The sequence below is a fragment of the Streptomyces yangpuensis genome, assembly GCF_001005295.1.
GTDB lineage: Bacteria > Actinomycetota > Actinomycetes > Streptomycetales > Streptomycetaceae > Streptomyces > Streptomyces yangpuensis.
Genome location: NZ_LBMK01000007.1, coordinates 115344 through 167912, shown reverse-complemented (window position 1 = coordinate 167912; position 52569 = coordinate 115344). Strand labels below are relative to the sequence as shown.

Here is a 52569-nt window from a genome sequence, read left to right as displayed (position 1 = left end):
GTTCTTCGTTCTTTCCGGGCCGGTCAGTGGACCGGGACCGGTTCGGGTGCGGCCGTCGAGGCCGCGCCCCTCCTGGCGCCGAGGTGGTTGAAGGCCAGGTTCAGCACGATGGCCACCACGCAGCCGGTGCTGATGCCGGAGTCCAGGACGACCAGCAGGTCCTTGGGGAAGGCGTGGTAGAAGTCCGGCGCCGCGATCGGGATCAGGCCGATGCCCACGGAGGCGGCGACGATCAGGGCGTTCTCGCCCTTCTCCATGGCCGCGCCGGCCAGGGTCTGGATGCCGCTGGCGGCCACCGAGCCGAACAGGACGATGCCGGCGCCGCCGAGCACGGGCAGCGGGACCACTCCGATCACGGAGGCCGCCATCGGGCAGAGGCCCAGCAGGATGAGGATGCCGCCGCCCGCGGCGACGACGAAGCGGCTGCGCACCTTGGTCATGGCGACCAGGCCGATGTTCTGGGCGAAGGCGCTGCACATGAACCCGTTGAAGAGCGGGCTGACCGCGCTGCCGAGAGTGTCGGCGCGCAGGCCTCCCGCGATGGCCTCCTCGTCCGCCGGCCGCCCGACGATCTTGCCCAGCGCCAGGATGTCGGCGGTGGACTCGGTCATGCAGACGAGCATGACGATGCACATCGAGACGATCGCGGCGATCTGGAACTGCGGGGCGCCGAAGTGGAAGGGGGTGGGGAAGCCGATCACCGAGGCGTTCTTGACGGCGTCGAAGCTGGTCATCCCCAGCGGAAGGGCGATCAGGGTGCCCGCGACCAGGCCGAGCAGGATGGAGATCTGCTGGAGGAAGCCGCGCAGGAACCTGCGCAGGAGCAGGACGATCACCAGGGTGACGGCGGCCATGCCGATGTTCTGCATCGAGCCGTAGTCGGTGGCGGTGCGGTTGCCGCCCTGCGACCAGTTGAAGGCGACGGGCAGGAGCGAGACGCCGATGAGGGTGATGACCGTGCCGGTGACGACGGGCGGGAAGAAGCGGACGAGCTTGCCGAAGTAGGGGGCGGCGACGAAGCCGATGGCTCCGGCGACGATGATCGCGCCGAAGATGACGGGGAGGGCGTCCGCGCCCTCCCCCTTCCCTATGGCGATCATCGGGGTCACCCCGGCAAAGGAGACGCCGTTGACGAAGGGGAGCTTGGCGCCGATCTTCCAGAAACCGAGGGTCTGCAGGAGGGTGGCGAGGCCCGCGGTGAAAAGCGAGGCGCCCATCAGGAAGGCGGTCTCGGTGGCGGAGAGGCCGACCGCCGGGCCGACGATCATGGGCGGGGCCACGACACCCGCGTACATGGCGGCCACGTGCTGGAGGCCGCTGGTGAACATCTTCAGGGGAGGCAGGGTCTCGTCGACCGGATGCTTCTCCTCCGGAACTGCGACTGCGTCTTTGCGAAACCTGGGCGGGTTGGCCACGGCTTCCTCCGGTCGGGTAACACGTCGGCAGGGACGTGGGTGTCATGGAGGTGGTGCGAAAGCGGTGCGAGTCGAGCGCTGTATGAAGTTGTGGGTGGAGCGACTACTGGCCCCAAGGGGTGCAGAAACGATTCGCCCAATCGCCGCTTCCGCGATGCGCCGTGGCGCCGGTGGCACGAGTCACCGCCCCCGGGGGGCGCCTTCGGAAATCCTCTGGCGCCACCCGGGGAACGGCTGCCCACGGACCCCGCTCGGGTCCGCGGCCGCCGGCCGGGGGCCGTCCCCCCCGGCCGGACTCCGGGGGATCAGGCCTGCGCGATCCGCGCGAGGCGCTGGGCCTCTTCCCGCGTGGACACCGCGATGGCGTCCTCGTCGGCGAAGAGCAGCCGGTTGTTCTCGACGATCTGCTTGCCGTTGACGAACGAGGCCGTCACCGGGGCGGCCGCACCGAAGACCAGGGCGGTCACCGGGTCGGCGATCGAGGAGTGCAGGAAGGTGCTGAGGTTCCACAGGACCAGGTCGGCGCACTTGCCGACCTCCAGCGAACCGATGTTGTCGGCGCGGCCGAGGACCTGGGCGCCGCCGTACGTACCGAGGCGCAGGGCCTGGCGGGCGTTGAGAGCGGCCTCGCGGTGCACCGGGTTCAGACGGTTGATCAGCAGCGCGTTGCGCAGCTCGGTGTGGAGCTCACCGGACTCGTTGGAGGCGGTGCCGTCCACGCCGAGGCCGACCGGTACGCCGGCGGCGAGCATGTCCGGGACACGGGCGATGCCGGCGGCCAGCCGGGCGTTGGAGGACGGGCAGTGCGCCACACCGGTCCTGGTACGGGCGAACGCGGCGATGTCGGAGTCGTTCATGTGGACGCTGTGCGCCATCCACACGTCCTCGCCGAGCCAGCCGGTCGACTCGAAGTAGTCGGTCGGGCCCATGCCGAAGAGCTCGTGGCAGAACTTCTCCTCCTCGACCGTCTCGCTGCCGTGCGTGTGCATGCGCACGCCGAGGCGGCGGGCCAGCTCCGCGCCCTGCTTCAGCAGCTCGGTGGAGACCGAGAAGGGGGAGCAGGGGGCCACGGCGACCTGGGTCATCGAGTCGAAGGAGGCGTCGTGGAACTTCTTGACGGTCGCCTCGGTGTCGGCCAGCGCGCCTTCGAGGGTCTCGACGGCGTGGTCCGGGGGCAGGCCGCCGTCCTTCTCGCTGCGGTCCATGGAGCCGCGGGCGAGGGTGAAGCGGACGCCCATCTCGGACGCGGCGCGGATGATCGAGCCGGACAGGTCGCCGGAGCCCTTGGGGAAGACGTAGTGGTGGTCCATCGCGGTGGTCACACCGCCCTTGGCCATCGCGGCGAGGGAGCCCTGCGCGGCCGTGTACGTCATCTGCTCGTCGATGCGGGCCCACGTCGGGTACAGCGCGACGAGCCAGTTGAAGAGGTTGTGGTCGGTGGCCATGCCACGCGTGATCCACTGGTAGAAGTGGTGGTGCGTGTTGACCAGACCGGGGGTCACGAGGTGCCCGGTGCCGTCGATCCGGCGGACCACGTTCTCGAGGTTCTCGGGGGCCTTGCCCGCACCGATGAACTCGATCTTGTTGCCTGCGACGACGACGTGGCCCGAGGCGTACTCGGTGTCATGGGCGTCGACGGTCGCGATCGCGCAGTTCTCGATGACGATGCGCGGGACGGCGCTGTCAGGGGCTGCCGATGCTGCCATGGGACTTCCTCGTGCTTTCAGTGGCGGTGCGGGCACGGCAGGACCCAGGGGATTTGAGTGCCGGAGCCGGGGCCTTGGCAGCTGACAGTACTGCCGCCCCAGGGGGTGCGTCCGGGTGCCGATTCAGGAAGTTGGGCCGTGTCGCGCGGTCCCGGGGCCACTGCGGTGCCCCGGGCCGCGCGTGCCGCGCTCTAGAGGTTGGTCATGTCCACCGGGATGCGCGCGTCGGCGCCGTCCCGCAGGATCGTGGCCTCGATCAGACCGTACGGACGGTCCGCGGCGAAGTACACCTCGTTGTCGTTCTTGAGGCCGAAGGGCTCCAGGTCGACGAGGAAGTGGTGCTTGTTCGGGAGCGAGAAGCGGACCTCGTCGATCTCCGAACGGTGGTTGATGATGCGCGAACCCATCTGGTAGAGGGTCTGCTGCAGCGACAGGGAGTAGGTCTCCGCGAAGGCCTGCAGCATGTGCTTGCGGGTCTCGGCGTAGGACTTCTCCCAGTTGGGCATCCGCTGCTCGTCGTCCGACCAGTTGAAGCGCCAGCGGCTCGACACCTGGGTGGCCAGGATGCGGTCGTACGCCTCCTGGAGGGTCGTGTACTTGTCCTTCACGTAACCCCAGAACTCGGAGTTCGTGGAGTTCATGACGACCAGGTCCTTGAGGCCGGAGATGACCTCCCAGTTCTGGCCGTCGTAGGTGATCTGGGTGACGCGGGTCTCCTGGCCCTGGCGGACGAAGGAGTGCTTCACCTCGTCGGCGCCGATGAACCTGGAGTTGGCGTCGGACGTGGCGATCCGGTCCCAGGCGTACTCCTCGATCCGGATGCGCGCACGCTGGATCGGCTCCTGGCTGTTCACGAACCAGCGCGCCAGGTGGATGCCGAACTGCTCGGCGGACTCGATGCCGTACTCCTTGGCGAACGCGTACACCGTGTTCTTGGTGGTGTCCGTCGGCAGGACGTTGGCGTTCGAGCCGGAGTAGTGGACGTCGTCCATGTCGCCGGAGAGGGCGACCGAGACGTTCAGGTCCTTGATGTGGTGGGTGTCGCCGTCCCGCGTGATCTTGACGACGCGGTTCTCTGCCTTGCCGTACTGGTTCTGGCCCAGAATCGTGGCCATGCTAGCTCCCTCGGTAAACGGAGTAGCCGAACGGGTTGAGCAGCAGCGGTACGTGGTAGTGCTCGCCCGGGTTCACCGCGAACGTGATGGTGACCTCGGGGAAGAACGTAGCGCTGTCCCTTACGCGGGGGGCGTCCTGCTGCGCCTCGGCTTGCTTCTTCGAAAAGTACGTCTCGGTCTCGAAGTCGAGACGCACGTGGGTGGTGCCCTCCGGCAGCGCCGGCAGGTCCTTGCAGCGCCCGTCCGCATCGGTGGCGGATCCGCCCAGGGCCGCCCACTCGCCGCCCGGTCCCGTACGGGCCGACAGGGAGATGGCGACGCCCTCGGCGGGCCTGCCGATGCTGGTGTCCAGGATGTGCGTGGACACCGAGGCGGTGGTCTCGGTGCTCATGACGGGTCTCACTCTCCTTCTACGAGGCGGGTCAGGCGGATCCGATTGATCTTGACGAGCTCGCCGCGGGCGATCTCCCGTTCCTGCTCCGGCGAGTTGTCGATCCGGACCTTGACCGCGTCCCGCATGAACTCACCGGTCGCACCGGTGGCGCAGATGAGGAAGACGTGGCCGAACTTCTCCTGGTAGGCCAGGTTCAGTTCGAGGAGTTCGTTCCTGAGCTCCTCGGAGGCACCGGCCATACCGCGCTGCTCGCGGGCGGAGGTCGGGTCTCCCGGCTTCGGCCGGCCGATCGGCGCGTGGCCTCCCATCGCCTCGGCCAGGTCCTGCGCGGTGAGCTCCGCCATGGCGGCCTCGTTGGCGGCGAACAGGGAGTCGGCGGTGGTGAAGGGGCGCTGGGCGAGCATCCTGCTCCCCCACGCCGAGCTGGCGCACACCTCGTGCAGCTCGGCCGCGGCCGCACTGTCGTCCAAGGTGTTGATCCGGGTGAGACCCGGGTTCGGACTCGAAGTCACGGTAGGCCTCCGTGGCCTGTTGTTGCTTAGACGGGCTGCGCATAGCTAACGCTCTCCACAACACGGCGTCAACACTTTGTTGAAACTTCCCGTACACAAAAGCCGCCGCCCGGATGAATCGGGCGGCGGCTCGTCACTGTAAGTCAGAATTCGCTCACGCTTGGCTGTTCTTGCCGGGGTTTTCCCTGTTCAAGTAGTTGTAGACCGTGAAGCGGCTCACGCCCAGCGCACCCGCGACCGTCTCCACACCGTGCCGTACGGAGAAGGCGCCCCGCGCCTCCAGTATCCGCACCACGTCCTGCTTGGACTTCCGGTCGAGCTGGGACAGCGGTACGCCGTGCCGGCGCTCCAGCGCGGCCAGGATGTGGTCCAGCGACTCCGAGAGCTGGGGCAGGCGCACCGCGAGCAGGTCCTGGCCCTCCCAGCTGAGCACGACGTCGTCGGGCGTGGCCTGGGCCGGGTCCATCAGCTCGCCGCCCATGGCGTCCACGAGCGGCTTGACCGCCGTGACGAACGGGTGGTCGCGGGGCTCGGTCATGGCGTCTCCTCGCCGATCACGTTGACCTGGAGGGTGACGCGCGTGGCCCCGGCCTCCAGGGAGTCGCGCAGCAGGGCGCCCACGGCGGACAGCACCCGGTCGGCCTCGCCTTCCGCGGTGTTGCCGAACGGACCGACGTCCACCGCCTCCAGCTGGGCCTTCTGGATGACCTCGCGGGCCGCCACGGCATGGTCGGGGGCCTCTTCGAGGTCGAAGGGCTCGGTCGTGAACTCCACTCTCAATCGCACGCCGTCAAGCTACCGCGCGGTCTCGTTTTTTCGGCAGTCCGCACTTGACATCCGCGCGGAGGCCCATGCAATCTTCCATCAGACAGAAAATAACTTCCGCAATACGGAAGGAGCGCACACCCCTCATGGGATACACGGACCAGCGCTTCGATGTGAACCTGTCGATCCTCTTCACGGAACTCCCGCTCCTGGAGCGCCCCGCGGCCGCCGCCGCGGCGGGCTTCACCGCGGTCGAGCTGTGGTGGCCCTGGATCGAGACCCCCACCCCCGCTCAGGAGGAGCTCGACGCCCTCAGGAAGGCTCTTGAGGACGCGGGCACCCAGCTGGTGGGCCTGAACTTCTACGCCGGCCAGCTGCCGGGCCCGGACCGCGGCGCGGTCTCGGTACCCGGTGAGGAGTCGGACCGCTTCAACGCCAACATCAACGTGGCCGCGGACTTCGCCGCCTCGGTCGGCTGCAAGGCGCTCAACGCCCTGTACGGCAACCGCGTCGAAGGCGTGGACCCGGCCGTCCAGGACGAGCTGGCCCTGAAGAACCTGGTCGTCGCGGCGCAGGCCGCGGACCGCGTGGGTGCGATCCTCCTGATCGAGACCCTCAACAAGCCCGAGTCGCCGCTCTACCCCCTGGTGAGCGCCCCGGCCGGCATCGAGGTGGTGGACAAGGTGAACGAGGCCACCGGCCTCGGCAACGCCAAGTTCCTGCTCGACCTGTACCACCTGGCGATGAACGATGAGGACCTCTGCGAGGTCATCGAAAAGTACGCCGCCAAGACCGGACACGTCCAGATCGCGGACAAGCCGGGACGAGGTGCTCCGGGCACCGGCGAGCTGCCCCTCGAGGAGCTGCTCGACCAGCTGAAGAAGGCCGGATACCAGGGCTACGTAGGCCTTGAGTACAAGGCCGCCGACGCTGCCGCCTCCTTCGCCTGGCTGCCGGCCGAGGCCCGCGCCGCCGCGTAGGGGGACGAAGTCCGGGCGATCCGCCAGGCACCTCACGCACTTTTCGTACGAAGCATTAAGAGAAGGACCCTCATCATGAGCAACCCCGCTGCGCTCCCCTCGATCGCCTGGATCGGTCTCGGAATCATGGGTTCCCCCATGGCCGAGAACCTGCTGAAGGCCGGCTACCCGGTCACCGGCTTCACCCTGGAGCAGGACAAGCTGGACCGCCTGGCCGCCGCCGGCGGCACCGCGGCCGGCTCGATCGCCGAGGCCGTCAAGGACGCCGACGTCATCATCACGATGGTGCCCGCCTCCCCGCAGGTCGAGGCCATCAACTATGGCCCCGAGGGCATCCTCGAGAACGCCAGGTCCGGTGCGCTGATCATCGACATGTCGTCGATCACCCCGCAGACCTCGGTCGACCTGGCGAAGAACGCCGCCGAGAAGGGCATCCGCGTCATCGACGCCCCGGTGTCCGGCGGCGAGGCCGGCGCCATCGAGGCCGTACTGTCGATCATGGTGGGTGGCGAGCAGGCCGACTTCGACGCGGCCCTGCCGATCCTGGAGGCCCTCGGCAAGGTCATCGTGCTGTGCGGCCCGCACGGCTCCGGCCAGACGGTGAAGGCCGCCAACCAGCTCATCGTCGCGGTGAACATCCAGGCGTGCGCCGAGGCCGTCGTCTTCCTCGAGAAGTCCGGCGTGAACCTCACCGCCGCCCTGGACGTTCTCAACGGCGGTCTGGCCGGCTCCACGGTCCTGACCCGCAAGAAGGACAACTTCCTGAACCGCGACTTCAAGCCCGGCTTCCGGATCGACCTGCACCACAAGGACATGGGCATCGTCACCGACGCCGCCCGCAACGTCGGTGCGGCCCTCCCGGTCGGCGCGGTCGTCGCCCAGCTGGTCGCCTCGCTGCGCGCCCAGGGCGACGGCGGCCTGGACCACTCGGCCTTGCTGCGCGCCGTCGAGCGCCTCTCCGGCGCCCAGGTCTGAGGTCCCCGCCGGGCCCGCCCAGGGCCCGGACCGTCCCCTCACTCAGGGGGCACTGAGTCTCCGGACGGTGCCGGTGCTGACACCTGTCCTGTCGCGCCCAAGCGCCGGCACCGTCCGGGTCATCTCACCCCACAACTTCGTTCAACAAACTGTTGACGTTTAGTTCTCGCCGAATTTAGGCTGTTCCGCATGACGGAAGACGCTTTCCGTCAGCAGTTACCCGTACGGAAGGTCACCATGTCGAAGCGCACGCTGACGACCGAGTCCGGCGCCCCGGTCGCCGACAACCAGAACTCCGCCACCGCCGGCGTCGGTGGCCCGCTCCTGATCCAGGACCAGCAGCTCCTGGAGAAGCTCGCCCGCTTCAACCGTGAGCGCATCCCGGAGCGTGTGGTGCACGCCCGCGGCTCGGCTGCGTACGGGTACTTCGAGGTGACCGACGACGTCACCGCGTACACCAGCGCCGCCTTCCTGAACACGGTCGGCAAGAAGACCGAGACCTTCCTGCGGTTCTCCACCGTCGCCGACTCCCTCGGCGGCGCGGACGCGGTGCGCGACCCCCGCGGCTTCGCCCTGAAGTTCTACACCGAAGAGGGCAACTACGACCTCGTCGGCAACAACACCCCGGTGTTCTTCATCAAGGACCCGATCAAGTTCCCCGACTTCATCCACTCCCAGAAGCGCGACCCCTTCACGGGCAAGCAGGAGCCGGACAACGTCTGGGACTTCTGGGCGCACGCCCCCGAGGCCACGCACCAGATCACCTGGCTGATGGGTGACCGCGGCATCCCGGCGTCGTACCGTCACATGAACGGCTACGGCTCCCACACCTACCAGTGGACGAACGAGCAGGGCGAGGCCTTCTTCGTCAAGTACCACTTCAAGACGAACCAGGGCATCCGCTGCCTCTCCGGCGAGCAGGCCGCCGAGCTCGTCGGCAGGGACGCGAACTCGCACCAGACCGACCTGCTCCAGGCGATCGAGCGCGGCGTGAACCCGAGCTGGACCCTCTACGTCCAGATCATGCCCGCCGCCGAGGCCGCGGAGTACCGCTTCAACCCGTTCGACCTCACCAAGGTGTGGCCGCACGCCGACTACCCGCTGCAGCGCGTGGGCCGCCTGGTCCTCGACCGCAACCCGGACAACGTCTTCGCCGAGGTCGAGCAGTCCGCCTTCTCCCCGAACAACTTCGTCCCGGGCATCACCGCCTCGCCGGACAAGATGCTCCAGGGCCGCCTCTTCGCCTACGCGGACGCCCAGCGCTACCGCCTCGGTGTGAACCACACCCAGCTGCCGGTCAACGCACCCAAGGCGACGCAGGCCGACAACTACGGCCGCGACGGCGTCATGGCGCTGCGCAACGGCTCGCGCCACGACAAGAACTACGAGCCCAACTCCTACCAGGGCCCGGCCGAGACCGGTCTGGCGCTGGGCGCCCCGAAGGCCGTCTCCGGCTACACGGGCACCCACGAGGCCCCGGCCCACACCAAGGACGACGACTTCTTCCAGGCCGGTGAGCTCTACCGCCTGATGTCGGAGGCCGAGAAGGAGCGTCTGGTGGCGAACATCGCCGGCGGCCTCTCCCAGGTCACCCTCGAGGACGTCATCGAGAAGAACCTGGCTCACTTCCACGCCGCGGACGCCGACTACGGCCGTCGCGTCGAGGAGGCCGTGCGCGCCCTGCGCGACGCCTGAGCCGATATGGATGTACCGGGGGCCTGACGGGAGGTCAGGCCCCGGGTGCTGAGCCCGACCCGTGGACCCGGATGAGGGGTGGTACGCGGCGAGGGCAGACTGCGCCAGCGATGCGGCTGGCGCCGCGTGAGGACCGTGGCGGGCGTGCGAGCCAGTGCGGTGGTAATGGGTTCCGAGGCCCGTCTCTTGACCTGAGGGAGACGACGCCGGAGTTCTCGTCGCCCGTCCGCCACGGTCCCAGCCGCTCCTCTTCTTACAGGGGCTACGCACAGAGCCCCTGTGAGGAGCGGAGATCTCCTCCCCGCACACTCCGCCCGGCGGTGCGAACGTCCTGTCGCGCCAGCCTCGCACCGTCGGGCGGTAACAACCAGAGCGCCGAGTCACGGACGGTCCCGTGACTCGGCGCTTTGTCGTCGGATGACCCCAGGACCCGGCTGCCTGCACCAGGGGTCGAACAGGCCCGTGCGGCAGCGGCGGACACGTGGGATCACTACGCGCTTCTCCGGTCTCGGCGTCCGACGATCCGCAGCCGGTCCGGGGCGGGCTCGACGTTGGTCACGGCAGTGGTGAATTCGCGGCCGGAGGCACCTCGGATGTAGGCCAGCTCCATCCAGCGTTCGATGGCGGCGTCGGAGACGTTCTCGTTGATCACGGCCATCAGCACGCCTTCGGTACCCGAAGCGATGTCGCGGACACGTTGGTGGAGGAGGCGGTGGGGGACGTATTCGTACCCCTCACTCATCGGACGTTCCTTTGAAGGTGGCGAGGAAACGCTCCCAGCCGGCCTGCGCCCGGGTGAGTAGTTCCGAGCTCGGCTCAATCGCAGCCACAGCCGTCGATGAGGAGGTGTCGTCGATACGGGCGGAACAGAGCGTTGCCGCCAGACGGGCGGGAACCTGACACATGGCCATAACTCCTTCAGACAAGCCAAACTCCTCCACTCATGTACATGAGTGATGCCGAGAAGAGTGCCGCGACTCCTGTACATGAGTCAACCCGCTGTGAAGGTGAAATCACAGCGGGTTGGGGTCGGGGGCGTCAGTCGGTCGCCGGGACTCGAAACTCGAAGACGAACTGGTCGGCCGCCATGAGGGTGTCGCAGACCTCGACGACCCGGCCTGCCTCCGTGACCGCGTTCCGGAGCAGGTGCACCACCGTGGCTCCAGGACTCAGTGCCAGCTCGGACGCCTCCGCCTTCGAGGCGGGTCGCGCCTGCAGGGTCTCGACGAACTCGGCGAAGGTGTACCCATGCTCTTCGAGGCGGCGTAGATGCCGCCGCCTCCGGTGTTCTCCGCGAAGAGTTCCGGGATGTCGCGCACCACGTCCCACGGCAGGTAGGACGTCGCGGTTTCCACGGGAGTTCCGTTGCGGAAGTACAAGCGGCGACGCGCAAGCACTTGTGCGCCGGCATCCACACCGAGCCGCTGAGCGATGGCCTCCGGGGCCTCGACAGGGCCGATGTAGACGACGCTCACCTTGGCAGTGGCGCCGGACTGCTCCGACTCGGCGAGGTAAGCGGCTTTGCCGCCCTGCCGCAGGGAGCGACGGAAGCGATCCGACGACCGGTGGCGTACCGGTGGCCGGTCCTTCACATAGGAGCCCTTCCCGTGCCGGGTTTCCACGAGACCGCTGGCGCGGATCTCCAGCATCGCCTTGCGCACGGTCCCGCCCGAGACTCCATAGCGCTCGACCATATCGGCCTCGCTGGGCACCTGGTCTCCCGGCTTCAAGACGCCGGCGCGAACCTGCTGGACGATGTCCTCGGCGATCTGCACATACCGGGGCACGGCGTTGCCTCCTCCTACAGCTGCTCCCATGGTCCTTCGCTTCCTCCTATGCTCATGTACATGAGTAACAGCGTCCCTTCGAACACGTCAACGCCACTTCATTCCGTGTCGGTTGCCGGGGTGGTGGTGCGCGATGACGGCCGACTGCTGGCGATCCGCAGGGCCGACAACGGGACGTGGGAGCTGCCGGGCGGGGTGCTGGAGCTGGCGGAAACCCCGGAAGGCGGGGTACGGCGGGAGGTGCTGGAGGAGACCGGCATCCATGTCGAGGTGGACCGACTCACCGGCGTGTACAAGAACATCAGGGCCGGAGTGGTGGCCCTGGTCTTCCGCTGCAAGCCCTCAGGTGGCTTCGAACGCGTCTCGGGCGAAACCACCGCGGTCCAGTGGCTCACAGCGGACGAGGTGGCCGAGCGCATGTCCGAGGTCTACGCCATCCGACTCCTGGACGCACTCGACGGCAACAGCCCCCACGTACGGAGCCACGACGGACGCCACCTCCTCACGGTCCAGCGCTGAACTGCAGCGCACAGGTCTGTGTGTCCTGAGCTCGTCGTGGCCGTACCGGGGCCGCACGCGAACGCAGCGCGGCCCCCGCCCCTCCTGGGGGAGGAACGGGGGCCGCCGGGTACTGCCGCAGGGCGGGGTCAGACCCTGAGGGCCTTGATCGCGGTCGGGGCGTGACCGGGCTCGGTCGCGAGCTCCTCGAACTCGGTGACGTCGCTCATGTCGACGGTCTTGCTCATCGAGATGTTGGTGACGCGCTCCAGGATGGCCTCGACGACGACCGGGACCTGGAACTCCTGGGCCAGCTTCTTGGCCTGCTCGAAGGCGGCGCCCAGCTCGTTCGGGTCGGTGACGCGGATGGCCTTGACGCCCAGGCCCTCGGCGACCTTGACGTGGTCGACGCCGTAGACGCCGATCTCCGGGGTGTTGATGTTCTCGAATTCGAGGTTGACCTCGAAGTTGAGGCCGAGACCGCCCTGCGCCTGACGGATCAGGCCGAGGTAGGCGTTGTTCACGAGGACGTGGACGTAGGGGACCTTGTGCTGGGCGGCGACCGCCAGCTCCTCGATCATGAACTGGAAGTCGTAGTCGCCCGAGAGGGCGACGATCGGGGTCTCCGGGTCCGCGGTGGCGGCACCGATGGCGGCCGGGATGGTCCAGCCGAGCGGGCCGGCCTGGCCGCAGTTGATCCAGTGGCGCGGCTTGTAGACGTGCAGCATCTGCGCGCCGGCGATCTGGGAGAGGCCGATGGTGGTGACGTAGCGGGTCTCGGGACCGAACGCCTTGTTCATCTCCTCGTAGACGCGCTGCGGCTTCATGGGGATGTTGTCGAAGTGCGTGCGGCGCTGCAGGGTGGCCTTGCGCTCCTGCGCGGAGGCGGCCCAGGCGGAGAAGTCCGGCAGCCTGCCCTCGGCCTTGAGCTCCTTGGCGACCTCGATGAAGAGCTCCAGCGCGGCCTTGGCGTCGGAGGCGATGCCGAAGTCCGGGGCGAAGATCTTGCCGATCTGGGTGGGCTCGATGTCGACGTGGACGAACTTGCGGTCTCCCAGGTACGCGTCCAGGTTGTAGCCGGTGTGACGGTTGGCCCAGCGGTTGCCGATGCCGAGGACGACGTCGGACTCCAGGAAGGTCGCGTTGCCGTAGCGGTGCGAGGTCTGGACGCCGACCATGCCGGCCGCCAGCTCGTGGTCGTCCGGGATGACGCCCCAGCCCATGAGGGTGGAGATGACTGGGATGTTGGTCAGCTCGGCGAACTCGACCAGCAGGCCGGAGGCGTCGGCGTTGATGATGCCGCCACCGGCCACGATCAGCGGGCGCTCGGACTCCAGCAGGAAGCTCAGGGCCTTCTCGGCCTGGGCGCGGCTGGCCTGCGGCTTGTAGACCGGCAGCGGCTGGTAGGTCGCCGGGTCGAACTCGATCTCGGTCAGCTGGACGTCGATGGGCAGGTCGATGAGGACCGGGCCGGGACGGCCGGAGCGCATGAGGTGGAAGGCCTGCTGGAAGACGCCGGGGACCTGCGCGGCCTCCAGGACCGTCGTGGCCGCCTTGGTGACCGGCTTGGCGATCGCGGCGATGTCGACGGCCTGGAAGTCCTCCTTGTGGAGCTTGGAGACCGGAGCCTGACCGGTGATGCACAGGATCGGGATGGAGTCCGCGATGGCGGAGTACAGGCCGGTGATCATGTCGGTGCCGGCCGGGCCCGAGGTACCGATGCAGACGCCGATGTTGCCCGCCTTGGCACGGGTGTACCCCTCCGCCATGTGCGAGGCGCCCTCGACGTGGCGGGCGAGCGTGTGGTTGATGCCGCCCACGTTCTTGAGCTCGCGGTAGAAGGGGTTGATCGCAGCACCGGGAACACCGAACGCTTGTTCGACACCCTCGAGCTTGAGGATCTCAACTGCAGCAGCGGCGGCTGTCATACGAGGCATCAGGTTCTCCTGCGGGTCTGGCGGTCAGGCACTTTCCGTCATACGGAAGTTTTGTTCTGCTATACGGAACAAGCTAAGCGGCGACTTCTTCGACGTCAAGGCGGTACGGGACCCCGGAAACCACCAAAAGCCGCATCTCGCCCGACGACTTGTACAAATCACCGATCGGCCGGCGGGAACGGGACGGAAATGGCGCGCTCGCTCCCCCGGCGGTCGCCGGTGGTGGAGCATGGACCCACGCACGGCGACGGAGGGGATCAGAGGCCATGGCGGAAGCGGTACCGGTGCGCTGCCCGGCGTGCCTGCGCGAGAACGGCTACATCGCGCCGGTCTTCCCCTGCGCCTGCGGAAGCCCGGTCCATCCCCCGCTGGACCTGGCGGCGCCGCCGGTGCTGCTGACCCACCGCACCTGGTCGGACAGCTGGGTGGCGGTACGGTGCACGGCCTGCGGGCGGGAGAGCGAGTGGCCGCACCCCGAGCTGGGGTGCGGATCGTGCGGCACGGTGGTGCGCCTTCCGGTACACCCGCTGGAGCCGCCGGGCGCCGCCGCTGCGGAATGGGGTGCGGGTCGCGGGGGCACGGCGGGCCCGTCGGGGCCGGGCCGCCCGGCCACCCTCCCGGATCCGCGCGGTGACGCCGCGGCCGGTCCCGATGCCACCCCCGGTCCCGATGCCGCGGCTGGTCCCGATGCCGCGGCCGATGCCCGGGCGGATGCCGGGGCCGGCGGACGCGGGGGCGGCCCGGCGGGGGCGCCGCCCGACGTGAACCCGTCGCACACACCCCTGCCGCCGACGGCGGCGGTGCCCCGGCCCGCCTTCCGGCCGGTGACCATCCGTACGGCGCGGGACGCGGTGGCCACGGCCGCGCTGTACCTGCGCTGGCTCGGCTTCCAGGACGTACGGCAGCCCGACGGGCGGCCGATCCCCTCGGCGGCGGTGGACCTGCGGGCTCCGGGGCTGGTGGCCCAGGTGGACCCGACCACGGCGCCGGCCGGGCTGCGGGCGGTGGAGTGCGTCTGGCTGAACGGGCTCACGGCCTCGGCGACCAGCGTCTACTTCTCGCTCGCCGGTTACACGGAGGACGCCCGCAGCCGGGCGGACGCGCTCGGGATACCGCTGTTCGTCATGGATCTGACCGGCATGCCGCAGCCGGTCAACGACCCGGCGGACGCGCTGGTCGGATCGGGGGCCTAGGGTGTCCTGCCGGGCGTGATCGACACCATCGGCTTGATCGACAGGACCGGCAGGACCGGCAGGACCGGCAGGACACCCCCTAAGCTCGTGGGCATTGCCTTCCGCCTGCCGAGGAGAGTTCCGTGAGCCTGTACGACATTCCGCTGACCACCCTGTCCGACGAGCCCACGAGCCTGGCGGCTCACAAGGGCAAGGCGATCCTGCTGGTGAACACCGCCTCGCAGTGCGGGCTCACCCCGCAGTACTCGGGACTGGCCCGGCTGCAGTTCGCGTACGAGGCGAAGGGCTTCACGGTCATCGGCGTGCCCTGCAACCAGTTCGGCGGGCAGGAGCCCGGCACCGCCGACGACATCCAGACCTTCTGCGCGGCCGGCTTCGGCGTCACCTTCCCGATGCTGGAGAAGTCCGAGGTCAACGGCGAGCACCGGCACCCCCTCTACCAGGAGCTGGTGAAGACCCCCGACGCGGACGGCGAGGCCGGGGACATCCAGTGGAACTTCGAGAAGTTCCTGATCTCCCCCGCCGGTGAGGTCGTGGCGCGCTTCCGTCCGCGTACCGAGCCGGAGGCCCCCGAGGTCATCGCCGCGATCGAGGCGCACCTGCCCGCGTAAGGCGGCGCGCAAGGCCGTGCGCACGGCCGCGCGCAAGGGCAGGCGTACGGGCGCCCGCGCGGGAGCAGGTGCGCAGGGGCCTGGCGGGGACCGGGTGGGCGCCGCACCGCCCCGCCGGCCCCGCGGCGCCGGGCTCAGCGCAGGTCGGCCTCGCGGTACTCCGCCGCCGAACCGGCCGCCGTGAGCTCCCGCAGCTCCACCCGCCGGATCTTGCCCGACACGGTCTTCGGTAGCTCGCCGAACTCGATGCACCGGATCCGCTTGTACGGGGACAGCACGGCGCGGGAGTGTTCGAACAGCACCCGGGCGGTCTCCGGCCCGGGCTCCCAACCGCCCGCGAGAGTCACGTACGCCTTCGGGACCGCCAGCCGCAGCTCGTCCGGGGCCGGGACGACGGCGGCCTCGGCGACCGCCTCGTGCTCCAGCAGGGCGCTCTCCAGCTCGAACGGGCTGATCTTGTAGTCGGAGGCCTTGAAGACGTCGTCGGAGCGCCCGACGTAGGTGAGGTACCCGTCGGCGTCGCGCGCGGCGATGTCACCCGTCCGGTAGAGCCCGTCCGCCATGGCCTCGGCGGTGCGCCCCGGGTCGTCGCGGTAGCCGGTCATCACCCCGGCGGGCCGTGCGCGCAGGTCCACGCACAGCTCGCCCTCGTCGGGGGATTCCTTGCCGGTGACCGGGTCCAGCAGGACGATCTCGTAGCCGGGCGCCGGGCGGCCCATGGAGCCGGGCTTGACGGGGACGCCGGGGAAGTTGCCGACCTGGAGGGTGGTCTCGGTCTGGCCGAAGCCGTCGCGGATCGTGATCCCCCAGGCCTCGCGGACCTTCTCGATCACCTCCGGGTTGAGCGGCTCGCCGGCGGCGACGGCCTCGCGCGGCGGCCGGGCGAGCCGGGTGAGGTCGGACTGGATCAGCATCCGCCACACGGTGGGCGGGGCGCAGAAGGTGGTCACCCCGTGCCGGTCCATCTCGTCCATCAGGCGTTCGGCGTCGAAGCGGGTGTAGTTGTGGACGAAGACGGTCGCGCCGGCGTTCCAGGGGGCGAAGAGGTTGGACCAGGCGTGCTTGGCCCAGCCGGGAGAGGCGATGTTGAGGTGCACGTCGCCGGGGCGCAGGCCCAGCCAGTACATGGTGGAGAGGTGACCGATGGGGTACGAGGCGTGGGTGTGCTCGACGAGCTTGGGGCGGTCGGTGGTGCCGGAGGTGAAGTAGAGCATCAGGGGGTCGGTGGCGCGGGTCTCCCCGTCGGGGATGAAGCCGCCCTCGGCGTCCGGGGTGTCCGCGGCCTCGGCGGCATCGGCGAGCGCCAGCCAGCCCGCGGGGGCCTGTCCCCGGTCTCCGGCGGCGATGCGGGTGTAACTGCCGGGCACCTCTTCGAACTTGACCGTGTCCTGGGCGCGCGCGACGACGTGGCGGACGTGGCCCCGCTCGACCCGGTCGCGCAGATCGGCCGGGCCGAGCAGGGGCGTGGCGGGGATGACGACGGCGCGCAGCTTCATCGCGCCGAGCATCACCTCCCACAGCTCGCGCTGGTTGCCGAGCATGACGAGGATCCGGTCGCCGGGTGCCACGCCCCGGGCGCGCAGCCAGTTGGCGGTCGCGTCGGACCGTACGGCGAGCTGCGCAAAGGAGAGGGCCTCGCTGGTGCCGTCCTCCTCGACGATGCGCAGGGCGTCGGCGTCGTTGCCGGCGGCGATGCGGTCGAACCAGTCGAGGGCCCAGTTGAAGCGGTGGGGGCGGGGCCAGGTGAATCCGGCGTGGGCGGCTTCGTAGTCGCCGCGCCGCTCCAGCAGGAAGTCCCGCGCGGCGAGGAACTCGGCGGTGGCGCTGTTCCGGTCACTTTCGGTCGTCATGGCAGGTATCGTGCCGCGTCCGGTGCACGGACCACCAGGGCGACGTCAGCCGTGAGTTGACCGTGAGCGGTGGTCCGGGAGCCATACGAGTACGGCTCAGCCGCGGATCGGCCCGAACCGTACGGACGGGGCGGGGCGGCCGGTCCCGTCCGGCAGCGCGCCCATGTCGGCGATCAGCTGCTCCCCCTCGGCGACGATCTCCTCCTCGGCCCCCTTCGGCACCCGGTCGAACAGTTCGACGGTGAGCGTCCCTCCTTCCAGCTTCCACAGCCCCGCGAGGAACCCGTCGACGAGCAGGGTGCAGTGGGCCTGGTTGCCGGTCCAGCTGCGCCCCTTGACCTCGGGGGCGACCACGCGGGTCCGGTCGGCGTGGGAGAGCAGGAGGTTGTCGAACTCCGGGAGGAAGCGGGGCGGCGCCGGAGTGCCGGCGTCGGGCCGGGGCGCGTCGGGCAGGTCGAACAGCTCCACGCCGTTCTCGTCGCGGAACACCGCAAGTCCGGGCCGCAGCCGCTCGAAGGCCTCGCGCAGCCGGGTCAGCCCGGCCCAGGTCTGCATGTCCTTGACGGAGGCGGGCCCGAAGGCGCCGAGGTAGCGCAGCACGACGTCGTCCACGGGCTGCGCGGCCCCGGCGGGCTCACCGAGCCAGTTCTCGACGGTGGTCAGCCGTACCTGCCCGCTGCGTCCCCACACCCCGCGGGGCGTGACCTGGACCAGCGGCAGCCGGCAGCGCGCCGCGACGGACAGGGACTGCGGGTCGGCGTCGGGCCATTCCCGGAGCAGATCCTCTCGGATCTCGGCCATGGTGCGCGGCGCGCTGTCGACGAGGGCGCGGGCCCGGTCGGCCAGCCGGTCCAGGTCCACCCCGACGAGGCCCTGGCGGAAGTAGGCCACCTCGCGGTCGCGGGCGGGCTGGACGAGCGGGCGCAGGGTGAGGGCGTCGTGGGCGGTATGTGTGTGGATCGTCGACCGCAGGGTGACCATCCGGACCACCTCACGGGACTCCATCAGCCCGGCCAGTTCACCGGGCTCGAAGCCGGCCAGCCGGGCGTACAGCTGGAAGTACGGCGGCTTGACGTTCTGCGCCTGCAGCCCGAGGAGGTGCCCGACGGCGTCCCCCGCGGACATCTCGGCGCGGCTCAGCAACAACTGCCGGGCGAGCGTGGCACGGTTCAGCGCGCGGGTGTCGAGTACGGGATCTGTCGTCCTGGAGGCCATGCGAGCAAGCTATCCCCCCTCACGGACACCTTCAGTCAGCAACTCCGCAACTCCACAGACCCCGTGGCCACCGCCGAGCAGTAGGTGAATATTCCGGCGGAACATCTTTGAACCGCCGGAAACGGCAGGTACCACTGCGTAATCTCGACGCCATGGGGGAGCACACCAGGGATTCCTTACCGGCGGCCGACCGTGACGACACATGGCAGCGGCTACAGGCGTACGCGTACCTCAGCGCACCGGAGCGGCTTGAGTACGTAGCCGTGATGAGAGTCTTCTGCGGCACCCTCCTCACCGACCTATCGGTTCCGGACGTACGGGCGAAACTGGCGGAGGCCGACGGGCCGGCAGGCGCTCCGAGCGCCGACACGCTCACCGCCCGGCTGGAACAGCTGGTGGACTGGGGCGCCCTGCTGCGGAGCAGTCGCTCGGTGAATGCCGCGAGCATCACCGAGTACCAGCGCTCTCGGTCCCGCTACCAGCTGTCGAAGCTGGGCGAGCGCGTCCAGCGGGACGCCGACGAGGTCCTGGCGGGCGCGGACGCGGCGCGTGAGGTCAGCAGCGAGCTGCTGGCGCTGGTCGAGCGCGGACTGGGCGAACTGAACGACCTGCTCCAGAAACCGGAAGAGGCCGGGCCGCAGGACGCGCTGGAGCGAGTCAGCACCCTCTTCGTCCAGTTCACCGAGTTCGCGGACTCCGTGCGGGACTTCTACGCCTACCTCGGGCAGGTGCTGGCGCGCTACGACCTGGACGGCGCCGAGTACCAGGGCTTCAAGGAACTGCTGCTGGACTACGTCGAGGCGATCAGGGAGGACGTCGCCTTCCGCGCTCCCCGCATCGCATCGGTACTCGACCTGCTGTGGCCGCACCTCCCCGGCCTCCTGGAGCGCCTCGACGCTCACGCCCGCGGTCTGTCGGGGGTTGCCGGCGCGGCCGGCGGCCGGTCCGAGGTCCGGGTGCAGCGCAGCCGCGGCCGGGAGATGGCCGACTGGGAGGGGCTGCGAGGCTGGTTCACCGACGTCGACGGGCAGGGAAGCCAGGTCGATCAGCTGCGTGACGCCACCATGCGGGCCCTGCAGTCTCTGCTGACCAACGCCAAACGGATGCTGCGCTCGGCCTCCGGCGAGATGTCGAGGCGCAAGGACCTCCTGCGGCTCGCCCGATGGTTCGACGAGGCGGATCCGGAGGACGCGCACGACATGGCGGTCGCCGCCTTCGGCCTCTACGGCGCCCGCCACCTGGGTGTTCCCCCCGCCTCCGACGACGCGGTTCCCGCGTACACCAGTTGGTGGAACGGCCCGGTGGTGGAGGTACCGGTGGCCCTGCGTGAGCGGGGCAGTCGCGCGCAGCGGGGGCGGGCATCGTCCATGGAGAACCACGCGACGCAGAAGCGTCACCTCCAGGAGGCCGCCCGGGCCCGGGCGGAGGCCAGGAGGGCGGCCGCGGACGAGCTGCGCAGCGCTGCCGGGCGCTTCGCAGAGGTGCGCCTCACCGCGGCGGCCCTCGGCCTGCTTCTGGAACTGCTGGCGACAGCACTCGGAAACGCCCAGCTGCGGCGGACGCATGCCGACATGCCCGGCACAGCAGGTGAGTTCAGCCTGGAGTCCGCGCAGAGCGAGGACGCCGAGCTCGGCATCCGGCTCACCGTTCGTCGTTCCTCCGGCGCCAGGTCGGTGCTGCACTCCGCGGACGGCGTCGTCGAACTGGACGACCTGGAGCTTGAGATCGGACGTGCGGCGGACTCGGCCGGACACGGGGCCGAGGTGAGTGCGTCGTGACGCTCCCTTCGGCACACGACGTGGCTCTGGCCACCGAACGCCGCGCCGCAGGGCGGCTGTTGCTCGCCCACCCCCTGGTGACGTCGACCGGCCCGCACGCGGACTTGTTCCCCTTGATCCGCCGGCACGCCGACTGGTTGGGCAAGCGGTTCCAGCAGGTGCTCGGCTACCGGCTCCTGGTCGACACCTCCTACGCCCGGCTGTTCAAGGCCGGACTGGGTGCCGGCGCAGGGCACCGGCTGGAGCGATCCACCGGCACCGCCTTCACGCCGCGTACCTACTCCTGTCTCGCGCTGGCGCTTTCCGTGCTGGTGACCGCCCCGGAACAGGTGCTGCTGTCCCAGTTGGTCGCCGACATCAAAGCCGCGGCGGCCGACGCGGGTGTGAAGCTGGAGGACACGAGCCGGGCCGTGGAGAAACGGACTCTGGTCGCCGCCCTCCGCCAGTTGATCGACTGGGGAGTCCTGACGGAGAGGGACGGCAGTGTGGGCTCGCTCGTGCAGGAGGAAGGCGGCGAGGCACTGATCACGGTGGACCGGGAGATCGCCCGGATCATCGTTTCCGGGCCCCTCACGCAGAGCCTGGACGGGGCGGACCTGGTGAGGCGGGCGGCCGACCCGGGGTTCGGCGGTCCCCGCACCTATGTGCGCCGCAGGCTCGTGGAAACGCCCGTCGTGTACCTGGACGAGCTGACCGCCGCCGAGCGGGACTGGCTGCGTACCCGGCAACGCCGCGAGGCCCAGGCGTTCTCCGAACTCCTGGGCCTCGAGGCCGAGATCCGCGGTGAGGGTGTGGCACTGGTGGACCCTGAGGAGGAACTCACGGACGTGCACCTGCCCGGGACCGGAACCGTCGCCCAGGCTTCGCTGCTCGTGCTGGAGCGCCTCGTGGAACGGTTGCGGCCCGCTGATCCGGGACACCCGGCGACAGGAGGGCGGCTCGTCATCGGGGTGGCCGTTCCGGACGGCCTGGTGGACGAGCTGCTCGGCCGGCTCATCACCGAATACGGGCAGCGCGGGAACTGGCAGCGCACCTACGTCGAAGATCCCTCGTCGTTGCGGAGGGCGGTTCTGGACCTGCTGAGCCGGATGCGGATGGTGACGCCCGTCGGCCCTCTTCGTTCCGCGGGCCACGGGATACCCGAGGGCTACGACGACACGGTCCCGGAGGGCCGATCCGTGACCGACGTGCTGGGCGCTCGCTCTGCCGGCACCGGCTGGGTCCTCCTCGCCGCAGCCGCGCGCTACGCCACCCATGTCACCGAACGCCGGCCCGCGGGAGCGGCACCCGGCATCGACACACAGCAGGAGCTACCGCTATGACTCCGGGTGCGAACGGCCCCATCCCCCTTCAGCGATCCGGTACAGCGGCCGGCACGCGCTTCCGCCTGCACCGCGCCGGCATCCTCAACGTCTGGCAGTACGACGAACAGGAATTCGACTTCGGTGACGGGCGACTGCTGCTGCGCGGCAAGAACGGGGCCGGCAAGTCCAAGGCCCTGGAGATGCTGCTCCCCTACCTCCTGGACGGCGACTCCCGCGCTCTGGACGCCACGGGGACGGGCCGGACGAGCCTGGTCTGGCTGATGCTGGACGGGTTCGAGCAGACGAACCGCCTCGGATACCTCTGGGTCGAATTCCGGAGGACGACGGACGAGGGCGATGACCGCTACCTCACCCTCGGAGCGGCCATCCGGGCATCGAAGTCGACGAAGAAGGCCGTGCCGGTCTTCTTCGCCACCCCGCTCCGGGTCGGCGAGGACTTCCGCCTGGCCGAGGCGGGCGTGCCCCTGCCGGTCGACCGCCTCAGGGAGGCGGTCGGCGCGGAGAACGTCACGGACCGTTCCGTCCAGCACCGCTCACGGGTCGCCCGCGAGCTGTTCGGCATCACCGACGCGACGCGGTACCGCAACCTCACCCAGCTCCTCCACCGCCTGCGGCGTCCCACCGTGGGGGACCGGATCGAGTCCGGCGGGCTCGCCTCCCTGCTCAGCGAGACGCTGCCGGGGCTCGACGACGACGTGGTCGAGAAGGTGGCACGCAACCTCCACGACCTCGACGCCGTACGAGAGGAGCTCGGCCGCCTGGAACGTACCGACCGGGCCCTCGGCGCGTTCCTGGGCGACTACCGCAGCTATCTGTCCGGAGTGCTGCTCAGGTCGGCGAGGAAGGTGGACGACGAACTGGACACCCTGGCAAAGCGACGCCTGGGGGCCGGCGAAGCGGCGAAGAGGACCAGCGGCCTGAAGGCGCAGGAAGCCGAGGCCCGAGCAGCCCTGCGCGCCTTGCGCGAGGACGAGCAGGCCGCTCGCACGGAACTCGACGCGCTCCGTGCCAGTAGCGCATACCGCAGTCTGGCAGAGCTGTCCGAGCGCCGTGCCACGGTCGGGGCCCTGGACACTGCGGCAGAGACCTCCTTCACCGCGCTCACCAAGGCGCACGACACCGAAGAGGGCGCGGCGGACCGCCTGGCCGAGGGCATCGCCCATCTGGGCCGGCGCCTCGGCGAACTGGGTACGGAGCATCGCGAGCTCGTGGTGCAGTCCGAGAAGGCGGGACTCCCCACCGGCCATCTCGGCGAGGCTGTCGGCCTGCCTCGCACGGATGTGGCCGGAGCTTCGGAAACGGAACTGACGGGACCCGACGCACGGATCCACCTCGTGCGGCACCAACGGGTGATCGCTGTGGACCCCACCGCGGCGGACTCCGCCCTGCGGTCCTGGGAAGGGCAGCTCGAGGACGCCGGCAAGGTGGTGAAGCACCGAACGCGCATGGTCCAGGACGTCGTCGGCCTGGTCGCCCGGGCTGCCGAGGCACAGAGGCGGGCAGCCGGCGCGGACGCCGAGCGTGAGCGACTCGAAGGGGAGGCGGAGGATGCTGCGAGCCGCCTCGAAAGCCATCGGGAGAAGGTGGCCGAGGAGAGCGGAAGCTACGCCCGTCGGACAGCGGCGTGGCTGGACCACGTCCAGGCCGTGACCGGCCCCGACTGCCCCCCGTTGGATGCCGTCCGTGCGGTGGTCACCTGCGAGACCTCGGCGGAGGCCCCCTTCGCGGAGCGGGTGCTGCATCCCGACATCGATACGCAGGCGGAACAGCTCGCCAGGACGGTACTGGAGCCCTACGGCCTCCAGCTGACCCACCGGCGGGACACCCTCGCGCTGCGCCTCGCCCGGCTCACCGAGGAACACGATCTTCTGACCAGGAAGAAGGAAGAATGGGAGCGGCGAACCGATCCGGAGCCGCCGGTCCCCCACCACCGCGCCGCCGAACGCGATCCAGGCGCCGGAGCGCCCTTCTACCGGCTGGTGGACTTCTCCGACGGCCTGTCCCCCACCGACCGGGCGGGCCTGGAGGCGGCGCTCGAAGCGAGCGGGATCCTGGACGCCTGGGTGATCTCGGACGGAACGCTCCTCGATCCCCTGACGCGAGACGTACTGCTCCAGCCCGGGGCCGCGCCGCCCGGCGTCCCGACTCTGGACACCGCACTGCGCCCCACCGCGCAGCCGGACAGCGGCATCGCCCCCGAACAGGTCCGACACCTCCTGTCCGCGATCGCCCTCGTACCGGCCCACGAGGGCGCCGCCACCGGCTCGGTGTACTACGACGGCAGCTGGCGCCTCGGTCCCCTCCGCGGACACCACTCCAAGGACGGCGCCGAATACGTGGGCGCCGCCGTACGCGCCGAGACACGACGCCGTAAGCTCGCCGAACTCGCAGCACGACGGGCGCAGGCCGAAAGGCTGCTGTCCGAGACCCGCGCACAACTCGACGGGCTCGACACCGTACGCCGGGACCTGGCCTCGGCGGAACGCGACTTCCCCCGGCCGCAGTCCCTCACCCTCGCCTGGCACGGGCTCGAAGCCGGGGAGAGGGACCTGCGCGATCTGACTGCCAAGGCCACCAAGGCAGCGCGCCGGGCAGAGGAGGAGCGCGCGCAGTCCGTGGCAGCTCGGGGTGAAGCGGAGGCGACCGCGACGGCTCACGACCTCCCCACCGGCGCCGACGCCCTGGAAAGGGTACGCATCGCCCTCGCGACCCTCCTCGGCGGCATCGGAGGCATGTGCCGGGCCATCCGGGGTGTGGCCGACGGGCTGGACAGGCATCGGGTCGATCACACCCGGTACGCGCAGGCTCGCCGTGACCGCCTGGAAGCGGCGGAAAGCCACGCTCTCCGACTGGGTGAACTGCACAGGGCCCAGCAGGATCTCCGCACCCGCGAGGAAGCCGTCGGCGCCTCCGAGGAAGAGATCCTCGCCCGCGAGGAAGAAGCGAAGCAGCGCGTCGCAGCGGCCGCCCGGGCCCTGCCGGGGGCCCAACGGGAGCACGACGACCTCCATGACCGAAGGGTCCGCGCGGAGGAGGACGAGAAGCGGGCTCGCGAACAGCTGCTGGAGCAGCAGACGGCCGTCATCACCGCGGGAGGCACCCTCCGCGGTGCGGTCGGTCGTCCGGAGGTGCTCCGTGGCGCCGGCCTGGACCGTTCCTTCCTGCCCGAAGTGCTGTTGGACGACCCCGGCGCAGAGGTCCGTGACCGCATCCGGTCTCTGCGCGAGCTGGCCGAAGCGGTACGGGACGGGCTCGACCGTTCGCGGAATGCGAGGAAGGAGGTGCGGAAGGAGGTTTCGGACAGCACGCTCCTCAAGAGCCACACGGCCCTGCGTGACCAGTTGGCCGGCGGATTCGACGCGCACCTGGAGGAACTCGCCGGGATCAAGGTCTGCCGCCTGGTCGATGACCACGGTCCGCACGACGTCGCCGTCGTCGGAGAACGTATCGCCGCCCGGGCCGCCGAAGACCGCGGTCGCCTCACCGAGCGTGAGAGCGAGGTCTTCCAACGCTTCCTCACCGGCGAACTCGGTGACCACCTGTCGGCACAGGTCGTCACCGCCGCCAACCTCGTCTCCGCACTGAACGACACCCTCAAGACCGTGCGGACCTCGCACGGGCTCGGCGTCGAACTGCAGTGGAAGCTGGATGAGGACGTCGACGCGGACGTGCGGGCAGCCGTTGAACTCCTCCGCAGCCCTTCGAGCCTGCGCACCCGTGAGCAGGGCGATCGGCTGCGCGAGGTGCTGCAGCGCCGGATCGAGGACGCCCGGCGCACCGATCCGTCCGCCGGGTACGCCGCCCATCTGCGCACGGCGCTGGACTATCGGGACTGGTTCGGCTTCCACACCTTCGTCGTCGAGGATGCCGCCCCCGGCCGTAAACGCAGGCTCACCGGGCGCACCGGGCTCAGCCAGGGGGAACAGCGGGTGCTTTCCTACCTCGTTCTCTTCGCCGCGGCGGCCGCCCATTTCACGACCCTCGGCGAATCTGCGCCGCACGCTCCCCGGCTGATCCTCCTGGACGACGCCTTCGCCAAGGTCGACGAACCCACCCATGGCCGGCTCGGGCGCATCCTCGTCGACCTCGACCTCGACTTCGTACTCACCAGCGAGAGGCTCATGGGCAACTGGCCCGAGGTGCCCTCCCTGCACATCTACGAGTGCCTCCGCGATCCGCACGTACGCGGGGTCGCCACTTTGCACTACACCTGGAACGGCCGGCACCGGCGCCTGGTGTCCGTATGAGCCGCCTCCCCGCCGCCACACGCGACTGGCTGGCCGGCCCCGGTCTCGTCCGGCTCTGGGAATCGGCGCGCAAGCGCCTTGAGGGCAACGGGCTCCGGGCCACCGGCTCGGTGCGGCTGGCGGGGCTGGCTGTGCAGGAGAGGAACGACCTGTCGCTCCTGCTCGGCAGTCCGATCACGGGGGCCGCCGCGACGGTGCGGCTCGACGCGCTCGACACCCGTTTGCGGTCCTCGGCCGCCGGCCTCGGTCTCAGGGACGTACTCCAGGAGCTCGGCCCGCCGCTCAGTGATCGCCGCGCCGCTCGGACGGAGGCCCGGGCACGGCGTGACCGGGTGTGGTCCTCGCTCGCCTCGTCGCTGGAAGGCTGCCGACTCGGCGAGGAGGAGTGGGCCTGGCGGTGGTACGACGGGCTGCGCCGCACGGGCGTACCCAACGGTGTAGCGCCCGCGACAGCGGTGCGTACCCTCCAGCAGGCCGTCCACGTCCTCACTCTGCTCTTCGGTCCCGGGCGGGCCGGCGCGCGGGGGCGGGGCGAACTCGCCGCCGAGGCCACCGGATCGGCCCACGGCCTGGACGACGGGACCTGGCTGGCGCGTCTTGTCCAGCGGGGCATAGCCCTCGCCCACGACACCGAACTCCCCGATGACGCGGCCGGCCGCCGCACCTTGTGGCGGCTGGCATCCGTCACGCCGGACGAGGTCTCCAGCACGGTGCTCGCCTACGGTCTGCGCCCCGACGGCGGAGGCTGGCGGGAACGCTCCCTGTACGAACGAGCGGTCCGCCATACGGAAACCCATCTCACCCTGCGCGACCTGCACGCCCTGCGGCTCTCGCTGCCCACGGGCACGCTGATCCGTATCTGCGAGAACCCCCGTGTGGTGGAGGCGGCAGCGGACGCCGCCTGCTCACAACCGCTGGTGTGCACCTCGGGGAGTGCCGCGACTGTGGTCCTCACCCTCCTCGACGCCCTCGCCGCCACCGGCTGCCGCTTCGCCTACCACGGCGACTTCGACTGGCCGGGCATAGCCCTGGCCAACCGCGTGGTCCACCGCTACGGCGCCGAACCATGGCGGATGGGCTCCGGGGACTACGAACAGCTCGCCGCCCGCACCCAGGCCCGCAACGTCCCCCAGCACCCGCTGACCGGCCCACCCACCACTGCGGACTGGGACCCGGGCCTCGCCCCAGCCATGGCCGCACTCGGCATGGCCCTCCACGAGGAAGCCACACTCGACCTCCTCGTGGCGGACCTGGCGTGAGGGCGAAGCGGGTACGAGCGGGAGCGGTCGGCCGACGGTGCGCGGGCGCAGAGCGACGGGGAGTGGTTCGACGGGAGAATCGTGGCCAGGGAGGCGGGCAGACTCCTGGCGCTCCACCGGCGGCTGGCGCCGGCCGTCGGCTTCCGCAACGCCGTGCTGGCGGTGCCGGGCGCCACGGACATGCTGCTCCATCCCATCAGCGTGGGAGCGGAACAGACCGCCTCGGGCCGGTGGATCGCAGCCGAACTCTTCGCCGTGCTCGTACCGGACATCAGCCCGTTCGAACCGCTGTAGGGCGAGGATCACGCGCGGGTCGACCACCGTCCTCGGTGATCACGCCGTACCGGTACGGGTGCGGGAGCGGGAGCGGGCGAGGCTGCCGAGGAGGATGGCGGCCAGGCCGAGGAGGATCGCGACGTAGGCGCCCCCGAGGCCGTTCCCGGTGCCGAGGCCGCCTTCGGCGGTGGCTGCGACCGCGGCGCCGATGGCCACCGCGAGCGACCCCGCCACGAGCGCGGTGACCGCTCCGTTGCGCCGGGCCCAGGTGAGGACGCGTCCTCGGCCGGTGGTACGGGCCAGCGCGAGGCCGCCGCCCACCGAGCCGAGGAGGCCGGTCAGCGCCGACACAATGGCTCCGATCCGGCCGAGGCTCACGGTGTAGACGTCTGCGGCGACCGTGTGGAGGGTGGCGTCGGTGGCAGCGACGGAGAGTACGGATGGGACGGACATGGGTGGTCCTGCCTTTCGGAAAGTGGCCGGGACGGGGTGTGTGCCGTGCGGGTGGCGCCGCGGGACACCCGCTAGGAACGGGCGGCCGGGCGCAGCAGCGGGCGCGGGGACAGCGATCCGACCAGGGCCAGGGTGCTGAGGGCGAACATCACCACGCCCAGGGGGACGTGCAGCGAGGCCACGTGCGCGATGCCGAGCGCGACCTGGGCCGAGGCGAGGACGAGGAAGCCGGTGGAGTGCAGGATGGGGCGCGGGGATCCGCCGCCCGGGCGCCAGGCGAGGACCGTGGCGAGGACGTACAGCATGGCGGCCCCGTACATCACCTTCGATCCGTAGTCGTGCAGCGTGTAGGCGCGGGACGAGCTCAGCAGCAGGCCTGCGGTGGAGGCCTGGAAGAAGAGCGCGAGGGTCTGCAGGATCATCGCGGTCTTGAGGAAGGTGCCGCCGCGCGGCGCCGCGGTCGTCTGTCCGGTCACGGTGTGGTTCGGCCTCTCCGGTCGTGTGCGGTGGTGCGGGGTGGCAGGTTCGCGGTGTCGCGACATCGCAGGGTCGTGGGGTGGTGTCCTGACGTGTTCGGCCTCAAGACACCGCGTCGGCCGCCCCCGTGACAGCCTGTGGCGCAGATCACCCGACTCATGGCACGTAGGGGCGGGGCAGGGGCGGTACGCCGCTACGGGAGCAGGTCGAGGGTGACGTGCGGGGAGAGCGCCCGCAGGAAGTCGGGGGCGTCGAACATCTCGCCCGCGGCGGCGACACCGGCGGTGCGGGTGCGGCCCGTGAGGACGCGTTCGAGGGCTTCGACGACGAGCGGGGCCGTGACGGCGTAGATGTCCTGGCCGTGGGCCACCGCCCTGCGTTCGGCACCGCCGCGCCGGACGACCGCGTCGACCACGAAGGTCTGGTCGGACCGGCCGCTCTCGTCGGCGGCGGCCGGCGCGGGCGTTGCGGGGGTCGCGATGTCCTGGACGGCGTTGGCCGTCATATAGGTCGTGACCTCCGGGACGGAGAGGTGGGTGGGCACGGTCACCACGTCGGCCATCGTGAACTCCCCGATCACGGGCCGGGTGCCCGTCGGCTGCGGGAAGGGCCATTCGAGGGTGGGCGGGGCGTCGGTGCGGTACTCCCACTGGCCTGCGGTGTAGCGCAGGCGCCGCTCACCGCGCCGCTCCCGGGAGACCGCACCCGACAGCCGCGTCCCCGCGGTGGGGTGCCAGCTGCTCAGGCCGTAGGCGATGTGCACCTCGTCGGCCTCGTCCCAGTCGCCCATGGCGGTGGTGGCCAGCAGGTCGCCGAGACCGCCGAAGAAGGCCATCGCGGGGACGACGACCGCGTCGGCGGTGCGTGCCCGGTCGGCGAAGTGGGCGAAGGTGTCGATGTTGGCCTCCAGTTCGGCCGCCACGTCCAGGTACGGGATCCCGGCCCGCAGGGCGGCTTCGATCACGGGGGCGGTCGTCGAGGCGAACGGTCCGGCGCAGTTGACGACGGCGGCCGTACCGGCCAGCGCGCGGTCGAGCGAGTCCGGGTCGTCCACCGTCGCCGGGCGGGCGTCCAGCCCGGTCTCGTCCGCCAGCGCCTTCAGCTTGCCGCTGTCGCGGCCGGACAGCACGGGGACGAACCCCCGCTCCACCAGCTCCCGCACCACGAACCGACCGGTGTGCCCGTACGCGCCGAACACCGTTACCTGCTGACCCGATCCCATGAACCCGCTCCTTGGCGTGCCGAGTTGTGCGCCGGCGGGGCCTTGGCCTTCGTGGTCCGCCGTGCTCTGTCAGGAAGATCCTGGCGTGAAGCGACCCGGCACACGAGTGTCCGGAACGACATGACCCGTACACTTCCGGACGTGACCACTGTTGCGCTGGCCGTCACCGACGGCATGCTGCATTTCGAACTGTCCCTGGCGACCGAGGTCTTCGGCTCCGATCTGACCCATATCGTCGATCCCTGGTACGACTTCGCGCTGTGCGGTCCGAGCGCCGTCCAGATCGACCGTTTCCATCTGGTCCCCGACCACGGGCTCGACCGGCTCCGGCAGGCCGACACCGTGATCGTCCCCGGCTGGGCCGACGTAGACCGGGACCCGCCGGACGAACTGGTCGACGCCGTACGGGCGGCCCACGAGGCGGGGGCCCGCGTGGCCTCGCTGTGCACGGGCGCCTTCGTGCTCGCCGCCGCCGGCCTCCTGGACGGCCGGCGCGCGACCACGCACTGGGCGCACACCGAGGAGCTGACCAGGCGTCATCCTCGGGTCACGGTGGATCCCGACGTCCTCTACGTCGACAACGGCAGCGTGCTCACCTCCGCGGGCAAGGCCGCCGCCATGGACCTCTGCCTGCACCTGGTACGCCTCGACCACGGCTCGGCCGTCGCCAACACCATCGCCCGGCGCCTGGTCGTCCCTCCGCACCGCGACGGGGGCCAGGCCCAGTTCGTGACCACTCCCGTGCCCACCCCCGGCAACCATCCGCTGGCCCGCCTGTTCCCCTGGGTGCTGCAGCGATTGGACCAGGCGCTCACGGTGGAGGACCTGGCCCGTCAGGCCGGGATGAGCTCACGCCACCTGGGGCGCCACTTCAGGTCGGTGACGGGTACCACTGCGCTGCAGTGGCTGCTCACCCAGCGCATCCGGCATGCGCAGGAGCTGCTGGAGACCACCGACGACACCGTCGAGACCATCGCGACGGCCACCGGTATGGGCACCGCCACCACCCTGCGCCGTCACTTCGCCCGGACGGTCGGCGTCCCGCCGGACACCTACCGCCGCACCTTCCGTACCCGTGGCCGTACCGGGACCGGTACCGGGATGCGTACCGGGTTCAGCCCCGCCCCCGACGAGGGCACCGACGCCGCGGCGGCCATCGACCCGGCCGTCGGGGCCCTCGTCGGCAGGAGCTGACGAGGGCCCCGGCTCGGGCCCCGGCGGCCGCCTCGGGCCCGGCGGGCACCGTCCTCACAGACCGGCGAACGTCAGGGCCGCCGCGATGACGGAGCGGGCGACGGCTGCCGCGAACTCCGTGTCGTGGTCCTGGTCGACGAGGGTGTCGCCCGGGGTGTGGTACTGCCGTGTGCCGGTCCCCGGGTCTCCGTCGGGCGTGGAGAACAGGTCCTCGGAGACGGCTATGGCCGCCCACCCGCGCTCGTGGAAGCTCGCGTGGTCGCTGCGTCCCGCCGCCGGGTCGTCGAGGCCCGTCAGCTGCTGGACCTTCGCCTCGGAGTCGATGACCGGCACCGTACGGGCGACACGCTCGCCCAGCGCGTCGGACGCGCTCACGACCGGGCCCGACACGAGGGAGCCGGCGTGGATCTCGACGATGGGGGTGCTCCCCGGCTGCCGGCCCGCGATCATGTCCATCTGGAAGACGCCGGCGATGCGGTCGCCCGCCGCCGCGGCGGCGCGTGCGTAGTACTTGCTGCCGACCAGCCCCTGTTCCTCGGCGTTGAACAGCACGAAGCGCACGTTCCGGGTGGGCTTCCGCCGGCTGTCGAGGATCTTCCTGAGGCATTCGGCCGCGGCCATGACGGCAGCCGTGCCGCTGCCGTCGTCGTCGGCGCCCGGGGCGGGGTCCACCGCCGGATCGTAGGGACGCGGATCGCCGTCCGCGTCGAAGAAGAAGCCGTTCGCGGCGGTGGAGTCCATGTGCGCGCTGATGAGCACGGTGGAGTCCGCGCCCGGGACCGCGTACTCGGCCTCCACGTTCAGCAGCCGGTGGCCGCGCCACAGGAACGGGTGCAGGCGGACGGTCAGCCGGAGCTCCTCGAAGCGGCGCGCCAGCGCCTCGACGACCAGCGCGTTGTCCGCGGCCGCCGCGTCCCGGCTGCGCACCTTCAACGACCCTTCGCCCTCCAGCGGTTTGATGCCGGAGATACGCGCCACGTACCCGCTCAGCGCGTCGGCCGTCACGGCCTCACGGACCGCGGCGATCGTCTGCGGGGAGGGCACGGTGTCGTCGAAGGCCTCCACGAGCCCTGCGGGCGGGACCTCGGCAGGACGGGCGAGGAGCGCCGGGTCCGGCAGCAGCCGTTCGGTGTGTCCCGGTTTCGCGCCGGGCAGGTGGACCTCCTCGACCGGGGCTTCGGCCGGCGCGGCGAGGTAGACACCGCCGGGCGCGGGCCCCAGCGGAACGGCCGACGGGGCTCCGAGGGCTGCCAGTTCGCCTGCGACGAAGGCGAAGACGGTCGTGGCGCGCAGTGCCGCCTCGGCGTCCGTCCGGGTCGCGGCCGGCGCGTCCGCGAGCCCCTCGACGGGCGGGAGCGGACGGTTGTCGCGGACGAGGAAGGCCACCGTGTCCTCGACGCTGCCCTGCAAGTCGACTGCGTAGCCCGCTTGCTGGAGTGCTTGCACCCCGCTGGTGCTGGCCATGGCGAGTACGAGCCGTGCGGAGGCGACGTGCACCGGAACGACCTCGGCGCCGTTCACGACGGCCTCCAGGCCGGACAGGTCCCGGCCCTCCGGCAGCCCGATCCGGGCCCACAGGACGGGACGGTTCTCGATGGCCGCGAGGGCGAACACCGGGTGGGGCGCCGTGCGCATCCCCGCTTCCCGGGCGAAGGCGCGCTCCTGGGGGTCCTCGCCCACGAAGACGCACGCGCCGGGCTCGACCCCCCGCGCCTGTGCGCTCGCGACCGCCCGGTCGAAGAGCGTCCGGCTGTCCTTCGGCCCCCAGTGCACGAGATCGTCGTCGGTGAAGCGGCCGGGGAACGCCTGGTGCAGGGCCTCCGCCACGGTGGCCTCTCCCAGCGGGCCGGGGTTGGAGAGGATGCCCTTGGGAGCGTCACCGAGGGAGTCGAGGGCCGCCATGACACGCGGCAGGGGGTGGAGCGTCAGCGAGTCCCCCTCCAGGCGGGGATCCGCCAGATTTCCCCCTATGTCGAAGTGGAACACAGGCATCTGAAGTCCTCCGTGACCCGGAAGCCCGGGGGGCCGGCGGCCACGTGCCCGGCCGGTGGCCGGGCACGCTGCTCCGAGGACAGGCTCCCGACCACTCCATCGTGGTCCTGCGGCCGGGCCTCCGCAATACCCTGCGAATGCCGTTGAACGTCGCACAGTTGAAGCGAACACGGGTCCGGGTGCACCGTGCATCCCGGCGGGGCCGTCCGCTTGCCACCGGTGTCACCTGATGTGACGTTTGAAGTGAGCACGCGAAGAGAACGCGCGCGAGGGGCGGGGCAGCAGCAGCCGGGGGCGATCACGGAGGGTCGTGTGATCAGTCATGTCACAGCTGGAAAGATTCCGCTATCACTTCACCGACGACCCACAGGCGGACGCGCCTCCCGGGCCCGAGTCGGTACGCGGTGTGGGCGCCCCGGAGGGCGTCGACGAACGGAGTTTCAACTCGGCCGAGTCCGCCGCACGCTTCTACCTGGCGGAGAAGCTCGCCGTGGAGGAGGCACCGGCGCTGCGTGAGGCCGTTCGCGAGGACCGGCCCGAGCGGGTGCCCGATCTCGTACTGAGCACGGAACGCCGCCAGGCCGGTACCGGCACCACCCTCGTCCGCTTCGAGCAGACCCGGCAGGAGATCCCCGTCTTCGGCGCCGAGGTGCTGGTCGAGCTCGACGAGAACCAGCGGCTGGTGTCGGTGGACGGCAGACTCGGCGAGGTCGTGGGCGTCGACTCCGTGCCGGAACTGTCGGGCACGGAAGCTCTGGAACGCGTCAGGACGGCGACCGGCACCACGGTCGACGCCTCGGCACTGCCGCCGCCCACTCTGACGTACGTCAACCGCAACGACCAGTGGCACCTGGCCTGGCACCTGCGCGAGGTACCGGCCCAACTGCCGGAGAACCGCCGGGAGGCAGGCCAGCGCGGTCATGGCCTCGGGGCGTCGCCGCGCGAGGCATTCCCGCTCACCGGATACCTCGTCGACGCGCACTCCGGCGAGATCCTCAAGTCCTACGGGATGTCCCCCACGATCACCGTACCGATCAGGCTGGAGGGCGAGGACGAGGTCAGCGCCCGGCAGCGGTTCCACGGCAGCCGGCAGAACGGCTCCTTCCTCCTGCACGACAAGTGGCGGCAGATCGTCACCTACGACATGAAATTCGCGGACATCGACACCGCCCCGCCGCCGACCGCGGCGATCGGCTCGCCGCAGGCGGACTTCGGCGCCGGCCACCGGGCCGGGGTCTCGGCGCACGTCAATGCCGAGCGGGTGGAGAGGTACTACCGCGACCAGCTCTTCCGCAACGGTATCGACGATGCCGACATGGACCTGGTCTCCCTGGTCAACTGCACCTACCGCCTGGACGGCCCTGGGCCCGAGTGGTTCAACGCGGTCTGGTTCGACAGGCGGATGTGGTACGGCCAGGTGTCCGAGGGAGGCCGTCTGGTCAGCCTGGCCAAGCATCTCGACGTCATCGCACACGAGATGACCCACGGGGTGATCGAGACCTCCAGCGACCTGATCTACCAGGACCAGTCCGGCGCCCTGAACGAGTCGCTGTCGGACACGATGGGCGTCCTCATCGCCAACTGGTACGAGGCGCCGGACCGCAGCGACGTCGGCACCTGGAGCTGGGAGATCGGAGCCGGGTTGGGCGGCAACGGGAAACCGCTGCGCGACATGAGCGATCCCACCCGGACGGGCGATCCCGACCACATGGACGACTTCCTGGTCACGTCGAGCGACAACGGCGGTGTACACACCAACAGCAACATCCACAACAAGGCCATGTTCAACCTGCTCACCTCGGTGGACGATGAGGGCCGGCCGGTCCTCAAGGTCGAGGAGTGGGCGCTGCTGATCTATCTCGCCCTGGTGCGGCTGCTGAGGGAGTCGGACTTCTCGGACATGCGGCGCGCCCTGCGGGACGTCACCGGCACGTACCTCTTCGGGAACCCCGAGCTGCAGAGCGCCGCGCAGGCGGCGATCAACCAGGCGTACGACAAGGTGGGCATCACCGCCTGACCGCCCTGACCGCCCTGACCGCCCCGACCGGTCCGAACCGGCCCGAACCGGTCCGAACCGGTCCGACCGGGGCAGCCGGGCCGCGCGGTCCGTACGGTGTCACAGTGCGCGCAGGGCGGGCAGCAGGGCCGAGCGGGCCCAGGCGAGGAAGGGTTCCTGCTGGTCGCCGCCGATCTGGACCAGGGCGACCTCGGTGAAACCGGCCTCGGCGTAGCGGCGTACCGCGTCGGTGACGGCGTCCACGTCGTCGCCACACGCAATGGTGTCGGCGACGTCCTCGGGGCGTACGTACCGGGTCGCGTCGGCGAAGCAGGCCGGGTCCGGGAGTTCGGCGTTGACCTGCCAGCCGCCCAGTGCCCAGCGGAACTGGTCGTGGGCCCTGCGTACGGCCGCCTCCCGGTCGGGGTCGTAACTGACGGGCAGCTGTCCCACGCAGGGCTTGCCGGAGCCGCCGTGCTCGCCGAACGCGGTCACCAGGTCGCGCTCCGGCGCGACGGCGACGAGCAGGTCGCCGAGCCGCCCCGCGAGCGCGCAGGAGGCCGGGCCGGAGGCCGCGATCCCGATCGGCGGCGGTACGTCGGGGAGGTCCCACAGTCTGGCGTCCTCGACGTCGAAGTGGGTGCCGTGATGGCTGACGAGGTCACCGTCCAGGAGGGAGCGCACGATCCCCACCGCCTCTTCGAGCCGCTCCAGACGCACGTCGGAGGCCGGCCAGCCCGGGCCGACGACGTGCTCGTTCAGGTTCTCGCCCGAGCCGAGCCCGAGCCTGAACCGGCCCTGCGACAGGATCTGCATCGTGGCGGCCTTCTGCGCGACCACCGCGGGGTGGTAGCGGAAGGCCGGGCAGGTCACGTACGTCATGAGCGGGATCCGGGTGGTGGCCTGCGCGGCGGCACCCAGGACGCTCCATACGTAGGGGGCGTGGCCCTGGGAGTCCAGCCAGGGGAAGTAGTGGTCGGAGGCCACCGAGAAGTCAAAGCCCGCCCGCTCGGCCCCCACCACGTGGTCCACCAGCTCCCGGGGGCCGGCCTGCTCGGTCATCATCGTGTATCCGATGCGCACCATGCCAGGCGCCTTGCCACTGCCGCCGCGTCGAAACCTCCGGGCCCGGGGCGCTCGGACCGCTCTGCGCGCTCGGTGGCGGCCAGGCGTGGGTACGGTGTTCGGAGGGGAGCCGCACCGTAGGAAGGCGGTGGCTGCCATGGCACATGTGACGGTGGAAGGGGGCGAGGTCGTCGTGCGGCTGGGGCTGCGCGAGGGCCTGGCCGCGCGGCGGCGACAGGTACGGGTACCGGTGTCGGCCCTGCGCGAGGTGCACGTCGAGCGGAGCTGGTGGCGCGTCCTGCGCGGCCGGGCCGGTTCCGGAACGTGGTCGCCGGGGCGGTGCAGCGGGGTCCGCAACCGGCCCGACGGCAAGGACTTCATCGCGGTGAAGGCACAGAGCACGGTGCTCTGCCTGGAACTGGCCGAGGGCGCGCCCTTCCGGCGGGTGGCCGTCTCGGTCCCGGATCCGGAGCGGGCGGAGCGTACGGTCCACGAGGCGATGCCGCAGGAGCCCGGGCCCGAGACCGGGCCGGGGCCGGGGACCGATACCCGGGACGCACCGCGCAGGCCACCGCTCCAGCACGAGGGCGGCACGGCGGACGACCACGGCCGACAGCCGGGGGCCCCGTCGCGGACGGGCAGCGGTGCGGGGCGGCCGCCGCTGGACTCCGAGCGGGTTGAGCGGGCCAACGCGGACCGCGTACGCCACGACCATGTCGTCCACCCACACGGCCACCCGGGACACCCCGGGGCCGGCTAGCCTGGCCCGCGGCGCCCGGCACCGCACCTCGCCGCGTTGTCGGGGCGCCCAGGTACGTCCCGTACTCGTCGCGCCTCTCCGCCTCGCGATGCTTCCCCTCGGTCCTGCGGGCCTGGCGGACCGGTACCCGTTCCGCTGCCACCCCGCCCCGGGCGGCCTGAGCCGGCGGCGAGCGGCGACCTGTACCGGCTCTGCAGCGGGGACGTTCGCAGGTCAGGGCCTACGGCCCGTGGCGGAGGCGAAGCCGAGCCAGGTGTGGCGGTTGCCCCACCAGCACCAGCCGACCTTGGGTGCGTTGCGCCGCTCGCGGCCGTCTCGTCCCGAACCGTTGCTGATCCAGATCGCCGGGGTGCGTGTGTCCAGTGCGCCGTTCGCCTTGCGGAGCCGGGAGCCGATGGTCATGAAGCAGTGGTTGCGCTCGAGAGCCGCGGGCTGCTGGAGCACCCAGTGGATGCCTTCCGTCAGCAGCAGGGGGCTGCGGTGCTCCTCGGTGAGGGCGGGCAGTGCCTCTTCGGGGCTCCAGTTGGCCATGCGGTCGCCGCGGTCGATACCGGTGACGAGATAGAGAGGGGCGTCCGGCAGGCCGATGCCGTGGGGGGCGAAGTCGTCGACGTCGGGCATGTCGACGACGACGAAGCCGGACTTGCCGTCGCGCTGGAGCAGCGGCACGAGGGCAGAGGCGGCGACGCGGCCGGGATGGACGGCGAGCAGGGTGTCGTTCCCGGCGTCGGCGGTGCCCGCGGCGGCGCCGGCCGCGGCGAAGGCGCGCAGGTCGTCGGCGGTCATCCCGGCGAGCTCGTGCACCCCGAGCTCGATCAGGCGCTCTGCCTGAGAGGTGAGCGGGGGCAGGGGGGTCACGGCGGCGGACGCGGTGTCGGGCAAGGGACTCCTCGGTCTCCAGTGGGACTTGACAGTCTTTCAACGGGGCGCGGCGGCGGAATGTTCCCGGTGCGGGCCCCGGGGCCGCCGACCGCGCGGACGCCGCGGCAGAGGTGCCGGCCGGCTTGGCGTTCTGCCGGTGCTCGGACAGAACGAGGACGATGCGGCGTGCTGCGCGCCGATGGTCCGCGAGCCGCTCGGGGAGGATGCCGCAGCCGAGCTGTCACGGATGTTCAAGGCCTCTCGGACCCGATCCGGTTGCGGCTGCTGTCCCTGATCGCCTCCCACCAGGGCGGCGAGGCGTACATGTACGACACCGTCATCGGCCGACACCGCGGAACGTGGCGCGACGTCGTCCTCGTCGAACGCCGCAGCCCCGCAATCACCTGATCGGTACCGACCGGGCCGGCGCCGCTTCCGCGCCGGGTTTGGACGGCGGCGGAGGGGTAGTCGCAGAGTGGGGACCGGCGCGCACGGAAGGGGTGTGAGCGGTCATGGCTGACGACAGGGGCGAGAAGAGCCGTACGCCGGGCAGCGGGCGCGAGGAGCGGATCCGGGGGCGGTCCCCGGACCCGGACCGGATGAGGACGGGCGGCCGGCCGCGCTCCCCGGACGAGATCGCGCACGAGCGGGGGCGCGAGGACGCGACGATGCGGGACGTGATGCGGGACCTGGACGAGCAGGATCTGGACGACATGCGAGACGACCGCTGACTGACCGGCCCACCCCCACTCCCACCCGGCCACACCCCCGCTGCCCGGCAGCGGGGGGCGGGCAGCGGGGGACGGGGGACGGGGGACGGGGGACGGGGGGTCAGCAGATTCTGGGGAGTTGTTCGCCGATCGGGAGGTCCACCACCCGGGTGCCGCCGAGGGCGGTGCGGGCCACCACCAGGCCCGGGTGGGCGTCCACGGCCTCGCCTACGACCGTCGCGCCGCGGCCCAGCGGATGGGCGCGCATGGCCTCCAGTACGGCCTCGGCGTGCTCGCGCGGCACGAAGGCCACCAGCTTGCCCTCGTTCGCCACGTACAGCGGGTCGAGGCCGAGGATCGCGCACGCGTTGGCGACGGCGGCGGGGACCGGGACGGCCCGCTCGTGGATCACGACGCCGGTGCCCGAGGCGGCGGCGATCTCGTTCAGTGAGGCGGCCAGCCCGCCCCGGGTGGGGTCGCGCAGGACGTGCAGGTCGGGGGTGACGGCGAGCATGCTCCGGACGAGACCGCCGAGGGCGGCGCAGTCGCTCTCGACGTCCACCCCGAACTCCAGGCCCTCCCGGACGCTCATGATCGCCACTCCGTGGAGGCCGATCTCCCCGCTGACGATCACGACGTCACCCGGCACGACCCGCTGCGGCCGCAGATCCACGCCGTCGGGGATGATCCCGATGCCCGCGGTGTTGATGTAGACGCCGTCACCGTGGCCCGCCTCGACGACCTTGGTGTCGCCGGTGGCGACCTCCACGCCCGCCGCCCGCGCCGCGGCGCCCATGGCCTCGGCGACACGCGCCACCACGGACATCTCCACCCCCTCCTCCAGGATGAAGCCGCAGGACAGGTACGCCGCCTGCGCCCCGCTCATGGCCAGGTCGTTCACGGTGCCGTTGACCGCGAGGTCCCCGATCGAGCCTCCGGGGAAGAAGAGCGGGCGCACCACGTACGAGTCGGTCGAGAAGGCCAGCCGCACGCCGCCGAGGGTGACGGCCGCGGAGTCCCCCAGCTGGGCCAGCACGTCACCGCCGAAGGCGGGGGCGAACAGGTGCTGGACCAGCTCCGCGGAGAGCGCGCCACCACCGCCGTGGCCCATCACCACGCGCGGGCGGTCGCGCAGCGGGGCCGGGCAGGTCCAGCCCGTGATGTCGAGGGTGGGGGTGGTCGCGGTGTCAGACAACGGGGCTCGCCTCCAGCGGGGTGGTCGCGGCGGTGGGAACGGTCCCCAGCTCCAGCCGCCGGTAGAGGTAGTACGCGGCGCAGGCCCCCTCGCTGGAGACCATGGTGGCGCCGAGCGGGCTGCGCGGGGTGCACAGGGTGCCGAAGGCCTCGCACTCGTGCGGTTTCAGCAGCCCCTGGAGCACCTCGCCGCTGCGGCACTCGGCGGGCTCGCGGGTGTTGATGCCGCTGACCGCGAAACGCTGTTCGGCGTCGAAGTCGCGGTAGCGGGCGGACAGCCGCCACCCGCTGTCCGGGATCACGCCGATGCCGCGCCAGGCCCGGTCGGTGACCTCGAAGACATCCTCCAGCATGGCGAGGGCCGCCGGGTTGCCCTCGGGGCGGACGGCGCGCGCGTAGGCGTTGTCGACGGTGTGCTCGCCGCGCTCCAGCTGCCGCACGGCGCGGCGTACGCCCTCCAGGATGTCCAGCGGCTCGAATCCCGTGACCACGATGGGCACCCGGTGGCGCGCGGCCAGTTCGGGGTACTCGCTCACGCCCATCACACTGCACACGTGCCCGGCTGCCAGGAAGCCCTGGACGCGGCAGCTCGGCGACCGCATGATCGCCTCGATCGCCGGAGGGACCCGGACGTGGGAGACGAGCAGGCTGAAGTTGTGGATGCCGAGCTTCTTCGCCTGGTGGACGGTCATGGCGTTGGGCGGGGCGGTGGTCTCGAAGCCGATACCGAAGAACACCACCTGGCGCTGCGGGTTCTCCCGGGCGATCCGCAGGGCGTCGAGCGGGGAGTAGACGACGCGTACGTCGCCGCCCTCGCTGCGCACCTGGAAGAGGTCGCGGCCGGTGCCGGGCACCCGGAGCATGTCCCCGAACGAGCAGAAGATCACGTCGGGGCGGGAGGCGATCTCCAGTGCCTTGTCGATGACCTCCAGCGGGGTGACGCACACCGGGCACCCCGGGCCGTGGATCAATTCGACCTGTTCGGGCAGGAGTTGGTCGATCCCGTGCCGGATGATGGTGTGGGTCTGGCCGCCGCACACCTCCATCAGGGCCCAGGGGCGGGTCACGGTGGCATGGATGTCGTCGAGCAGCCGGCGGGCGAGGGCGGGGTCCTGGAACTCCTCGATGTACTTCACAGCTGGCCTCCTTCCGCCTGGGCGTGCCGGGATGCGGCGGTCTCTCCGGCGGACGGCCCGTCGGCGGACGGCCCGTCGGCGAAGGGCCACGGGGAGTCGGCGCCGGCCTGGGCGGCCGCCTGCTCCCACGGGTCGCCGAACTCCTCCTGCAGCATGCCGAGTTCCTCGAAGAGCGCGAGGGTCTGCCGGGCCGACTCCTCGTCGAGTCGTTGCAGCGCGAACCCCACATGGACGATGGCGTACTCGCCGACCTGGAGGTCCGGCAGGTACTCCAGGCACACCTCCTTGTGGACCCCGCCGAAGTCGACGGTAGCCATGCGGGTGCCGTCCTTCTCCCCGATGTCAAGCACTCTGCCGGGTACCGCCAGGCACATGGGCTTCTCCTTGGTGTGGGTGGTTCTGCGGTGCGGCGGCGGCCGCCACCATGAGCTGGCCGAGAGACAGCCCGCCGTCGTTCGGGGGTACCCGGCCGTGGCGCAGGACGGTGAAACCGGACGCCCGCAGCGTGCGGGCGCACGCGGAGGACAGCAGGGTGTTGGCGAAGACGCCGCCGGTCAGCGCGACGGTGTCCAGGCCGTGCCGCTCGCGCGCGAGTCCGCACAGCTCGACGACGAGGGCGGCGACACCGGCGTGGAAGCCGGCGGCGATCGGCCCGGCACCGGTGCCCGCGCGTACGTCGGCCACGACGGCCGCGAGCAGCGGCGCCGGGTCGGCGACGACCGGGCCGGTGCCGGGGTGCGGCGGGACGCGCAGCCCGAAGGCGTAGCCGGGGCCGGCCGCGCCCGCGCCGAGGGCCGCGGCCTCCAGCTCGATCGCGGCCTGCGCCTCGTAGCCGGCGTGGTGGCAGACGCCCGCCAGGGAGGAGACGGCGTCGAAGAGCCGCCCCATGCTGGAGGTCGGCACGCAGTTCAGGCCGCGCTCCAACTGGCGTTCCAGTACGCGCAGTTCGTCGGGCGGACAGGCGGCGACGCACGGCAGGTCCGGGGTCCGGGCCAGGCCGGCCGCGCGCAGGTGGGCCAGGGCCATCCGGTACGGGCGGTGCACGGCCGCGTCGCCGCCGGGCAGCGGTACGTAGCCGAGGTGGGCGAACCGGGTGTACCCGGCGTAGTCGGCGAGGAGGACCTCGCCGCCCCACACGGCGCCGTCGTCGCCGTAGCCGGTGCCGTCGAAGGCGACGCCGATCACCGGGTACTCGCCGTCCAGGCCGTGTTCCGCCAGGGCCGAGGCGATGTGCGCGTGGTGGTGCTGCACGCGGACGAGGGGCCGGGTTCCGGCGGTGCGCAGCGCCCACCGGGCGGAGCGGTAGCCCGGGTGGCGGTCCGCCGCGAGGAGTGCGGGGCTGACGCCGGTGATGGACTCCAGCTGCCGCTCGGCGCGTTCGAGGGCGGACTGGGTGGCGAGGTCGTCCATGTCGCCGATGTGGGCGGACAGCCAGGCCTTGCGCCCCTCGCCGAGGCAGAAGGTGTTCTTGAGGTCGCCGCCTGCGGCGAGGGTCGCGGGGACAGGGCGGGGCAGCGTCATCGGCAGCGGGGCGTAGCCGCGGGCTCGGCGTACGGTCAGCGTCTCGCCGTCGCAGACCCGCACCACGGAGTCGTCGCACGGTACGTGGATGGGGCGGTCGTGGGTGAGCCAGGCGTCGGCCAGGCCGGCGAGCCGTTCCAGGGCCTCGCCGTCGTCGGTGACGATGGGCTCTCCGGCGAGGTTCCCGCTGGTCATGACGAGCAGGCGGGGACCCGGCGGGTCACCGGGCAGGCCGAGCAGCAGGTGATGGACGGGGGTGTACGGGAGCATCACGCCGAGGTCGGGACAGCGCGGGGCGACGCCCTCGGCGAGTACGCCGAGCGCACCGCCCCCGGGGTCCGCGGCGCCGCGGCGGCGCAGCAGCACGATGGGGCGTACTCCGCCCTGGAGCAGGGCGCGCTCCTCGGGGCCGATGTGCGCGTACTGTTCGGCGTCCTTGAGGTCCCGGGCCATCAGGGCGAAGGGCTTGTCCCCGCGGGCCTTGCGGCGGCGCAGCTCGGCGACGGCGCCGGGGTGGGTGGCGTCGCAGGCGAGGTGGTAGCCGCCCAGGCCCTTGACGGCGAGGATCGCCCCGGCCGCCAGGAGCCGGCGGGCCCCGGCGACGGGGTCCTGGTCCGGGGTGTCGTCCGTGGTCCCGCCGGGGGGCCGTCCGGTGAGCAGGGTCAGCCGGGGGCCGCAGGCCGGGCAGGCGACCGGCTGGGCGTGGAAGCGGCGGTCGGCGGGGTCGCCGTACTCGCGGGCGCAGTCGGGGCACATGGGGAAGCGGGCCATGGTGGTGTGGGCGCGGTCGTAGGGCAGCCCGGTGACGATGGTGAACCGCGGCCCGCAGTGGGTGCAGGTGATGAAGGGGTGCCGGTGGCGCCGGTCGGCGGGGTCCGCGAGTTCGGCGAGGCAGTCGGCGCAGGTGGCGACGTCCGGCGAGACGAGCGTGCGGGCGGGGCCGCCGGTCCGGGAGGCGACGATGGTGAATCCGGTGCCGCCCGCGACGGGGACCTCGTGGTGGTCGACCGCGTCCACGACGGCCAGGGGCGGGGCGTCCGCCGCGAGGTGTTCGCAGAACAGGGTGACGGCGGCCGGTGCGCCCTCGACCTCGGCGACGACGCCCTCGGGGGTGTTGGTGACGTGCCCTGCGAGGCCGAGCCCGGTCGCGCGCGTGTAGACGTAGGGGCGGAAGCCGACGCCCTGGACCACGCCGCGGACGGTGACGCGGCGGCGCTGCACCGCCTCCATCAGCGGGTCTGCGCGGCGGGCTCGGTGTGCGGGGGCCGCCGGTCGTGATCGCGGCCACCGGTACCGCCGTCACCCTGGGGGTGCGTGTGGCCGGACCCGTGGTGGTGGTCGTGGTGGTGATGGTGGTGGTCGGACCCACGGTCGTGATCTTGGCCGTGGCCGTGCAGGTGTCCGTGTCCGTGGTCGTGGCCCTGTGCCGGCTGCCGGCGGGCCATCACGGGGGTGTGCGTCCCGGCGCCCGATCCGGCCGCCAGCGCCCGGTCCAGCAGGATGCCCAGGCCTCCGCCCGCGCGGGCGGAGGTCATGACGATCTCCACGCCGGGATTGACCCGCTCGACGTTGGCGCGGAAGGCCGCCTCGTCGAACTCGACGGCCCGCGCGATGTCGGTCTTGGTGACGACCACCAGCTGCGCGAGTCCGAACGCGGTCGGGTACTTCAGCGGCTTGTCCTCGCCCTCGGTGACCGAGGCGAGCACCACGCGCAGCGTCTCCCCCAGGTCGTAGCTCGCCGGGCAGACCAGGTTCCCCACGTTCTCCACGAAGAGGATCCGGGTGTCCTCGGGCAGCCAGCCGTCCAGGTGCCGGCCGAGCATCCCGGCCTCCAGGTGGCACAGCCCGTCCGTGAGCACCTGCTTGACCGGTACGCCCGACCGGGCGAGCCGCAGCGCGTCGTTCTCGGTCGCCAGGTCCGCCGTCAGCGCGGCGACCGCCACGCCCCGTTCCCGGGCGAGGAGCAGTTCGCGCTCCAGGAGCGCCGTCTTGCCGCTGCCGGGGCTGGAGAGCAGGTTGACCACCGTCGTACCGCGGGCTGTGAGTCCGGTGCGCAGGGCCCGGGCGGCGCCGTCGTTCTTGGCGAGTACCGCCTGCCGCAGATCGACCACTCGGCACATGGTTCAGGCCTCCTCGGGAATCGGTTCGCGGGTACGGGCACCGGCGGAGCCGTCCTCCCAGCGGACGCTGAGGATCTCCAGCTCGCGGCCCGACAGCAGTTCCACGTCGGTAGCCCTGTCGCATGTGGGGCAGCACAGCTCGGGGGGCATCCCCACGGCCCAGGTGCCGGGGCAGGTCGTGCAGCGGGCGTGGGCCGCCACGGTTTCGGTGACGAGTTCGGCCCCTTCGAGGACCGTTGCGGCACAGGCCAGTTCGAAGCAGAAGGCCAGCGCGTCGGGCACCACCCCCGCCAGCTCGCCCACCTGGAGCCGTACGGACGTGACGGCGTGCGCGCCGCCCGCCCTGGCGGCCTCTTCCACCTGGCCCACGACGGCCATGGCGATCGACATCTCGTGCATCGGTCTCCGTCCTGCCGGGGCTCATTACACCGGCGGGGCGGGGGTGCGGCGGGCGGGCACGCCGGTGCGCGGCACCCCCCGTACTCCGTTCGGCGGGGGGTGCCGCGGCAGCCGGGTCACATACGGCGCATGCGGCGGGGGGTGCCGCGGCAGCCGGGTCACATACGGCGCATGCGCAGATAGCGCCTGATGTCGGGGAATACCTGCACCAGGACGGCAGCCAGGGCGGCGACGGCGGCCCCGCTGATGACGGCCTTCTTCATGGGGTTCTCCTCAGTTCGCGGCGGGGTGCGCCGGCTTCGTCGGGGGCCGGGGGGTCGAGCAGATCGAGGGCCATGCGGACGGCCCGCGGTACGGCTGCGGCCACGGGTGCGCTCAGTCCGATGCCCTCCTCGACGCGGGAGGGTTCGCAGCCGAGGACCAGCGTGCGGCGCGGAGGGGTGGCGCCGGTCCCGGCGCACAGGGTGCCCAGCAGGGCCAGGACGGTGTCGGGTGACATGTGGTGGCCGTCGAGTACGGGGCCTTCGCCGGGTCCCGCGGCCGGTGTGCCGGGTGACGCGGCACCGGCACCGGCTCCCGTGCCCGCCACGGCCTCGGCCTCGGCCTCGATGAGGTAGAGGGTGCCCGGTTCGCCGCCGCGGTCGGTGGCGTCGACCAGGACGAGCGTGTCGTAGCCGTCGAGGAGCTGGTAGGCGAGGTGGACCCCGCGCACGCCGAAGTCCACCACCTCGACCCCGTCGGGCAGCGGGTGCGCGGCCAGGGCCCGTACGGTCTCCACGCCGAAGCCGTCGTCGCCGAGGAAGACGTTGCCGATGCCCGCGATCAGGACCCTGGGGTTCACGTGTCCTCCAGCGGGGTGACCTCGTCGGGCTGGAAGTAGAGGAAGCGGCCCTGTTCCCGGCGGATGTCCGCGCCGGGGTCGTCCTCCACCGTGACGGCGAGGTGCACTCCCCCGTCGACGTCGTGCAGGACGGCTTCGACGTGTGCGGCGCGGCCGTGGAGGAAGAGGTCCTGGGCGTCGGTGCGGCGCGGTCCGGGGCGGAGCAGGACCCGGCTGCCGGGGCCGACCGGGGTGCCGTCGACGCTGATCCGGTCGCGGGCCGGGTCGGCGGTGTCGGCCCGGGCGGGGTCCCACCAGGGGGTGTCCGGCCTGAACACGGCTTCCTCGTCGGGGATTTCGGTGATCTGTTCCGGCCCGTGCCCGCCGTCGACCTCGCGCAGCGAGCGCACCGCGCCGTGCAGCCGTTCCAGGACCTCGGGGGGCAGGGAGTCGGCGAGGTCGATGACGGCGGCCGCCCGGGCGTCGGTGCCGCGTGCCTCGCGTTTCTCCTGCTCGGTCAGGGCCGCCGTGCGCAGGGCGAGGATCTCGTCGATCTCGGTGGCGTCGTACATGGCACCCGCGCTCTCGGGGGCGATGGCCGGGTGGTCCTCCAGGATGATCGGGGAGGACAGGACCACGTCGGCGCGGCCCGCCCCGCCGGCGAGCACCGGCCAGGTGTGGCGGTTGTCGCAGGCTGCGACGGCCTCCCGGGCCCATTCGGGCGGGTCGGTCATCGACAGGAAGGAGCCGGAATCGAGGCCCAGCAGGAGGTGGGCGGCGACCAGTGAGCGGGGCAGGGCCGCCTCGCGGTCGGCGTCGGCCGCGCCCGCCGGGGCCCACGGGCTGGTGTTCTCCACGACCGCCGTGAGCCGGAACACCCGGTAGGCGCCGTCGAGTTCCACGGCGCGCAGCCGCAGGACGCCCTCGATCTCCTCGGTGCGCCGCACCAGGCGGCCCGCCGTCCGCCCGTCGGTGTCGAGGACGGCCTCGGTGTCGTCGCGGGCGGGGCGGGTGAACGGGACGGTGACGCCGTCGCCGGTCAGCTCCGCCACGCGGAAGGAGAGTTCGACGTGTTCCTCGGTTCCTTCGTCCCAGGGGACGAGGACCCGGTCGGCCAGGTGCAGCTCGTCGGTGTCGGCGAAGCCCCCGTCGTCCAGGGCCCGCTGGACCGTGCGCCGCTGCGCGTGCAGGAAGCGCAGCTCCAGGGCGAGTGTCGCGTCGCCCCTGGGCTCCATCAGGACCTCGGTCCGCTGGAAGGCGTGCTCGCCGTGGGCGGGCCCCCATGCGGGGGGTACGAGGACCCCGAACTGCCAGCGCAGCCGGTTCTTCGCGGCGGAGGCCCGGTAGGGGTAGAGGACGTACCCCTCCAGGAGGACGGCGTCGGCCACCTGCCGGGCGGCGGCGAAGCGTGGGTCCGCGGTGGTGGCCGTGGTCACGGGGAGGTCCTCTCGGTGAGGCGCGGGCGCAGGGCTCCCGGCCGGACGGACCCCGGCCGGGGCGGGGGCGGCCGGTCCGGGCCGGCCGCGTCCAGCAGGGCGCGTACGGTCGCCTCCCAGGAGGCGAGCGCGTGGCGGGAGCGGTAGGCGAGCAGTTCGGCCATCATGTCGGCGGGCAGCCGGAGCCAGCCGCAGCCGGGGAAGTGCTGCTCGACCATCTCGCGCCAGACGGCCACGGGCATCCGGCAGGTGGCTTCACGGTCCCAGGGCACGGGCTCGACCCGGAAGCCGCCGTCACCGGCGAAGGCGGTGCCGGAGAACAGCATCAGCAGGGGTACCTCGCCGTCCCGCAGGGCTTCGAAGTACCGGGCCGCGGCGATGTCCATGTCGTATGTGCAGGGCACGACCAGGTCCGTCTCGGTCTCCCCGGTGAAGCCGGGCACCATCACCGACACCTGGGCGAACTGCACCGGCTGGAGCGTGGTGCCCCACCGGGAGCGTTCGCCGAACAGGTCCGTGAGGCCCTCGGCCTCGGCGGGGCCGTAGCCGCGCCGGGCCGGTTCGATGCGGATCTGGCAGCGCAGGGCCATGGCGTGCACGCGGGTGTCCGGGTCGGCGGTGATACGCAGCCGGAAGACGAGGGTGGGGCCCGCGGCGTACGGGTCGGCCCGGACCCCGGTGCAGGAGAAGCCGAAGCCGGTCATGAGCGGTCCCCCGTGGGCGCCACGGGCCTGGCCCGCCGTTGGACGTCGTCGAAGAAGGCGCGGAGCGCGGCCCGTGCCTCGGCTCCTCCGTCGAAGCCCTGCCACAGCATCCGCATGCGGCCCACCAGTTCGTAGCAGACGTCGATCGGCACCAGGAAACAGCCGGAGCGGCCCTCCCAGCGGTGCACGAGCAGCGCCTCCGTGTCGGGTTCGAGCATCGTGGCGAGCGGCGCGCCGTCGAGGACCTGCTGCCAGGTCTGCGGGTCGAGTTCGCTCTCGGTCGCCCCGGCCGGGCTGGGATAGAGCGCGACCAGCCGGTCGAGTGCGGCGTTGCGGAAGAAGAAGGCGACGCCGACGGGGATCTGGAGCCGTTCCCACAGCCCCTCGTCGAGGTGGTGGCCCGGGTCGGTCAGGTACCGGTCGGGGACCGCCCGGTAGCGGCCGGTCCGGGTGCCGGGCCGGTCGAACAGCAGGGAGCAGGCGGTGCAGGCGCAGACCAGCGTCCGCTTCTCGGTCTCGACGAGGTGGCGGTGCCCGTCCGGGGGCACCGCCAGCCCGCACAGCTCGCAGGTCTCGGGCCGGGGCGGGCGCGGGCCGGTGAACCGGCGCAGCCCGCGCGGGCCCCCCGTACGGACGGCGGGCCCGCTCACGGCACCCGCGCCGGGCTGTGCGGCCGGGTGCCGATCTGCAGCAGTGCGGGCTGCGGGGCGGGGGCGGGCTCCATCTCCACGCTCGTCACCTCGGGGGCGAAGCAGGTGAGGGTGTCCTCCAGGGTGCGCCGGGCGGCCTCCTCGCCGCCGGGGCCGCAGCCGCAGCCGGTGGGGGCGGCTGCGGGGCGCAGCCGCAGGATGCCGGTGCTCTCGTCGAAGCCGAGCAGTTCGACCGGGTCGGGGGCGCCGGCCAGGGCGCGGGTGATCCGGGTGTGCACGTCCTCGGGGTGCAGGCCGTGCAGGGAGAGCAGGCTCGCCACGAGTTCGTCGTCCGCGGCCGCCGCGAGCGGGCCGTCGCCGAGCTGCGCGGCGATCCGGGCGAGCCCGGCGCCGTAGAACTCCATGAGTACCCGGACCAGTTCCTCGGCGGCCTCGCACGCCGCGCGGTCGCCGGTGGCGGCCAGCCGGTCGAGGACCTCCTCGACGCGGCGGCCCGCCTCCCGGGCGTCGACGGCCGCGCTCATCCGCCCAGTCCGCTCAGGCCGGTGGGGACGTGCATGGTCTTCACCGTCTTGCCGCCGCCGACGTACATGTGGACGCCGCAGGGCAGACAGGGGTCGAAGCTGCGCACGGCGCGCATGATGTCGATGCCCTTGAAGTTCTCCGGGGTGTTCTCCTCGAAGATCGGGGTGTTCTGCACGGCGTCCTCGTACGGTCCGGGCGTGCCGAAGGTGTCGCGGGTGCTGGCGTTCCACGGCGTCGGCGGGTAGGGGTGGTAGTTGGCGATCTTGCCGTCGCGGATGACCATGTGGTGCGAGAGGACGCCGCGGACGGCCTCGGTGAAGCCGACGCCGATGGACTCGTCCGGGACCTCGAACTTCTCCCAGGTCTGGGTGCGTCCGGCGCGGACCTCGGCGAGGCCCTTCTCGGCGCAGTGCAGGGCGATGGCGGCCGCGTACGCCTGGAAGTAGGTGCGGGCGCGGTTGCGTTCCAGCGCGTTGCTCCACTTCGGGATCTTCCACTCGAAGCGGGTCTCGGGCTTGGTCATCGTGCGGGGCAGGTTGATGACGACGCTGTGCCCGGTCGCCTTGACGTAGCCGACGTCGACGAGGCCGGACAGGGCCGTGGACCACAGGCGGGCGATGGGGCCGCCGCCGGTGTCGAGGGCGAGGTGGTCCTTGCCGTCGAACCAGCGCGGGGACATCACCCAGCTGTACTTGTCGTCGAAGTTCCGCTTCTGCGGGGCCGGGATGGTGTGCTGGTTCCACGGGTGGCGGGGGTCGACCGGGTTGCCGAGCGGGTCGTGCGTGACGAACTGCTCCTTGCCCTCCCAGTCGTCGTAGTACGAGCTGCCGAGCAGGATGCGGATGCCGAGGTTGATCTCGGTGAGGTCGTTGGTGACGAGTTTGCCGTCCACGACGACGCCCGGGGTGACGAACATCTTCCGTCCCCAGTCGGTCATGTTGGCGTAGGTGAAGTCGCAGTGCTCCGGGTCGTTGAGGGCGCCCCAGCAGCCGAGCAGCACCCGGCGGCGGCCGACCTCCTCGTAGCCGGGCAGGGCCTCGTAGAAGAAGTCGAAGAGGTCGTCGTGGAGCGGGACGACGCGCTTCATGAACTCGACGTACCGCATGAGGCGGCTCATGTAGTCCGTGAAGAGCTGGACGGAGGCGACCGTGCCGACGCCGCCCGGGTAGAGCGTGGAGGGGTGCACGTGGCGCCCCTCCATCAGGCAGAACATCTCGCGTGTGTACCGGCTGACCTGGAGGGCCTCGCGGTAGAACTCGCCCTCGATGGGGTTGAGGGAGCGCATGATGTCGGCGATGGTGCGGTAGCCGTGCTCGCCCGCGTGCGGGGCCTCGGTGCGCTCGGCCAGTTCCAGGACGCCGGGGTTGGTCTCGCGGACCATCTTCTCGCAGTAGTCGACCCCGACCAGGTTCTCCTGGAAGATGTTGTGGTCGAACATGTACTCCGCGGACTCGCCCAGGTTGATGATCCACTCGCCGAGGTGCGGCGGCTTCACCCCGTAGGCCATGTTCTGCGCGTAGACGGAGCACGTGGCGTGGTTGTCACCGCAGATCCCGCAGATGCGGCTGGTGATGAAGTGCGCGTCGCGGGGGTCCTTGCCGCGCATGAAGACGCTGTAGCCGCGGAAGACCGACGAGGTGCTGTAGCACTCCGCGACGCGCTTCTGCTTGAAGTCGATCTTCGTGTGGATGCCGAGACTGCCGACGATCCGGGTGATCGGATCCCAGGCCATCTCCACCAGGCCGCTGCCGTCGCCGGCCGCCTTCGTGTTCGGTGCCATCGTGTCTGCCGTGACCCTTCTTCGGTGCGTTCTGGGCGTTGTCTGCGGGCGTTGTCTGCGGGGTTGGGCGCAGGGGTGCGGAGCGGGGCCGTCACCAGGGCGGGCGGTAGCCCGTGGTCAGGCTGCGGCCGGTACGCCGCCACTTCGGCTCCTCGTCCACGGTGTGGGCGGTGACCGAGCGGAGCTTGCGGATCAGCGCCCCGTACGCCCCGCTCGCGGTGACGGAGAGCTTCGCGCCGGGGGGCTCGTCCATGAAGGGCATGAACTTGTCGGGGAAGCCGGGCATGGTGCAGGCGATGCAGATGCCGCCGACGTTGGGGCAGCCGCCGATACCGCTCATCCAGCCGCGCTTGGGGACGTTGCACTTCACGACGGGACCCCAGCAGCCCAGCTTGACCAGGCACTTCGGGGAGTCGTACGTGTCGGCGAACTGCCCCTGCTCGTAGTAGCCGGCGCGGTCGCAGCCCTCGTGGACGGTCGCGCCGAACAGCCAGGTGGGGCGCAGCTTGTCGTCGAGGGGGATCATCGGGGCCGATCCCGCCGCCTGGTAGAGCAGGTAGGTCAGGGTCTCCGAGAAGTTGTCCGGCTGGATCGGACAGCCGGGCACGCACACGATGGGGATGCCTGCCTGCGACTTCCAGTCCCAGCCCAGGTAGTCGGGCACGCCCATGGCGCCCGTCGGATTGCCCTCCATCGCGTGGATGCCGCCGTACGTGGCGCAGGTGCCGATGGCGACGACGGCGAGCGCCTTGGGGGCCAGCCGGTCGATCCACTCGCTGGTGGTGATGGGCTGGCCGGTCTCCGGGTCGTCGCCGAACCCGCACCAGTAGCCCTCGGGCTTGATCGACTCGTTGGGGATCGAGCCCTCGACGACCAGGACGAACGGATCGATCTCGCCGCGCTCGCCCTTGAAGAACCACTCGATGAAGGTGTCCGCGCCGCCGACCGGGCCGCATTCGAAGTCGATCAGGGGCCAGTGCACGGCGATTTTGGGGAGACCCGGCAGGGTGCCGGTGACGATCTCCTCGATGCTCGGCTGCATGGCCGCCGTCAGGGACACGGAGTCGCCGTCGCAGCTCAGACCCGCGTTGATCCAGAGGATGTGGATCACGGGGTCTTCGACCGGGTCCTTCGTCACTGCGGCCATGCGCTGCCTCCTCGGGGAGGGGATCAGGGTGTGAGGGGGACGTGAGGCGGTCTGCCTCGGCCCACATTTCTTGCTAACAGCTGCCGGGGCCGGACGCCGCGTCTGATGCGGCCAGTCCAGTGACGCCGGCTCCGGAACCGGAACCGGAGCCGGAGCCGGAGCCGGAACCTGCGCCGGAACCTGCGCCGCGGCGGTCCGCGGCGGCGCGGGCGAGGTGGGCCGGGGTCGCGGCGGGGCACTCCTTGCGCACGAAGGCGCGGCGCAGGGCGTGGTAGGGCGCGTCGGGGTCGAAGAAGGTCCGGCGCATCCGCGCCAGCTCGGCGGCCCGGTAGGCAGCGAGCGGGCGGCGCGCCTCGTGCAGTTCGCGTTCGGCCTTCTTCGCGGCGATCCGGGAGGCGGTGGCGGGCAGGGCGGCCAGGCGGGCCGCGAGGCACTCCGTCTCGCGGGAGAAGTCCGCGGGTGCGCAGTCGACCGTACGGTCGACCAGCCCGACCCGGTGCGCGGCGGCGGCCCCCAGCGGCAGCGCCTCGGAGGTGAGGCGCACCGCCAGGCCGGCTCCGACGCGGCGGGGCAGGGTGTACGTCCAGTACTCCGAGCCGAACAGCCCCATCAGGCGGTAGTGCGGGTTCAGGACGACACCGGCACGGCACCAGACCTCGTCGGCGGCGAGGGCGAGCATGACCCCGCCGGCGGCGGCGTTGCCGCCGAGGGCGCTGACCACGAGACGGTCGGTGGTGGACAGCACCGCTTCGACCAGGTCGTCCATCGCGTTGATGTTCGCCCAGGACTCCTCGGCGGGGTCGTCGGCGGCCTCGATGACGCCCAGGTGGATGCCGTTGGAGAAGAAGTCACGCCCGCCGCCGAGGACCAGGAC

General features: G+C 71.5%; 47 protein-coding genes and 2 pseudogenes (1 of these 49 cut by a window edge). 16 read left to right on the top strand and 33 right to left on the bottom strand.

Annotated features, from left to right (window positions below; all coding sequences use genetic code 11):
• Positions 1 to 23 precede the first annotated feature (23 nt).
• From AAT21_RS28495 to AAT21_RS28465, 7 genes are all read right to left on the bottom strand, one after another.
• Positions 24 to 1415: a nucleobase:cation symporter-2 family protein gene (locus AAT21_RS28495; RefSeq protein ID WP_046779822.1), complete on the bottom strand. Its 1392-nt coding sequence runs from the start codon at positions 1413 to 1415 to the stop codon at positions 24 to 26.
• 305 nt (positions 1416 to 1720) lie between these two features.
• Positions 1721 to 3121 (bottom strand): 8-oxoguanine deaminase, encoded by a 1401-nt coding sequence (locus AAT21_RS28490; protein WP_046779821.1) that lies wholly within the window; start codon positions 3119 to 3121, stop codon positions 1721 to 1723.
• Between the two features lie 191 nt (positions 3122 to 3312).
• Positions 3313 to 4236 carry a factor-independent urate hydroxylase gene (gene pucL / locus AAT21_RS28485; protein ID WP_046779820.1) on the bottom strand — a complete coding sequence of 308 codons (924 nt, stop codon included), beginning with the start codon at positions 4234 to 4236 and terminating at the stop codon, positions 3313 to 3315.
• A gap of 1 nt (position 4237) precedes the next feature.
• Positions 4238 to 4627 (bottom strand): hydroxyisourate hydrolase, encoded by a 390-nt coding sequence (uraH, locus tag AAT21_RS28480; RefSeq protein WP_046779819.1) that lies wholly within the window; start codon positions 4625 to 4627, stop codon positions 4238 to 4240.
• 8 nt (positions 4628 to 4635) lie between these two features.
• The gene (gene uraD, locus AAT21_RS28475; RefSeq protein WP_046779818.1) at positions 4636 to 5142 is read right to left on the bottom strand and encodes a 2-oxo-4-hydroxy-4-carboxy-5-ureidoimidazoline decarboxylase; all 507 of its coding nucleotides are present in this window, start codon (positions 5140 to 5142) and stop codon (positions 4636 to 4638) included.
• A gap of 154 nt (positions 5143 to 5296) precedes the next feature.
• The gene (locus tag AAT21_RS28470; RefSeq protein WP_046779817.1) at positions 5297 to 5680 is read right to left on the bottom strand and encodes a helix-turn-helix domain-containing protein; all 384 of its coding nucleotides are present in this window, start codon (positions 5678 to 5680) and stop codon (positions 5297 to 5299) included.
• Positions 5677 to 5928 (bottom strand): thiamine-binding protein, encoded by a 252-nt coding sequence (locus tag AAT21_RS28465; RefSeq protein WP_076044676.1) that lies wholly within the window; start codon positions 5926 to 5928, stop codon positions 5677 to 5679. Before AAT21_RS28465 ends, AAT21_RS28470 begins: the two co-directional genes overlap by 4 nt.
• Positions 5929 to 6053: 125 nt before the next feature.
• On the opposite strand from AAT21_RS28465, the gene AAT21_RS28460 reads away from it, so the two are divergent.
• The 3 genes from AAT21_RS28460 to AAT21_RS28450 all read left to right on the top strand — a co-directional run bounded on the left by AAT21_RS28460 (position 6054) and on the right by AAT21_RS28450 (position 9557).
• Entirely contained in the window at positions 6054 to 6887 is an 834-nt protein-coding gene (locus AAT21_RS28460) for a TIM barrel protein (protein WP_046779816.1), read from the top strand.
• A 75-nt stretch (positions 6888 to 6962) separates the two neighbouring features.
• Positions 6963 to 7862, top strand: coding sequence for a 2-hydroxy-3-oxopropionate reductase (locus AAT21_RS28455; RefSeq protein ID WP_046779815.1), 900 nt, complete (start codon positions 6963 to 6965; stop codon positions 7860 to 7862).
• Positions 7863 to 8099: 237 nt separating this feature from the next.
• Complete coding sequence (locus AAT21_RS28450) at positions 8100 to 9557, top strand: catalase (RefSeq protein WP_046779814.1); 1458 nt, start codon at positions 8100 to 8102, stop codon at positions 9555 to 9557.
• Positions 9558 to 10047: 490 nt separating this feature from the next.
• Here AAT21_RS28450 and AAT21_RS28445 read toward each other — a convergent pair whose 3' ends face one another.
• Together AAT21_RS28445 and AAT21_RS28440 are read right to left on the bottom strand one after the other, a co-directional pair.
• Positions 10048 to 10299, bottom strand: coding sequence for a hypothetical protein (locus tag AAT21_RS28445; RefSeq protein ID WP_046779813.1), 252 nt, complete (start codon positions 10297 to 10299; stop codon positions 10048 to 10050).
• Between the two features lie 296 nt (positions 10300 to 10595).
• Positions 10596 to 11374: pseudogene (locus AAT21_RS28440) on the bottom strand (GntR family transcriptional regulator).
• 18 nt (positions 11375 to 11392) lie between these two features.
• Here AAT21_RS28440 and AAT21_RS28435 point away from each other — a divergent pair.
• On the top strand, positions 11393 to 11863 hold the full coding sequence (locus AAT21_RS28435; RefSeq protein WP_046779812.1) for an NUDIX hydrolase: 471 nt from the start codon (positions 11393 to 11395) through the stop codon (positions 11861 to 11863).
• A 128-nt stretch (positions 11864 to 11991) separates the two neighbouring features.
• Here AAT21_RS28435 and gcl read toward each other — a convergent pair whose 3' ends face one another.
• A complete protein-coding gene (gene gcl / locus AAT21_RS28430; RefSeq protein ID WP_079026021.1) occupies positions 11992 to 13779 on the bottom strand; it encodes a glyoxylate carboligase in 1788 nt (595 codons plus the stop codon).
• A gap of 266 nt (positions 13780 to 14045) precedes the next feature.
• On the opposite strand from gcl, the gene AAT21_RS28425 reads away from it, so the two are divergent.
• Both AAT21_RS28425 and AAT21_RS28420 read left to right on the top strand, forming a co-directional pair.
• The gene (locus AAT21_RS28425; protein WP_046779810.1) at positions 14046 to 14972 is read left to right on the top strand and encodes a hypothetical protein; all 927 of its coding nucleotides are present in this window, start codon (positions 14046 to 14048) and stop codon (positions 14970 to 14972) included.
• 122 nt (positions 14973 to 15094) lie between these two features.
• Positions 15095 to 15583, top strand: coding sequence for a glutathione peroxidase (locus tag AAT21_RS28420; RefSeq protein ID WP_046779809.1), 489 nt, complete (start codon positions 15095 to 15097; stop codon positions 15581 to 15583).
• A 134-nt stretch (positions 15584 to 15717) separates the two neighbouring features.
• On the opposite strand, the gene AAT21_RS28415 is transcribed toward AAT21_RS28420, so the two are convergent.
• Positions 15718 to 17433, bottom strand: a complete 1716-nt coding sequence (locus AAT21_RS28415; protein WP_046779808.1) for an AMP-binding protein — start codon at positions 17431 to 17433, stop codon at positions 15718 to 15720.
• Positions 17434 to 17529: 96 nt separating this feature from the next.
• Positions 17530 to 18648, bottom strand: coding sequence for a winged helix DNA-binding domain-containing protein (locus AAT21_RS28410; RefSeq protein WP_046779807.1), 1119 nt, complete (start codon positions 18646 to 18648; stop codon positions 17530 to 17532).
• Between the two features lie 152 nt (positions 18649 to 18800).
• Here AAT21_RS28410 and AAT21_RS28405 point away from each other — a divergent pair, with 152 nt between their 5' ends.
• From AAT21_RS28405 to AAT21_RS28385, 5 genes are all read left to right on the top strand, one after another.
• Positions 18801 to 20426 carry a TIGR02677 family protein gene (locus AAT21_RS28405; RefSeq protein ID WP_046779806.1) on the top strand — a complete coding sequence of 542 codons (1626 nt, stop codon included), beginning with the start codon at positions 18801 to 18803 and terminating at the stop codon, positions 20424 to 20426.
• Positions 20423 to 21748, top strand: a complete 1326-nt coding sequence (locus tag AAT21_RS28400; protein ID WP_046779805.1) for a TIGR02678 family protein — start codon at positions 20423 to 20425, stop codon at positions 21746 to 21748. Before AAT21_RS28405 ends, AAT21_RS28400 begins: the two co-directional genes overlap by 4 nt.
• Positions 21745 to 25998, top strand: a complete 4254-nt coding sequence (locus AAT21_RS28395; protein ID WP_046779804.1) for a TIGR02680 family protein — start codon at positions 21745 to 21747, stop codon at positions 25996 to 25998. The genes AAT21_RS28400 and AAT21_RS28395 overlap by 4 nt, the downstream gene beginning before the upstream one ends.
• Positions 25995 to 27257 carry a TIGR02679 family protein gene (locus AAT21_RS28390; protein ID WP_046779803.1) on the top strand — a complete coding sequence of 421 codons (1263 nt, stop codon included), beginning with the start codon at positions 25995 to 25997 and terminating at the stop codon, positions 27255 to 27257. Before AAT21_RS28395 ends, AAT21_RS28390 begins: the two co-directional genes overlap by 4 nt.
• An 81-nt stretch (positions 27258 to 27338) precedes the next feature.
• Entirely contained in the window at positions 27339 to 27551 is a 213-nt protein-coding gene (locus tag AAT21_RS28385) for a hypothetical protein (RefSeq protein WP_046779802.1), read from the top strand.
• A 39-nt stretch (positions 27552 to 27590) separates the two neighbouring features.
• Here AAT21_RS28385 and AAT21_RS28380 read toward each other — a convergent pair whose 3' ends face one another.
• The 3 genes from AAT21_RS28380 to AAT21_RS28370 form a co-directional block, all read right to left on the bottom strand.
• The gene (locus tag AAT21_RS28380) at positions 27591 to 27986 is read right to left on the bottom strand and encodes a DUF6223 family protein (protein WP_046779801.1); all 396 of its coding nucleotides are present in this window, start codon (positions 27984 to 27986) and stop codon (positions 27591 to 27593) included.
• A 71-nt stretch (positions 27987 to 28057) separates the two neighbouring features.
• A complete protein-coding gene (locus tag AAT21_RS28375; protein WP_046779960.1) occupies positions 28058 to 28408 on the bottom strand; it encodes a hypothetical protein in 351 nt (116 codons plus the stop codon).
• Positions 28409 to 28656: 248 nt separating this feature from the next.
• A complete protein-coding gene (locus AAT21_RS28370; RefSeq protein ID WP_200904479.1) occupies positions 28657 to 29685 on the bottom strand; it encodes a saccharopine dehydrogenase family protein in 1029 nt (342 codons plus the stop codon).
• 141 nt (positions 29686 to 29826) lie between these two features.
• Here AAT21_RS28370 and AAT21_RS28365 point away from each other — a divergent pair, with 141 nt between their 5' ends.
• Positions 29827 to 30879, top strand: a complete 1053-nt coding sequence (locus AAT21_RS28365) for a helix-turn-helix domain-containing protein (protein WP_079026034.1) — start codon at positions 29827 to 29829, stop codon at positions 30877 to 30879.
• Positions 30880 to 30933: 54 nt separating this feature from the next.
• Here the strand turns inward: AAT21_RS28365 and AAT21_RS28360 are convergent, their stop codons facing one another.
• Positions 30934 to 32871, bottom strand: a complete 1938-nt coding sequence (locus AAT21_RS28360; protein ID WP_046779799.1) for a M20/M25/M40 family metallo-hydrolase — start codon at positions 32869 to 32871, stop codon at positions 30934 to 30936.
• 322 nt (positions 32872 to 33193) lie between these two features.
• On the opposite strand from AAT21_RS28360, the gene AAT21_RS28355 reads away from it, so the two are divergent.
• Positions 33194 to 34888 (top strand): M4 family metallopeptidase, encoded by a 1695-nt coding sequence (locus AAT21_RS28355; RefSeq protein WP_046779798.1) that lies wholly within the window; start codon positions 33194 to 33196, stop codon positions 34886 to 34888.
• 99 nt (positions 34889 to 34987) lie between these two features.
• On the opposite strand, the gene AAT21_RS28350 is transcribed toward AAT21_RS28355, so the two are convergent.
• Positions 34988 to 35953, bottom strand: a complete 966-nt coding sequence (locus AAT21_RS28350; RefSeq protein ID WP_046779797.1) for an LLM class F420-dependent oxidoreductase — start codon at positions 35951 to 35953, stop codon at positions 34988 to 34990.
• A 136-nt stretch (positions 35954 to 36089) separates the two neighbouring features.
• Between AAT21_RS28350 and AAT21_RS37115 the strand changes: the two genes are divergently transcribed.
• Positions 36090 to 36692: a hypothetical protein gene (locus AAT21_RS37115; RefSeq protein ID WP_157879804.1), complete on the top strand. Its 603-nt coding sequence runs from the start codon at positions 36090 to 36092 to the stop codon at positions 36690 to 36692.
• A gap of 213 nt (positions 36693 to 36905) precedes the next feature.
• Here the strand turns inward: AAT21_RS37115 and AAT21_RS28340 are convergent, their stop codons facing one another.
• Positions 36906 to 37574: a DUF5701 family protein gene (locus AAT21_RS28340; protein ID WP_046779796.1), complete on the bottom strand. Its 669-nt coding sequence runs from the start codon at positions 37572 to 37574 to the stop codon at positions 36906 to 36908.
• Positions 37575 to 37752: 178 nt separating this feature from the next.
• Here AAT21_RS28340 and AAT21_RS36200 point away from each other — a divergent pair.
• Both AAT21_RS36200 and AAT21_RS28335 read left to right on the top strand, forming a co-directional pair.
• Positions 37753 to 37886, top strand: a pseudogene (locus AAT21_RS36200) (transcriptional regulator); the annotation flags it as partial.
• 179 nt (positions 37887 to 38065) lie between these two features.
• A complete protein-coding gene (locus tag AAT21_RS28335; protein ID WP_046779795.1) occupies positions 38066 to 38284 on the top strand; it encodes a hypothetical protein in 219 nt (72 codons plus the stop codon).
• 100 nt (positions 38285 to 38384) lie between these two features.
• Here the strand turns inward: AAT21_RS28335 and hypE are convergent, their stop codons facing one another.
• The 15 genes from hypE to AAT21_RS28265 form a co-directional block, all read right to left on the bottom strand.
• Positions 38385 to 39458, bottom strand: a complete 1074-nt coding sequence (gene hypE, locus AAT21_RS28330; protein ID WP_046779794.1) for a hydrogenase expression/formation protein HypE — start codon at positions 39456 to 39458, stop codon at positions 38385 to 38387.
• Entirely contained in the window at positions 39451 to 40593 is a 1143-nt protein-coding gene (gene hypD / locus AAT21_RS28325) for a hydrogenase formation protein HypD (RefSeq protein WP_046779793.1), read from the bottom strand. The genes hypE and hypD overlap by 8 nt, the downstream gene beginning before the upstream one ends.
• Complete coding sequence (locus AAT21_RS28320) at positions 40590 to 40967, bottom strand: HypC/HybG/HupF family hydrogenase formation chaperone (protein WP_052758022.1); 378 nt, start codon at positions 40965 to 40967, stop codon at positions 40590 to 40592. Before AAT21_RS28320 ends, hypD begins: the two co-directional genes overlap by 4 nt.
• Positions 40936 to 43344, bottom strand: a complete 2409-nt coding sequence (gene hypF / locus AAT21_RS28315; RefSeq protein ID WP_046779791.1) for a carbamoyltransferase HypF — start codon at positions 43342 to 43344, stop codon at positions 40936 to 40938. Before hypF ends, AAT21_RS28320 begins: the two co-directional genes overlap by 32 nt.
• Positions 43344 to 44234, bottom strand: coding sequence for a hydrogenase nickel incorporation protein HypB (gene hypB, locus AAT21_RS28310; RefSeq protein ID WP_046779790.1), 891 nt, complete (start codon positions 44232 to 44234; stop codon positions 43344 to 43346). Before hypB ends, hypF begins: the two co-directional genes overlap by 1 nt.
• Before the next feature lie 3 nt (positions 44235 to 44237).
• The gene (locus AAT21_RS28305; protein ID WP_046779789.1) at positions 44238 to 44633 is read right to left on the bottom strand and encodes a hydrogenase maturation nickel metallochaperone HypA/HybF; all 396 of its coding nucleotides are present in this window, start codon (positions 44631 to 44633) and stop codon (positions 44238 to 44240) included.
• Positions 44634 to 44791: 158 nt separating this feature from the next.
• Positions 44792 to 44896, bottom strand: a complete 105-nt coding sequence (locus AAT21_RS40095; protein WP_412180350.1) for a DUF6893 family small protein — start codon at positions 44894 to 44896, stop codon at positions 44792 to 44794.
• Positions 44893 to 45474, bottom strand: coding sequence for a hydrogenase maturation protease (locus tag AAT21_RS28300; protein ID WP_046779788.1), 582 nt, complete (start codon positions 45472 to 45474; stop codon positions 44893 to 44895). Before AAT21_RS28300 ends, AAT21_RS40095 begins: the two co-directional genes overlap by 4 nt.
• Positions 45471 to 46889 (bottom strand): hypothetical protein, encoded by a 1419-nt coding sequence (locus tag AAT21_RS28295; RefSeq protein WP_046779787.1) that lies wholly within the window; start codon positions 46887 to 46889, stop codon positions 45471 to 45473. The genes AAT21_RS28300 and AAT21_RS28295 overlap by 4 nt, the downstream gene beginning before the upstream one ends.
• The gene (locus AAT21_RS28290) at positions 46886 to 47593 is read right to left on the bottom strand and encodes a DUF6084 family protein (protein ID WP_046779786.1); all 708 of its coding nucleotides are present in this window, start codon (positions 47591 to 47593) and stop codon (positions 46886 to 46888) included. The genes AAT21_RS28295 and AAT21_RS28290 overlap by 4 nt, the downstream gene beginning before the upstream one ends.
• Positions 47590 to 48243, bottom strand: coding sequence for a DUF5947 family protein (locus AAT21_RS28285; RefSeq protein ID WP_046779785.1), 654 nt, complete (start codon positions 48241 to 48243; stop codon positions 47590 to 47592). The genes AAT21_RS28290 and AAT21_RS28285 overlap by 4 nt, the downstream gene beginning before the upstream one ends.
• Complete coding sequence (locus AAT21_RS28280; protein WP_046779784.1) at positions 48240 to 48767, bottom strand: hypothetical protein; 528 nt, start codon at positions 48765 to 48767, stop codon at positions 48240 to 48242. Before AAT21_RS28280 ends, AAT21_RS28285 begins: the two co-directional genes overlap by 4 nt.
• The gene (locus AAT21_RS28275; RefSeq protein WP_046779783.1) at positions 48764 to 50548 is read right to left on the bottom strand and encodes a nickel-dependent hydrogenase large subunit; all 1785 of its coding nucleotides are present in this window, start codon (positions 50546 to 50548) and stop codon (positions 48764 to 48766) included. The genes AAT21_RS28280 and AAT21_RS28275 overlap by 4 nt, the downstream gene beginning before the upstream one ends.
• 91 nt (positions 50549 to 50639) lie before the next feature.
• Positions 50640 to 51695: an NADH-quinone oxidoreductase subunit B family protein gene (locus AAT21_RS28270; RefSeq protein ID WP_046779782.1), complete on the bottom strand. Its 1056-nt coding sequence runs from the start codon at positions 51693 to 51695 to the stop codon at positions 50640 to 50642.
• A 73-nt stretch (positions 51696 to 51768) separates the two neighbouring features.
• Positions 51769 to 52569, bottom strand: partial view of a hydrogenase maturation protein gene (locus AAT21_RS28265; RefSeq protein ID WP_079026019.1) — the end only. Its footprint extends 1005 nt past the window's final position; the window shows 801 of its 1806 coding nt (coding positions 1006-1806); the start codon falls outside the window, past its right edge; the stop codon is at positions 51769 to 51771.

What these genes read in the sequence shown, in the direction of transcription:
- pucL (WP_046779820.1), bottom strand. Translation starts at nt 4,236, where the DNA reads ATGGCCACGATTCTGGGCCAGAACCAGTACGGCAAGGCAGAGAACCGC.
- AAT21_RS28415 (WP_046779808.1), bottom strand. Translation starts at nt 17,433, where the DNA reads ATGACGACCGAAAGTGACCGGAACAGCGCCACCGCCGAGTTCCTCGCC.
- AAT21_RS28270 (WP_046779782.1), bottom strand. Translation starts at nt 51,695, where the DNA reads ATGGCCGCAGTGACGAAGGACCCGGTCGAAGACCCCGTGATCCACATC.
- AAT21_RS28275 (WP_046779783.1), bottom strand. Translation starts at nt 50,548, where the DNA reads ATGGCACCGAACACGAAGGCGGCCGGCGACGGCAGCGGCCTGGTGGAG.
- AAT21_RS28425 (WP_046779810.1), top strand. Translation starts at nt 14,046, where the DNA reads ATGGCGGAAGCGGTACCGGTGCGCTGCCCGGCGTGCCTGCGCGAGAAC.
- AAT21_RS28335 (WP_046779795.1), top strand. Translation starts at nt 38,066, where the DNA reads ATGGCTGACGACAGGGGCGAGAAGAGCCGTACGCCGGGCAGCGGGCGC.
- hypB (WP_046779790.1), bottom strand. Translation starts at nt 44,234, where the DNA reads ATGTGCCGAGTGGTCGATCTGCGGCAGGCGGTACTCGCCAAGAACGAC.
- AAT21_RS28370 (WP_200904479.1), bottom strand. Translation starts at nt 29,685, where the DNA reads ATGGGATCGGGTCAGCAGGTAACGGTGTTCGGCGCGTACGGGCACACC.
- AAT21_RS28455 (WP_046779815.1), top strand. Translation starts at nt 6,963, where the DNA reads ATGAGCAACCCCGCTGCGCTCCCCTCGATCGCCTGGATCGGTCTCGGA.
- AAT21_RS28280 (WP_046779784.1), bottom strand. Translation starts at nt 48,767, where the DNA reads ATGAGCGCGGCCGTCGACGCCCGGGAGGCGGGCCGCCGCGTCGAGGAG.
- AAT21_RS28375 (WP_046779960.1), bottom strand. Translation starts at nt 28,408, where the DNA reads ATGATCCTGCAGACCCTCGCGCTCTTCTTCCAGGCCTCCACCGCAGGC.
- gcl (WP_079026021.1), bottom strand. Translation starts at nt 13,779, where the DNA reads ATGCCTCGTATGACAGCCGCCGCTGCTGCAGTTGAGATCCTCAAGCTC.
- AAT21_RS28395 (WP_046779804.1), top strand. Translation starts at nt 21,745, where the DNA reads ATGACTCCGGGTGCGAACGGCCCCATCCCCCTTCAGCGATCCGGTACA.
- AAT21_RS28460 (WP_046779816.1), top strand. Translation starts at nt 6,054, where the DNA reads ATGGGATACACGGACCAGCGCTTCGATGTGAACCTGTCGATCCTCTTC.
- AAT21_RS40095 (WP_412180350.1), bottom strand. Translation starts at nt 44,896, where the DNA reads ATGAAGAAGGCCGTCATCAGCGGGGCCGCCGTCGCCGCCCTGGCTGCC.
- AAT21_RS28360 (WP_046779799.1), bottom strand. Translation starts at nt 32,871, where the DNA reads ATGCCTGTGTTCCACTTCGACATAGGGGGAAATCTGGCGGATCCCCGC.
- AAT21_RS28355 (WP_046779798.1), top strand. Translation starts at nt 33,194, where the DNA reads ATGTCACAGCTGGAAAGATTCCGCTATCACTTCACCGACGACCCACAG.
- AAT21_RS28450 (WP_046779814.1), top strand. Translation starts at nt 8,100, where the DNA reads ATGTCGAAGCGCACGCTGACGACCGAGTCCGGCGCCCCGGTCGCCGAC.
- hypF (WP_046779791.1), bottom strand. Translation starts at nt 43,344, where the DNA reads ATGGAGGCGGTGCAGCGCCGCCGCGTCACCGTCCGCGGCGTGGTCCAG.
- AAT21_RS28435 (WP_046779812.1), top strand. Translation starts at nt 11,393, where the DNA reads ATGCTCATGTACATGAGTAACAGCGTCCCTTCGAACACGTCAACGCCA.
- uraH (WP_046779819.1), bottom strand. Translation starts at nt 4,627, where the DNA reads ATGAGCACCGAGACCACCGCCTCGGTGTCCACGCACATCCTGGACACC.
- AAT21_RS28490 (WP_046779821.1), bottom strand. Translation starts at nt 3,121, where the DNA reads ATGGCAGCATCGGCAGCCCCTGACAGCGCCGTCCCGCGCATCGTCATC.
- AAT21_RS28390 (WP_046779803.1), top strand. Translation starts at nt 25,995, where the DNA reads ATGAGCCGCCTCCCCGCCGCCACACGCGACTGGCTGGCCGGCCCCGGT.
- AAT21_RS28350 (WP_046779797.1), bottom strand. Translation starts at nt 35,953, where the DNA reads ATGGTGCGCATCGGATACACGATGATGACCGAGCAGGCCGGCCCCCGG.
- AAT21_RS28290 (WP_046779786.1), bottom strand. Translation starts at nt 47,593, where the DNA reads ATGACCGGCTTCGGCTTCTCCTGCACCGGGGTCCGGGCCGACCCGTAC.
- AAT21_RS28405 (WP_046779806.1), top strand. Translation starts at nt 18,801, where the DNA reads ATGGGGGAGCACACCAGGGATTCCTTACCGGCGGCCGACCGTGACGAC.
- AAT21_RS37115 (WP_157879804.1), top strand. Translation starts at nt 36,090, where the DNA reads ATGGCACATGTGACGGTGGAAGGGGGCGAGGTCGTCGTGCGGCTGGGG.
- AAT21_RS28305 (WP_046779789.1), bottom strand. Translation starts at nt 44,633, where the DNA reads ATGCACGAGATGTCGATCGCCATGGCCGTCGTGGGCCAGGTGGAAGAG.
- AAT21_RS28470 (WP_046779817.1), bottom strand. Translation starts at nt 5,680, where the DNA reads ATGACCGAGCCCCGCGACCACCCGTTCGTCACGGCGGTCAAGCCGCTC.
- AAT21_RS28410 (WP_046779807.1), bottom strand. Translation starts at nt 18,648, where the DNA reads ATGGCCTCCAGGACGACAGATCCCGTACTCGACACCCGCGCGCTGAAC.
- AAT21_RS28445 (WP_046779813.1), bottom strand. Translation starts at nt 10,299, where the DNA reads ATGAGTGAGGGGTACGAATACGTCCCCCACCGCCTCCTCCACCAACGT.
- AAT21_RS28320 (WP_052758022.1), bottom strand. Translation starts at nt 40,967, where the DNA reads ATGTGCCTGGCGGTACCCGGCAGAGTGCTTGACATCGGGGAGAAGGAC.
- AAT21_RS28380 (WP_046779801.1), bottom strand. Translation starts at nt 27,986, where the DNA reads ATGTCCGTCCCATCCGTACTCTCCGTCGCTGCCACCGACGCCACCCTC.